The 57,671-nt window shown below is 36.8% G+C and carries 33 protein-coding genes and 1 riboswitch (1 of these 34 running past the window's edge); of the genes, 12 read left to right on the plus strand and 21 right to left on the minus strand.

What is annotated here, in order from left to right; genetic code table 11:
- Positions 1-131: 131 nt before the first annotated feature.
- From VB798_RS22195 to VB798_RS22225, 7 genes are all read right to left on the minus strand, one after another.
- Positions 132-2,414, minus strand: coding sequence for a glycoside hydrolase family 20 protein (locus tag VB798_RS22195; RefSeq protein ID WP_323689438.1), 2,283 nt, complete (start codon positions 2,412-2,414; stop codon positions 132-134).
- A gap of 155 nt (positions 2,415-2,569) precedes the next feature.
- The gene (locus VB798_RS22200) at positions 2,570-3,643 is read right to left on the minus strand and encodes a dipeptidase (RefSeq protein ID WP_323689439.1); all 1,074 of its coding nucleotides are present in this window, start codon (positions 3,641-3,643) and stop codon (positions 2,570-2,572) included.
- A 67-nt stretch (positions 3,644-3,710) separates the two neighbouring features.
- The gene (locus VB798_RS22205; protein ID WP_323689440.1) at positions 3,711-4,829 is read right to left on the minus strand and encodes a D-TA family PLP-dependent enzyme; all 1,119 of its coding nucleotides are present in this window, start codon (positions 4,827-4,829) and stop codon (positions 3,711-3,713) included.
- A gap of 111 nt (positions 4,830-4,940) precedes the next feature.
- Positions 4,941-5,426 (minus strand): RidA family protein, encoded by a 486-nt coding sequence (locus VB798_RS22210; RefSeq protein ID WP_323689441.1) that lies wholly within the window; start codon positions 5,424-5,426, stop codon positions 4,941-4,943.
- A 263-nt stretch (positions 5,427-5,689) separates the two neighbouring features.
- Positions 5,690-7,051: an alpha-L-fucosidase gene (locus VB798_RS22215; RefSeq protein ID WP_323689442.1), complete on the minus strand. Its 1,362-nt coding sequence runs from the start codon at positions 7,049-7,051 to the stop codon at positions 5,690-5,692.
- Between the two features lie 130 nt (positions 7,052-7,181).
- A complete protein-coding gene (locus tag VB798_RS22220) occupies positions 7,182-8,726 on the minus strand; it encodes a SusD/RagB family nutrient-binding outer membrane lipoprotein (protein ID WP_323689443.1) in 1,545 nt (514 codons plus the stop codon).
- Between the two features lie 12 nt (positions 8,727-8,738).
- Positions 8,739-11,939 carry a SusC/RagA family TonB-linked outer membrane protein gene (locus VB798_RS22225; protein ID WP_323689444.1) on the minus strand — a complete coding sequence of 1,067 codons (3,201 nt, stop codon included), beginning with the start codon at positions 11,937-11,939 and terminating at the stop codon, positions 8,739-8,741.
- A 254-nt stretch (positions 11,940-12,193) separates the two neighbouring features.
- On the opposite strand from VB798_RS22225, the gene VB798_RS22230 reads away from it, so the two are divergent.
- Positions 12,194-12,952, plus strand: a complete 759-nt coding sequence (locus tag VB798_RS22230; protein WP_323329148.1) for a DeoR/GlpR family DNA-binding transcription regulator — start codon at positions 12,194-12,196, stop codon at positions 12,950-12,952.
- Positions 12,953-13,079: 127 nt separating this feature from the next.
- Here the strand turns inward: VB798_RS22230 and VB798_RS22235 are convergent, their stop codons facing one another.
- The 5 genes from VB798_RS22235 to VB798_RS22255 form a co-directional block, all read right to left on the minus strand.
- On the minus strand, positions 13,080-13,496 hold the full coding sequence (locus VB798_RS22235) for a DUF983 domain-containing protein (protein WP_323689445.1): 417 nt from the start codon (positions 13,494-13,496) through the stop codon (positions 13,080-13,082).
- Between the two features lie 211 nt (positions 13,497-13,707).
- Positions 13,708-14,958: a sugar MFS transporter gene (locus VB798_RS22240; RefSeq protein WP_323689446.1), complete on the minus strand. Its 1,251-nt coding sequence runs from the start codon at positions 14,956-14,958 to the stop codon at positions 13,708-13,710.
- Positions 14,959-15,163: 205 nt separating this feature from the next.
- Positions 15,164-17,095 carry a glucosamine-6-phosphate deaminase gene (gene nagB / locus VB798_RS22245; protein WP_323689447.1) on the minus strand — a complete coding sequence of 644 codons (1,932 nt, stop codon included), beginning with the start codon at positions 17,093-17,095 and terminating at the stop codon, positions 15,164-15,166.
- A gap of 458 nt (positions 17,096-17,553) precedes the next feature.
- Positions 17,554-19,017, minus strand: coding sequence for an aldehyde dehydrogenase (NADP(+)) (locus VB798_RS22250; protein ID WP_323689448.1), 1,464 nt, complete (start codon positions 19,015-19,017; stop codon positions 17,554-17,556).
- 99 nt (positions 19,018-19,116) lie between these two features.
- Positions 19,117-19,830: an NUDIX hydrolase gene (locus tag VB798_RS22255; protein WP_323689449.1), complete on the minus strand. Its 714-nt coding sequence runs from the start codon at positions 19,828-19,830 to the stop codon at positions 19,117-19,119.
- A gap of 210 nt (positions 19,831-20,040) precedes the next feature.
- On the opposite strand from VB798_RS22255, the gene VB798_RS22260 reads away from it, so the two are divergent.
- A complete protein-coding gene (locus tag VB798_RS22260; protein ID WP_323689450.1) occupies positions 20,041-23,787 on the plus strand; it encodes a ThuA domain-containing protein in 3,747 nt (1,248 codons plus the stop codon).
- A 64-nt stretch (positions 23,788-23,851) separates the two neighbouring features.
- Positions 23,852-24,847 carry a sugar phosphate isomerase/epimerase family protein gene (locus tag VB798_RS22265; protein ID WP_323689451.1) on the plus strand — a complete coding sequence of 332 codons (996 nt, stop codon included), beginning with the start codon at positions 23,852-23,854 and terminating at the stop codon, positions 24,845-24,847.
- Between the two features lie 176 nt (positions 24,848-25,023).
- On the opposite strand, the gene VB798_RS22270 is transcribed toward VB798_RS22265, so the two are convergent.
- Positions 25,024-25,476, minus strand: a complete 453-nt coding sequence (locus tag VB798_RS22270; RefSeq protein WP_323689452.1) for a hypothetical protein — start codon at positions 25,474-25,476, stop codon at positions 25,024-25,026.
- A 107-nt stretch (positions 25,477-25,583) separates the two neighbouring features.
- Between VB798_RS22270 and VB798_RS22275 the strand changes: the two genes are divergently transcribed.
- The 5 genes from VB798_RS22275 to VB798_RS22295 all read left to right on the plus strand — a co-directional run bounded on the left by VB798_RS22275 (position 25,584) and on the right by VB798_RS22295 (position 33,150).
- Positions 25,584-26,885 (plus strand): leucine-rich repeat-containing protein kinase family protein, encoded by a 1,302-nt coding sequence (locus VB798_RS22275; RefSeq protein WP_323689453.1) that lies wholly within the window; start codon positions 25,584-25,586, stop codon positions 26,883-26,885.
- A gap of 161 nt (positions 26,886-27,046) precedes the next feature.
- Complete coding sequence (locus VB798_RS22280; protein ID WP_323689454.1) at positions 27,047-29,266, plus strand: TonB-dependent receptor; 2,220 nt, start codon at positions 27,047-27,049, stop codon at positions 29,264-29,266.
- Positions 29,267-29,453: 187 nt separating this feature from the next.
- On the plus strand, positions 29,454-31,199 hold the full coding sequence (locus VB798_RS22285; protein ID WP_323689455.1) for a DUF885 family protein: 1,746 nt from the start codon (positions 29,454-29,456) through the stop codon (positions 31,197-31,199).
- Positions 31,200-31,218: 19 nt separating this feature from the next.
- Complete coding sequence (locus VB798_RS22290; RefSeq protein ID WP_323689456.1) at positions 31,219-32,469, plus strand: NAD(P)/FAD-dependent oxidoreductase; 1,251 nt, start codon at positions 31,219-31,221, stop codon at positions 32,467-32,469.
- 72 nt (positions 32,470-32,541) lie between these two features.
- Positions 32,542-33,150 (plus strand): Crp/Fnr family transcriptional regulator, encoded by a 609-nt coding sequence (locus tag VB798_RS22295; protein WP_323689457.1) that lies wholly within the window; start codon positions 32,542-32,544, stop codon positions 33,148-33,150.
- Between the two features lie 70 nt (positions 33,151-33,220).
- Here the strand turns inward: VB798_RS22295 and VB798_RS22300 are convergent, their stop codons facing one another.
- On the minus strand, positions 33,221-34,906 hold the full coding sequence (locus VB798_RS22300) for a RagB/SusD family nutrient uptake outer membrane protein (RefSeq protein WP_323689458.1): 1,686 nt from the start codon (positions 34,904-34,906) through the stop codon (positions 33,221-33,223).
- A gap of 128 nt (positions 34,907-35,034) precedes the next feature.
- Positions 35,035-38,094, minus strand: a complete 3,060-nt coding sequence (locus tag VB798_RS22305; protein ID WP_323689459.1) for a SusC/RagA family TonB-linked outer membrane protein — start codon at positions 38,092-38,094, stop codon at positions 35,035-35,037.
- Between the two features lie 379 nt (positions 38,095-38,473).
- Positions 38,474-38,691: riboswitch (cobalamin riboswitch) on the plus strand.
- Positions 38,692-38,893: 202 nt separating this feature from the next.
- Between VB798_RS22305 and metE the strand changes: the two genes are divergently transcribed.
- Positions 38,894-41,224 carry a 5-methyltetrahydropteroyltriglutamate--homocysteine S-methyltransferase gene (gene metE, locus VB798_RS22310; protein ID WP_323689460.1) on the plus strand — a complete coding sequence of 777 codons (2,331 nt, stop codon included), beginning with the start codon at positions 38,894-38,896 and terminating at the stop codon, positions 41,222-41,224.
- Positions 41,225-41,263: 39 nt separating this feature from the next.
- Here metE and VB798_RS22315 read toward each other — a convergent pair whose 3' ends face one another.
- From VB798_RS22315 to VB798_RS22330, 4 genes are all read right to left on the minus strand, one after another.
- Positions 41,264-41,662 (minus strand): helix-turn-helix domain-containing protein, encoded by a 399-nt coding sequence (locus VB798_RS22315; protein ID WP_323689461.1) that lies wholly within the window; start codon positions 41,660-41,662, stop codon positions 41,264-41,266.
- A gap of 11 nt (positions 41,663-41,673) precedes the next feature.
- On the minus strand, positions 41,674-41,970 hold the full coding sequence (locus tag VB798_RS22320; RefSeq protein WP_323689462.1) for a type II toxin-antitoxin system HigB family toxin: 297 nt from the start codon (positions 41,968-41,970) through the stop codon (positions 41,674-41,676).
- 143 nt (positions 41,971-42,113) lie between these two features.
- Positions 42,114-45,482, minus strand: coding sequence for a DEAD/DEAH box helicase (locus VB798_RS22325; protein ID WP_323689463.1), 3,369 nt, complete (start codon positions 45,480-45,482; stop codon positions 42,114-42,116).
- 70 nt (positions 45,483-45,552) lie between these two features.
- A complete protein-coding gene (locus VB798_RS22330) occupies positions 45,553-47,388 on the minus strand; it encodes an alkaline phosphatase (protein ID WP_323689464.1) in 1,836 nt (611 codons plus the stop codon).
- A gap of 334 nt (positions 47,389-47,722) precedes the next feature.
- Between VB798_RS22330 and VB798_RS22335 the strand changes: the two genes are divergently transcribed.
- The 3 genes from VB798_RS22335 to VB798_RS22345 all read left to right on the plus strand — a co-directional run bounded on the left by VB798_RS22335 (position 47,723) and on the right by VB798_RS22345 (position 53,626).
- Complete coding sequence (locus VB798_RS22335; RefSeq protein ID WP_323689465.1) at positions 47,723-49,126, plus strand: TolC family protein; 1,404 nt, start codon at positions 47,723-47,725, stop codon at positions 49,124-49,126.
- A 2-nt stretch (positions 49,127-49,128) separates the two neighbouring features.
- Positions 49,129-52,401: an efflux RND transporter permease subunit gene (locus tag VB798_RS22340; RefSeq protein ID WP_323689466.1), complete on the plus strand. Its 3,273-nt coding sequence runs from the start codon at positions 49,129-49,131 to the stop codon at positions 52,399-52,401.
- A 106-nt stretch (positions 52,402-52,507) separates the two neighbouring features.
- Positions 52,508-53,626 (plus strand): efflux RND transporter periplasmic adaptor subunit, encoded by a 1,119-nt coding sequence (locus VB798_RS22345; protein WP_323689467.1) that lies wholly within the window; start codon positions 52,508-52,510, stop codon positions 53,624-53,626.
- Between the two features lie 87 nt (positions 53,627-53,713).
- Here VB798_RS22345 and VB798_RS22350 read toward each other — a convergent pair whose 3' ends face one another.
- On the minus strand, positions 53,714-56,401 hold the full coding sequence (locus VB798_RS22350) for a PQQ-dependent sugar dehydrogenase (protein WP_323689468.1): 2,688 nt from the start codon (positions 56,399-56,401) through the stop codon (positions 53,714-53,716).
- Between the two features lie 560 nt (positions 56,402-56,961).
- Positions 56,962-57,671, minus strand: the final stretch of a protein-coding gene (locus VB798_RS22355) for an efflux RND transporter permease subunit (RefSeq protein ID WP_323689469.1). 2,449 nt of this gene lie beyond the right edge of the window; the window shows 710 of its 3,159 coding nt (coding positions 2,450-3,159); its start codon lies off the right edge, out of view; it ends in the stop codon at positions 56,962-56,964.

Raw genomic sequence — 57,671 nt, forward strand, 5'->3', positions numbered from 1 at the left:
ACTCCCAATAGTAATCATTTAAACAGACTAAGATTTTTCGCAATTACGCCTAGTGAAAACTTTGCCGCTACACTTATACTTTTTAATTATTCGCTATAAAAAGCTCAAAACTCATCTCTCAAAGCTGACCGCTATTCCACATAAATCTCATCAACCAACAACCAAGCTTTCGCTCCTGCACCATATTCACCTGCTGGAATGATGCCTTTATTTTCTGCCTGTATTTTAATAAAACGGGCTTTCACTGGCGTAATTTTTGCCCTAATTTTATTGATGCCATTCGCAGGAAAATTACTGATACGATACACTTCTTTGTAAGAAATGCCATCTTCCGAAACAGAAAAAATCAACACATTAGGTTCCCACATTCTTTGCCAATGGTATTTTAACAAGTTTAAACCTAAGGTTGAAATGCTTTGAACACTTTCTAAATCAATCGTTGCATCTAAATTTTCGCCACTAAAACCAATCCATTGTGTATTGTTGTAGCGGGCGTTTCCTGTCAAGCCGTTGGTCAAAGCAAAAGGCGTATCTGGATTATAATTTGCTTTGGGTTGATGCTTCAAAATGACGTTTTTAGCAATGGCTTTGTGGTATTGAAAAGCTTGTTCAAATACTTTTCCAAAAGCTTTTTTACCGACAAATAGTTGGGCTTTTACAATAGCACTTTTGTCGATAATTAGTTGATTTTGAAATACTTTATCACTCGACGTCGGAGTTTTACCATCTAAAGTATAATGAATTTTGGCATTGGGTAAAGTGGTCGAAAAATGAACGATACTTTTCCCTGATTTTTCCATGGAGAAAAGATATGTAATTTCCTCAAATCTGTCGAAAAAGTTTACTTTTTTCTGTTTTAAAATATTGCGATGCTGACGTAAGCGACTGAGAAAATCATCATAATTTTTATGCGTTTTGGGCGACCAAGCGATTTCCGACAAAGCCAAGGCTCTTGGAAAAACCATATATTCTACTTGTGCTGGCTGAGGCGTGTATTCTGTCCAAATATTTGCTTGTACGCCTTTGATGTACTGTTCATCTTCGTGATTTAATTCCGTCGAAAAAGGCTCATAACTATACACTTTTGAAAGCGGTGTAAAGCTTGCCGCCGCCGTTGGTTCGTCGGGGTGAAGCGATTGGTAATAATCTAAATACAAATGACTTTCAGGAGTCATAATTACGTTATGTTTTTGCTTGGCGGCAGCAATGCCACCCGCTTCACCTCGCCAACTCATGACCGTTGCTTTCGGACTTAAACCACCTTCTAAGATTTCGTCCCAGCCAATTAATTCACGATTTTTACTGTTCAAGTATTTCTCCATTTTCTGGATAAAATAGCTTTGTAATTCGTGCTCGTCAGTTAAATGCTCATCTTTCATGCGTTTTTGGCATTTTGGACAAACTTTCCAACGAGTTTTCGGACATTCGTCTCCGCCAATATGAATGTATTTTGAAGGAAAAAGTGGAATTACTTCGTCCAGAACATCCTGTAAAAAAGTAAAAGTACTGTCGTTTCCTGCACAAAAAACATCCTCAAAAACACCCCAAAAAGTAGCTGCTTTGTATGAACCACCGATACAACCCAAATGCGGATAAGCCGACAAAGCCGCCTGAGCATGCCCAGGCATTTCTATTTCTGGGATGATGGTTACGTACTTTTCTGAGGCATATTTTACTAAAGCTTTTACTTCTTCTTGACTGTAAAATCCGCCATACTTTTTGCCATCAAAACGGTGTGGAGAATCTTTTTTATGTCCAATAATGGTTTCGTAACGAAATGCTGCAACGCTTTGTAAACGAGGATATTTTTTGATTTCAATCCGCCAACCTTGGTCGTCAGTAAGATGCCAATGAAAAGTATTGATTTTATAAAAAGCGAGTAAATCAATGTATTTTTTCAGAAAAGAAAGCGGAAAGAAATTTCTGCCAACATCCAAATGCAAGCCACGATAAGTAAATCTTGGATAATCTTCGATGCGACAGCCAGATAAATTAAAGCCTTTATTTTGAGCTTGATATGCTATTTGTATCAAACTTTGTATGCCATAAAAAACGCCAGCTTCGTCGTGACCAGTCAATTGAATGGAATTTTTGGAAATGATTAATTGATAGCCTTCTTTTTGAGTGACTTTATCGGCATCAATGCTTAATTGTATAAAATTGGATGTTGTATTCTTGGTAATCGGGAAAGAAAAAGGCGTTAAAGTGTGCAAGGCTTCTTGTAAAAATTGAACATTTCCACTTAAAGAAGCCGACGTTTGAAGTATCGAAGTAGATGAATTTAACGTAAATTTTTCTTGCGTAAGCTGTACAGAAACAGGTTTTGGAATAATGGCAATACTTTGGGCAAACGTGTAATTTGATGTAAAAAAGTACATCAAGAAGATGATGAAAAATGATTTTGTCTTTGGCATTGGAAGAAAATGATAAAATAAAATATGTAGGGGCAATCCCTTGCGGTTGCCCACGTGTACAATTTTTACAATGGGCAACCGCAAAGGATTGCCCCTACGGATTTAGATAATTATTTGTAAATCATAATTCAGCACTCACAATTCACAACTCCTAATTATTTCGCCCAATTCTTTCTCAAAAATCTCAGCCAGTTGCCGTGCATAATGTTTTCGATGTCGATTTGGGTATAACCTCTTTTTTCGAGAATAGACGGAATTGTTTGTAAATCGGCAATAGTATCTAAATCATAAGGACCTTGTTCCGTACCAAAAGCTCCATCTAAATCCGAACCAATACCCACGTGCAAGGCATTGCCAGCCAATTGACAAATATGGTCGAGGTGGTCAACCATCACAGCCAAATTACAATTCATTTCTTTGGGTGTTGATTTGCCTCTTTCCCAATTTGGTACCATCATCCAAGCATCTAACGCTCCGCCAATAACAGCATCACGGCTAATCAATTCCTTAATTTGCTCGTCGCTAAATTGGCGATTATGGTTTACCAAACTTCTACACAAATTATGGCTCGCCCAAACTGCACCATTGAAATGATCCATGGCTTCCCAGAAACTATCATCACAAAGGTGCGTCGCATCTAAAATGATGTTCAGCCTTTCCATTTCTTTCAATAAATCTTGTCCAGCTTTTCCCATAAAACCAGTCGCATCCGTTCCTTGAGCGTAACGCCCCGGACCATAATGAGCTGGGCCAATGGCACGCAAACCATACTCATAAGCTTTCTCGACATGATTAATCGTCACGAGCGAATCTGCTCCTTCTAAGCTTAGAATATAGCCAATTGGCTTATTTTCGTTAGGAGTACCATCGTTCCAAAGCAGTAAATGTTTTTCTAAAGATTCAAGATTCTTGATTTGAACCATTTCGCCACATTCTTCCATACTTTTATACCATGCTACTTGTCCTTGTGTTTGCGCCCAAGCCTGTTCGGGAGAAGCCCAACCCGGCAAAGTGCTGTCTGGTTTTACAAAGCGAGCAATTTGTGTAGCAACAACCAAACCAATGTTTCCTGCTCTTAATGCAGGAAAAGTAACCGTTCCTTTGGCACGGTCTGGCTTGTCGGTCATGCCTTTTTCTCTTTCACGAATTTCAGAGACCGATAATCTTAAATCACGATTCCATTCCATCGCATTCATGCTCAGGTCAAGATGTGCGTCTATTGTAAACATATTTTGTAAAACGGGTTTCTAACCCGTCAGAAAAGATAAATTTACGGGTTGAAAACCCGTTTTACGATTACATGGAAATGGTTTTATCTCTTGCAATTGTTTTCCATTGTTCGCCTGTCAATACTTCATTTTCTACAACATTTGCCCTTTCGTACAAAGCACAAGTTGGGCAAATATGAATGGGTAAACCATAAAAAACATCACCAATCTGATAAGTATGATTTTCTGGAACACCCAATACTAAATGCTCTTCGTTTTGTCCGATAAAAGTGGCATCTGGAGCATTCAAGAAAAATACTCTTTTGTCTAAAGGGTTTTCTGCAGCCACAGATTTGTGTCCTAAATCCAAACAGATTTTATCTTTTTCGGGCAAAGAAATTACTCTGCTAATTACCAAAGCTGCAGCTTCAAAATCTTGCTCTGGATAAGCATCTTGATAACCTTTATCCCAATAAACAAAAGTACCGGGGCTACATTCTACCTTTGCTCTTTGAGCATGAATCGGAAAAGTAGGCGTTCCACCAGCTACAAAATTGAGGTTTTGAATGCCTTCTTGGTTTAGCTTTTCTACTAAATTTTCTACGGCTTGGAAAGCCGTGTTACAATTTTGTGTACGAATGGTAAGGTCAAAATCTCGGATATGTCCATCGTAAATATGTAAACCTTCAAGCTTTAAGGCAGGCAATTTTTGCAAAGCAATTGCCAAATCAAAAGCTTTTTCGGGTACAATTCCCGTGCGGTTCATGCCCACATTTAAGTCGACATAAAGCGATAAAGTAAGCTGATTTTCCAACGCAATTTTTGACATTGCCTCACCAACCGCCAAAGAATCAACCAAACAAGCAAAATGTGTTTTTGGAAATTTTTTGATGATTTCAATCAAACGCAAGAGCTTCGCTCCCACTGGCTGATACGCTAAGAGTACGTTTTCTGCTTCACAAGTCGCCAATAATTCAGTTTCGGCAATCGTCGCACATTTGAATTTCTGGATTCCTACTTCTTGCAAAAGCTTGGTTACTTCTTTGGTTTTATGCGTTTTGATGTGTGGTCGCAAACGATTTACATCATCAATCGAAGCCAAAAGTTTTTGAATATTACGCTTTACGATACTCGGAAAAACCACCAAAGCAGGCGTATCAAGCGTTTCAATATTTTTTATGTTGTACTCAATCGTTTTGTTACTCATGGCTTAAGTAGGAGTGATGAATTATGAATTATGAATTGTGAATTAAAATATTGAAATTCAATGTGTTAATTCAAATAAAACATCGTTTGTTTTACCAAAACCACTTATCAATTAGTCTTCGTGGAGTTCAAACAACGCTTCAATTTCCACTGGAATATTGTCTGGAAGTGTTCCCATTCCTACCGCACTTCTTACGCCGATGCCGTTTTCTGTTCCCCATACTTGGGCAAAAAGTTCGCTACAACCGTTGATGACATAAGGATGGCGTTCAAACTCTGATACGCAGTTGACCATACCCAAAATTTTAATCACACGCTTTACTCTGTCTAAACTTCCTAAATGTGTTTTGATGGTCGAAAGCATGGTTAAACCTACTTGTTGAGCCGCCAATTTCCCTTCTTCGATGTCTAAATCTTTACCAATTCTACCAATAATCAAGCTTTTATCGTCTCTTACAGGGCCGTGACCAGATAAGTATAAGTATTTGCCATCAATCAAATAGGGTTTATAAACACCCAAAGGAAGTGGTGCTGGAGGTAAAGAGAGTCCAAGACTTTCGAAAGAAATTTCAGGTGAAAGTAATTCAATAGTGTTCATAATTGTTCTTATTTTTTGTTTCAAATTGTTTTTGATGATGAAGGAAACGATACGTTTTCTTCTGTTTTGCAAGGTTTAAAAATTAATAAAAAGAGCTACCCTTTTTAGTGATGAGTTTTGAGTGAAGAGTTGAGAGTTTTGAGTGCTGAATTTTGAGTTATGAATTGTTTTTTATGCAATTTATTGTAAATCAAGTATTCATATTCTGATTTGACAATCAATTTCTAATTCATAATTCACAACTCATAATTCAACATTCCTTCCTACTTCGCTCCATCAATATTACTTTGGCTCGCTTTGGGCGTGTTGAGTTTTCTGAATTTTGCATTTTCGATTTTCAAAACTACCGCATTTTTCCATTGATTATTCGTATAAAATCTTTGTCCATTTACGGCACTTACAACCAAACCAATATTGGTTGGAGCAGTATAAATTTTGGCATCAAAATCTTTTTTATACTCTACCAATTCGCTTTTATAACCTAAAATACTCACTTTAGTATTGGCATTCCCTTCGATGTGCGTCAATACAAAATTTTTGCGTGTTCCGTACTTCCAATCTTCGTAGCCACTTCTTTGAACGATGGCATAAATATACTTTTCATCGTTCGACTGCGTAAACCAAATATTGTCTTCACGTACCACAGAAAGCGGTTTTACTTCATGAATGGCTTCTGCATTGGCAAAATTCCAAAGGGCAATTTCTTGTAAAAGTGATTGTTGTTCAATCTGTAATTCTCCATCTTGTTTTGGTCCAACGTTCAATAAAAAGTTCCCACCTTTTGCTCTGATTTCAACCAACATATTGATGATTTCTGTACCAGATTTATGGGGGTCATTAGTGGGTTTATATTGCCAATCTGTTCCCATCGTGTAGCAAGCTTCCCACGGACGAGCCATTGGTTCGTCGGGCGTGTTTTGCTCTGGAGTAGTCATGATGTCACGAGTAATCACCAATTCTGGGTTTAAACTCCAAGCGTATTCACGCAAGCCATCACCCGGCCCGTCGATGAAAAGAATGTCAATTTTTCCGTAGTTCGTCAGTAATTCTTTCAACTGTTTTTTATCATAATCCATCAAACCTTTATTGTTTGCAGGAAAATGCTCAGGCAATTGTAAACGACCGATTTGGATATTGTTTTTATGAAAATAATTGAAGTCTTCTGGCGAAAAGTAAATCCCAATAGCAATACCTTCTTTTCTGAAAGCGTCGATAATTTCTTTGGTAATGTCTTTTCCGTAAGGAGTATTCATTACATTAAAAGGCGTAGTTTGCGTATTGAACATACAAAAACCTGAATGATGTTTTGTGGTAAAAACAACATATTTCATGCCTGCTAATTTGGCATTTTTTGCCCATTCGGTAGGATTGAATTTCTTTGGGTCGAAATATTTAGGTAATTCTTGAATGTACTTTTCAACATACTCGTTGGATGCACCAGCCAAGGAATGACTGATAACCGCCCCAAGCGATACGTCCACATTCCAGTGAATAAACATCCCGAAAGCTAAATCTTGAAACCAATTTACTCGTTCGGGTTTATTATTTACTTGTACTTTTTGTGCTTGAGTTTGTATCGTAAAACAAGTACAAATCAAGAGTATTACGAACTTTTTTGAAAACATGAGATTGTGTTAAACGATTGTTAATGAGCAATCTATGAAGTTACAAATTTTGTTGGAGAAAATAAACCTCACCCGTGACCTGCGGATGAGGTTCGCTTTTATAATTTAAAATTGGATAATAGCATTTTGATTACTTATCCCACCAAACACGGGTCAATAAATCATCAACACCTTGTCTTTGAACAGCTTCGTTGTACGAAGTTCTGTTAAGTGTTTGTTCAGAAACAGGATACAAGAATCTACGGAATATTTTACCCCCTGTAGCGTTGCCCGGATACACATTTGGCGTTAAAGCTGGATAACCTGTACGACGGTAATTATTATAAACTTCCTGAGCATCAGGGAAAAGTCCAACCCAAACTTCATTGTAAATTTGTTCTGTCTGAGTCGCTACTGTACCAGTCGTTTTTAGGGCATGAGCCGCCACATAGCTGTCGATACGTGCTTGAGCAATTGTACCTGTTGTTCCGCTAATCAAATCCCATTGTTTCATCGATGCACGAATTCCTGTTTCATATAAATTAGTAGCAGTTTCTGCACTGTACCAACCTCTTAAAGCTGCTTCTGCCAATAAGAAATTAGATTCCGCAGCTGTAAATAACAACAAAGGAGCATCTACTTTCAATACCGTTGTTTGCTTTGGTTCTGAATAAGTAATAAAATCAGAAGGTTTTGTACCATTGATGGTTGCAGGCATTCCTTTCTGAATACTTTCATCTGAACTTGCCGAACCGTTTACATATACTACAGAAAGAGCACTTAAACGAGGGTCGCTATTGGCTTTCAATGAATTGATAAATACTTGTTGATATTTTCCACCTTCAGTATTGTTTGTACCGTCGGCACGAAGATAATTATCATTCAACAACTGCCATGCAATAGGGTTTTTGTTGATGTTTTGTCCACCAGAAGTATAAGTCATTTTAGCAATATCAGCATACTCTCTGATTACTCCGCCAGCGATTGCCTTAGTTACCCAGCTTTGTGCCGCTGCCGCATCAACTTTTGTTAAACGCATACCCAAGCGAAGCATTAATGAATAAGCAAACTTTTTCCATTGCGTAACATTTCCTTGATAAATCAAATCTGAATTACCGAAAGTTGTCGTATTAGCAGTTGTCAAAGCTGTTGCAGATGCTTCTAATTCTTTCAACATATCTGCATAAATCGCACTTTGAGAATCGTATTTAGGCTGAAAAATAGAAAGATTATAGCCTTGTCCTGCATCAGTATAGGGAATATCGCCATATAAATCAGTCAAGCGACTGAAACAATATACTCGCCAAATACGAGCTGTTGCGTATAAATTTACTTTTGTTGGATCGTCTTTTACCGCTTTAATTACCTCTCCAATTTCATTAATCTGATTTGGATAAGAATTGGTAAAAACACCACCTGTGGCATTTACTTGTGAAGCTGTATATTTAGAGCCGAAACCTTCTACATCGTTGTAGCTGGTAGTATATTGCATCAAACCAAACAAAAGGCTACCCTTGTTACCACTGTTGGCTGCGCCATCGTACAAAGCTTTACTGAAGATGTAAGCAGTAGTCGGAACAGAAACGGCATTTGGATTGGTATTGATTTCAGCGAAATCTTTATCGCAAGCCGTAAATAGCGTCATGCTACACGCTGCCAATAAAGGAAATGTATATTTTGAAAATAACTGTTTCATTGTCTTGCTTTTTTAGAATTTCAGATTCAAGTTCAAACCATAAGAACGAGTACGTGGCAAACCGATTGACTCAATCCCCTGTGCAGCACCGTTCGTTAAGCCTTGCTCAGGGTCAAAATTGTCGGTCTTTTTGTATAAAATCAGAAGGTTACGACCCACTAATGAGACACTTGCCGATTGTACGCCTAAAGATTTCAAGAAACCTGCTGGCAAACGGTAAGAAATAATCACCTGACGCAGTTTTACGAAACTTGCATCATGCACAAACAATTCTGTGTAGCGGTTTAGGTTGTTGTAGTAAGCACTACGCAAATTCGCTACTGGTACAGTATAAGAATAGGCATCGCCATTGGCTGTTACACCTTTTAGAGCTAAACCATTTTCACGACCCGGCAAAGTTGATTTCATTAAACCCAAACGAGTAGCATATACTTCCATTACTGAGAAAATACTACCGCCAAATTTACCATCAACCAACATATCTAAAGAGAAGTTTTTGTATTTGAAAGTATTATTCAAACCCATAGTATATGGTGAAACGCCATTGCCTAAATATTGGTTGTTGTCAGTTTGTAAAGGAAGGTTTGAATTGGTATCATAAATGATATTTCCAGCGGCATCTCTTTTCATACGGTATCCATAAATACCTCCGAATGGCATACCTACTTGGTTGTTAATGAAGGCATTACCATTTGCAGAGTTACCAATTGAAAAAGTATTAATGCCATCAGCTAATTTTAATACTTCACTTTTGTTATAGGCAAAGTTGAAGCTAGTATTCCATGAGAAATCAGCAGATTTGATTGGTGTACCTTCTAGCAATAATTCTATCCCTTTGTTACTTAATTCACCAGAGTTTAGAATCGCACTTGTATAACCTGATGCACCAGAAATCGGTACGCTTACGATGTCATTTGATGATTTCTTGTCATATACAGCAGCATCAAAGCTTAAACGTCCTCCGAATAATCTTGTGCTTAAACCAAGCTCAAGCGTTGTAGAAGTAAATGGTTTTAAACCAGCGTTGGTAATTGAAGCTGAACTTACGTTTTGTAATGGTACACCACTTGCACTCGGCACATTGCTGTATGCTAAGTTGATAGCGTAAGGGTCAGGACCACCGCCACCTACTTGTGCCCATGAACCACGTAGCTTTAAATTATCAATAACTCGTGGCATGTTTATCACATCCGAAAGCATTAAACTTGTACCAATACTTGGATAGAATACATTATTATTTTTAGGACTTAATGTTGAAAACCAGTCCTGACGACCCGTTAAAGTTAAAAACCAAATGCCTTTGTAATCTAAATCCGCTGAACCAAAAACTGAGTTCGTTTTGATATTGCTAGTTACTGGCGTCGCCGTAGAAGTAGCCAAGTTTGAATAACTATAGAAGTAAGGAATGGTGTATCCTTGTCCATAGAAATCAAATTGGTTGTTTTTAAACTGGCGAGTATTTGCTCCTCCTAAAACTGATAAGCCTATTGTTTCTGCAAATTTGGTATTATAAGCAGCGGTAATCATACTGTTGGTTTCTGATACATCTGATTTAATGCCATCGTACTGACCTTGAGGAATATACTGCCCACCTGTTGGCATAATACTGGTGAAATTATAATTGTAAAAATCACGAGTAGTAGTTGCTTTTAAAGTCAAGTTTTTTAATAAATCATAAGAAACAGATGCTTGCCCGATAAAGCGATCTTTTGTATCTGTTTGTTTGAATTTATTGACGAAAAAATAACCATTCGTTACAATACCTGCATCATTCCAGAAAATCTCATTACCATTTGCATCATGTCCCGGGTTTAACCATCTAACATCCACCGTATTAGCTACTTCATAAGCCATCCAGTTTGGATTACCCAAAGCATCACCTGCGATTGGGCGATTATTTCCTTGTTCAAGATTATATTGTACTACTGCTTCTGCTCTAAGGCGCTCGCTAAGTTTGGCTGAAATATTCAAACTAGCCGTTTTACGGTTATAAGTATTAGAAGGCAATACACTTTTTGCACTTAAGTCTGCTAAAGAAAGACGATACAGAATGGCATCATTTCCGCCAGATAAGGCAACAGAGTTCGTAAAAGTAGTTCCTGTCTGATAGAAATTTTTCAAATTATCTTTCTGAGCAAGATATGGGTGATTTTTGCCATCGGCAGCCATATAATTGGTAGAGCCGTCTATTTTTGCTCCAAACGAACGACGACCCGTAGCCTGAGCTTGAGCCAAAGTTGTAGGCATTACACCGCCATCACCTTGTCCGTATTCATATTGAAAATCTGGAAAAACAGATACATTTTCCATCGTAAAAGTACTGTTGTATTCAAGACCGATACCTTTTTGAGCTTTCCCTTTTTTCGTTGTAATCAATATTACTCCATTTGCCCCACGTGAACCGTATAATGCTGCGGCAGCACCACCTTTCAATACTGTCATTGATTCAATATCATCAGGGTTGATAGCTGAAATACCATCTCCACGGTCAGTACCAGCCTTCGTTCCTAAACCATTTGGCAATGAACTTCCGCCCGGAACACTGTTATCAATCGGCATTCCGTTGATTACGTATAAAGGTTGACTGTTACCCGTCAAAGAACCATTGCCACGAATTACCACACGGCTTGAACCACCCGGACCGGTTGATAAACCTGTAGCATTTACCCCTGCAATTTTACCTGTTAAACCATTCGCAACGTTGTTTTCACGAGCTTGTGTAAAGTCTGAACCATTAATTTCTGATACAGAATATGCCAATGCTCTTTTGTCTTTTTTTACACCCAAAGCCGTTACCACAACTTCGTTAAGTTGTTGCACGTTTTCTTTTAAAGAAACAGTAATTGAACTTTGATCTGCCGCTACAGCTACTTCAAATTTTTCAAAACCGACACTTGTAATAACCAATGTAATGTTTTTAGTAGCAAAATTTTCTGGCAAATTCAATTTGAAATTCCCTTCGGCATCAGTAGTTGTACCAACTCGTGGATTTTCTTTGATAAAAACCGCAGCACCAATCACTGGGCTTGCATCTTTTGCAGCAATAACTTTCCCTCCAATCTCTTTCACAATACTCAATCTTGCTGATTTCGGCAGATGAGTAGCGGTATTTTTATTCACATTAGCATGCGAATTGCCACTTATTGCTAAACTTCCGATGAGAGAAAGCCATAATAAGCGTTGAGAGCCTTTTAATAGTCTAATTTTTTTCATGCTTAAAAGTTTTTTATGGTAAATTGGATTGTTGCAATAACTGCAAATAAATATTGCATTTATTGCACAAACATATAAACTTTTCGTAGAAAAAAAGGCTTTTGTTAAAAAAATATTATTAATAAGTAATTAAATTGAGTATTTTATCTCAATAATTGCAAAGTTTGCAATATAATTTGCGGTAAAAACCACGGATAACTTGCAGTTTTTTTATATCTTTGTTCTACTCAATTTGAAAAAAAGTAATTATTATAATGTCGATTAGCTTATTAAAGAAAGAACGTAAAGATTTGATTTTGAAGGAAATCAATGTTCATACAAGAATATCTTTAGGGGAATTAGTAGAATCATTGAATGTATCGGAAGATACCATTCGAAGAGATATTAATGAATTAGCCGAAGAAGGTGAAATTATCAAGATTAGAGGCGGTGCGATGTCGAAAGCTTATCACCATTCTTCAAATCTTAAGGAAACCTATGCGCATTCTCATAAAGTAGAAATCGGACAAAAAGCATTTTCTTTATTGAAAGAAGGAATGTTGGTGTTGATTGGTGGTGGTACAACCATCCGTGAATTTGTGAAACTGATTCCAGAAGATTTTTCGGCTACTTTTATGACGGTCAACCCATTGACTGCCGTTGAGTTATTAGACAAACCCAATATTGAAATTATTCTGATTGGCGGACAAGTATCAAGATATAGCCAAATGTCAATCGGAGGAGAAGTACATCACCGACTTTCAGAAATGAAAGCTGATTTGTGTATTTTGGGAACAAATGCTTTGGATGCTCAGGGAGGAGTAACGGATTCTGACTGGGAAACTGTTCAGGTGAAAAAAGCGATGATGAAAGCTTCGGATAAAGTAGCAGTATTGGCAATTTCTGAAAAATTGAATTCTGTCATGAAAATGAAAGTAGCCGACTTGCAAGAAATCGACTACCTCATTACTGAACTGCCCTCCAATTCACCAGAATTATCTGCTTATCAAAATAGTAAATTGCAGGTTATATAATTGTGATTGAGTGAATTGTGAATTAGTGAATTAGTGAATTAGTGAATGGGAAGCAACTTTACAGAAATAGAGTTCCCCATTAATTGTTTTCAATCTTACTTGTTAAAACAATTCACAACTCACTCAATCACTCATTCACAATTACTTCAGGTTTGTATTTTACAAAACCGAAGAGATGTAAAAAGATAGATCTTGATATTCTGAAATTAAAAGGAACAGAAATCAAAGAAATTACTGTGATTGGAATGATGTAACCCATAATTGGTGGGTCATTGAAAAACCAATATAAAACCACTCCTAAAACTGCTAAGATTAAAATCGAAAAAGCGTAGCTCACAAACATTGCTCCATACCAAAATCCTGGTTCTACTTCGTAACGCAAATTACAAACAGGGCAATTACTGTGCATTTGGTCAAACTTATCTACTCGAAAAAATGGATATTTAAACATTTTTCCTTCTCTACATTGTGGACATCTCCCCTCTGCAATGGCTTGAAAACGAGAAGGATGACCGTCTAATTTTAAGGTCTGATACTGGCTCATATCTTTATTGTTTTATTGAAAGTAAATGACATTTATCATTTAATAATCATACAACAAAGCTAGAGAAGGACTATCCAAAACAATGGTATTTAACAAGCCGTCTATGGTACTTTTTACTTATTTCTCTTTAGTTGTGAGTTAGTGAATTGTGAATGAGTGATATTTTTATCGTTTATAATTACTCACAATTCACTAACTCACAACTACTACTCTACCACGATTGTTTTTTGTGACCTATCGTTGCGAAGAACAAAATATATAAATAGCAAGGAATCAAAATCAAATAAGCTTCTTGAATGCCAAATGATTCTGCTAATTTTCCGTAGAAGTATGGTAAAATCGCTCCGCCACCGATACCCATGATGAGTAAAGCAGAACCGAATTCAGTTTTCTTTCCTAAGCCTTTAATTGCTAATGGAAAAATCGCTGGCCACATCAAAGCATTGGCTAAACCCAGCATTGCTACAAAAGCTACCGAAGTAAAACCAGCTGTAAATACAATACCAAGTGTAAAAATTGAGCCAATAATTCCGCAGTACATCAAAGCTTTATTTTGTGAAATGAATTTCGGAATAGCCACAATACCAACAAAATAACCAACCAACATCGCAATCAACGTTAGCGAAGTAAAGTTTTTAGAAACATCTAAACTAATACCTAACGAGCTTCCGTATTGTCCGATGGTATCACCTGCAATTACTTCAACACCAACACAGCAGAAAATAGCTAAAATTCCAAAGACTAAATTGGCGTGTTGTAGAACACTCTTCTCTCCTACTTCAGATGCCGTATCGGTTTCTTCTTTACTTGTGTCAATTTCAGGCAAGCTAGACTTATAAATCAAAAATGCCAAAAGCACTAAAGCGATTGCCATTACGATGTATGGAACAATTACTCTTCCTGCTAATTCGTTCAAAAGTACTTCTTTTTCAGCAGCCAAGCTTGTTTTTAATTGTGTTTCGATGTCGCTCGCTCCGTCTAAAATGATTGCTCCTAAAATCAGTGGACTTAAAGCCCCTGCAATTTTATTACAAACACCCATGATACTGATACGTTGCGCTGCACTTTCAATTGGGCCTAAAATACTGATATATGGATTTGAGGCAGTTTGAAGTAAAGAAATTCCCGCACCTTGAATAAATAATCCTGTTAAAAACAGAGCAAAGGAACGAGATTGAGCTGCAGGTACAAAAATAATTGCACCAATTGCCATCACTACTAAACCCCAAGCCATTCCATTTTTAAAGCCGACTTTCGTCAGAATCATCGAAGATGGAATCGCTAGAAAAACATAAGCAATATAAAAGGCAAATGTTACCAAAAGTGCTTGGGCATATTCAAGTTCACAAGCGATTTTAAGGAATGGTATAAGTGTACCGTTGAGCCAAGTGATAAAACCGAAGATGAAAAACAACATTCCGATAATCACAATGGGAGAAAAAAATGATTTACTTTTAGTCATAATGGTGGTTGGTTTGGGGCAAAATATATAAATAAAGTAAGGAACAAATTCTTGAAAGGTTCATATTAAATAAATTCACTACAGGCATCGCCCGTAGTGAATTTTAATGTTCAAGCATTATTAATATATAACCAGTTCTAACTAAATTTTCAAGTTTGTGAATGAAGTAATGCTTAGTCTCTGTATTCAGACGACAAGCATAATATTAAAAGTGGTATCGCACAAAAGCCTCGATGGCTGCGTATTCTGCAAAACCTAATTTGTTGTATAAATCTGCCGTAGCACTGTTTCTATCTTCAGCACGTTGCCAAAATTCTCTAGAATCGTTTCCTTGGAAAACCACTCCGTCTTTTTGCGATTGGTGTTTGAAAATTCCGTGACGTTTCTGTAATACTTGTGTTGGACTCATCGGCACAGCCATTTCAATTTCATGAATATCCCACTCTGCCCAAGCTCCACGGTACAACCAAACCCAACAATCGTTCATGTAATCTTCTTTTTTCAAACGCTCAAGCGATTCGAAAATGGCATCCAAACATACTTTGTGCGTTCCGTGTGGGTCGGCTAAATCGCCTGCCGCAAAAATTTGATGTGGTTTTATTTCAGCAATAATATTTGAAACGATTTTGATGTCTGCTTCGCCCAAAGGCATTTTTTGAATAGCACCCGTTTCATAAAAAGGCATATCCAAAAAGTGAACATTTGATGATGGAATACCTACAAAACGACAAGTAGCTTTAGCTTCTCCCTGACGAATAATTCCTTTTACATAACGCACCGAAGGAATATCAATTTCGCTGTCTTTCTTTTTACTTAAAAAGGCTCTTGCTTCTTCAAAAACAGTATTATATTTTTTGTTTTCAATGTCAAAAGCTGTGTTGAAATCGTCTAAGAAATCAATAAAACGCAAAGCTTCATCATCTGCAACAGCAATATTTCCTGACGTTTGGTATGCTACGTGTACATCATGTCCTTGGTCAACCAAACGCTGGAAGGTTCCACCCATTGAAATAATATCGTCGTCTGGATGTGGACTAAAAATCAATACTCTTTTTTGGGCAGGAAAAGCTCTTTCTGGTCTGTTGGCATCACTTGCCAATGATTTTCCACCAGGCCAGCCCGTAATGGTATGTTGAAGACTTTGGAATACTTGTAAATTAATATCGTAAGCCTGACCGTAATTTGCGAGTAAATCGCTTAATCCGTTTTCGTTATAATCACGATTGGTTAATTTCAGAATCGGTTTATCTAAGCTCAAAGCCAAATTGGTAACGGCTTTTTTCACCATCATTTTATCCCAAATTACTTCATCAAATAACCAAGGTTTTTTACGACTGCTTAATTCAGAAGCACTTGCTTCGTCTAAAATAAACCTTACATTCTGGTGTCCTTGTAAATATGAAGCTGGAATTTTCTCTGAAACAGGTCCTTCAATCGCTTCTTTAATTACTTGAGCTTTATGTTCTCCAAAAGCCAAAAGCACCACTCTTTTTGCTTCCATGATTGCTTTTACACCCATCGTTACTGCTCTGCGTGGCACTTTTACCAAAGTACCAAAGTCGCCCGCAGCATCCATACGAGTCGTAATGTCAAGCGTCATTAATCTTGTTTTCGAGTTCACCAAAGAACCCGGCTCGTTGAAACCTATATGTCCGTTTCTACCGATGCCCAAAATTTGTATATCTAATCCGCCCAATTCTTCAATCTGCGCTTCGTACTCTTTGCAGAAGATGGCGAGTTTTTCTAAAGGTAAAGTTCCAGTTGGAATATGACAGTTTTCAGGAGCAATGTTTACATGATCAAACAATTGTTCTTTCATGAAACGGTGATAACTCTGTACTGCATCAGGTTGCATCGGATAGTATTCATCCAAATTAAATGTAATCACATTTTCAAAACTCAAGCCTTCACTTTTATGAAGACGGATAAGTTCTGCATATACTTTTTTAGGTGTTGAGCCAGTGGCTAATCCTAAAACTGCGGGTTTTCCTGAAGCATTTTTTTTGCGGATAATTTTGGCAATTTCCTGTGCTACTGCTTTTGAGGCTTCAGCGGCATCTTTATAAATTTTAGTGGGTACTCTTTCTAAAGAGATGGTTTCCTTTTCTAGTTCTATGGCTTCAGTTGCTTCAATCATTTTAATAACAATTTTGAGTAAACATTTCTTAATTTTGAAATAAGACATGCAAACTTAAAGACAAATGAATTATAGTACCTAATGATATTTAAAATAAAAAATCAACAAACAGTAAAATAATTATTTAAGTAATATATTTCTGATTTTATAAAATTTATTGTTTTAAATATTGAATTGATGGAATTAATGCTTCCTGAAATCGGCAATAAAGTATTGATTTTTCAGGAAAAGCACACAGTTTGAGGATAAATTCAATTATAAATTAAAAATATACCAAGATTTTAAGCTTTTTGTTTGGTGAAATAGACAGGAAGAAAGAGAAGTGTTTGGAGAAAGTTCCTATAAAAAGAAGACTGCTGATGAATTTCAAGGAAATTATCAGCAGTCTTTTAGACTTTGTGAAAATTATTAAAAATAACAATATGGAAATATATTTCCGAATGACTGAAATTTTATAATTATTTTTTCCATTCGTTATCAAACATTCTCCAAATGTTCAGCGGATTAGCATCTTGTAATTCTGCTGGTAAAAGACTGTCTGGAAAGCTCTGATAACTTGCAGGACGAACGAAACGTTTGATAGCATCTGGACCAACAGAAGTAAAACGAGCATCCGTACAAGATGGGAATGGCCCGCCGTGGTGCATTGCATAACATACTTCCACTCCCGTAGGCACGCCATTGAAAATTAAACGTCCGCTGATATTTCTAAGTGCTTCTACGATGTCATCATTAGCTTGTAATTCTGTTTCTGTCGCCATAAAAGTAGCCGTAAGCTGTCCTTCTAAATGTTGAATAACAGTGGCTAATTGTGCTAAATCTTTACATTTTACCACTAAAGAGAAAGGACCAAATACTTCTTGGTGCAAAGTAGGATTCGCTAAAAATACATCTGCATTTACCGAAGCCACCGTTGCCAAACCTTGAATAGTATCCGTTTTTTCAACAAGCGATTCTGCTTCTGTTGTTACATCGGCTTGCGCCAAAGCTACAGTTTTCTTGCCTTCGTAGTTTTGATAAATTCCTGCATTCAACATTTTTGAAGGAGAAACTTTCTCAATTTCAGTGGCAAGTACTTTGATAAAGTTTTGTAAATCAGCATTATCAACGCCTAAAATCAAGCCCGGATTGGTACAAAATTGCCCAACACCCAAAGTAATCGAACCTGTATACTCTTTAGCAATACTTTCTGAACTTGTCGATAATTTTTCAGGCATCAATACTACTGGATTAACACTTCCCATTTCTGAAAATACAGGAATCGGTTCTGGACGCTGATTCGCCATATCGAACAATGCTTTTCCGCCAGCAAAAGAACCTGTGAAACCAACGGCTTTTGTTACTGGGTGCATTACCAATGCTTTTCCAATTTCAAAACCATTGCCCCCATCCACGTGTGCAAAAGTACCTTCTGGCATTCCTGTACGCTCTACAGCACGTAAAACAGCATCCGCAACCATGGCAGAAGTACGAGCATGTGCAGGGTGACCTTTTAAAACTACTGGACAGCCAGCAGCTAAAGCCGAAGCCGTGTCGCCACCAGCGGTTGAATAAGCATAAGGAAAATTGCTTGCACCAAAAACTACCACAACACCTAATGGTACAGACATTTTACGAATATCTACTTTAGGCAAAGGTTTGCGGTCTGGTTGAGCTGTATCGATACGAGCTTCTACCCATGAACCTTCTTCCAAAAGGTCAGCAAACATTTTTAATTGAAAAATCGTCCGTCCACGTTCGCCTAATAATCTAGCTTCAGGAAGATTGGTTTCTTCCATCGTCGTGTGAATAAGTTCCATGCCTAAAGCTTCAATTTCTTCGGCGATGGCTCTTAAAAAAACAGCTTTTTGTTTTCCAGAAACCTTACGGTATTGTTTAAACGCTTCAGCAGATTGAAGCATAATTTTGTTGATATTATCCATGTGATTGATTTCAGCACTTTAATGAATGTGCTACGTATTTTAATAAGGGAAATTAAGAGGTAAATTACTTATTGAACAACAACTAAAATCAATAAATTATTATTTTATGAATTTATAAAGATAAGGCGCTTTGTGTGCCGCACCTGTAAATTTCTTTTCTACTCGTTCTAAAATACCCATCGACAATATTTTTCTTTGAAAATTATCTCTTCTTAAAGGTTTATCCAAAATGGTTTCGTACAATATTTGGAGTTCTTTCATGGTAAACGTATCAGGCAATAAATTAAGTCCAATCAATTTATCATCTAACATAAATCGAAGTGTTTCCAAAGCCTTTAGCGTAATTTCTGCATGATCAAAAGCCAAGTCTGGTAATTGATGAATATCGTGCCATTCGCAGACTTCATCATAAATCCCGATTTTAGTATTTACTTTAGAAAAATCTACCAAGGCATAATAACCAACTGAAACGAAACGTTCAAAAACCCAACTCTTTTCATCAATCGCAAAGTTATTTGCCAATAATACTTTCTTGAGTGTTTCACCCGTTGAGCGATTGGCTTTTCCAAAGATGTAAAATTGTTCAAGATAAATATCTGTTACCCCGGTTCTTTCTTCCAAAATTCTTTGTGCTGCTGCTTCAATATCTTCATCTTTCATGACATATCCTCCTGGCAACGACCACAAATCTAAACTTTTTACTTTAGGTAATAATACTTTTAATTGTTCGCCATGAAACCCAAAAATTACACAGTCAACGGATAAATGTGGGATGAATTTCCCTTCGTCAATAATTATTTTTTCGGACTCCATAATCTTCCTTTTAGATTCAACATTTTACAAAAATAGTACAAATACTTGGCGGATTCAAGAAAATGAATTATCATTGTTCCATCATGAAACAATGATAAGACTTAATCAATTATTTTTTTAATTTTTTACTCATATTTAAAGTAAAAAATAAATAACAGCATTCATTTTCAATCATTTAATTTATTATCTATTTCAAAACAATCATTCAAGATGAACAAAAAACATTACCAATTTCCCAGCTTGATGAATACCCTTTTCTTGATATTGGGTATTTTTTTATTGAGTTCAAGGGTACTTATTGGGCAAACAAAGACGCCAAGAATATTGGTCTTTAGTAAAACGGCAGCTTTCCGCCATCAATCTATCGAAGCAGGACAAGCTGCTTTCCAGAAAATGGCAAAGGAAAAAGGCTTTACGGTTGACTTAACAGAAGATGCTACAGCTTTTAACGCACTCAACCTAAAACGCTATAATGCAGTGGTGTTTCTAAGTACAACAGGTGATGTATTGAATCCTGAACAGCAAGGAGAATTTGAACGCTATATCCAAGCGGGCGGTGGTTACTTAGGGATTCACGCTGCGACGGATACAGAATATGATTGGCCTTGGTATGGAAGTTTGGTGGGTGCGTACTTTTTAGACCATCCGATGCCAAATAATGTGCAAAAAGGTAAATTCTTTGTTTCGTTAAAAAATCACTGGGCAACTAAAATGTTACCTGATGAATTTGAGCGTGAAGATGAATTTTACAGTTTCCAAAAAATCAATCCAAACATTAATGTTTTGGTGAAATTGGATGAGAAAACGTACCAAGGCGGCCATAATGGCGATAATCACCCAATTAGCTGGTATCACGAATTTGATGGTGGTCGCTCGTTTTATACAGCAATGGGACATACCGACCAAACATTCTCTGAACCACTTTTCTTAGCACACCTTTGGGTTGGTTTGAATTATGTAATTGGTGGGGATGCTCCAAAACCTTTAGATTATGCAAAGGCTCGTCCAGAAGAAAACCGTTTTTCAAAAGTGGTTTTAGAAGAGAAATTGAGCGAACCAATGGAATTGAGCGTATTGAATGATGGTCGTATATTATTCATCGAACGTCGTGGAGATGTTCGTTTGTATAATACTAAAACGAAACAATTAAAAACGATTGCTACGATTCCAGTAAGTACAAAGTATAAAGACAAAGAAGGTAAAATTTCAGAAGCGGAAGATGGTTTATTGGGTTTAAGTAAAGACCCGAACTTCGCTCAAAATCACTGGATTTATTTATATTATTCTCCAGTTGGCGACGAAGCAAAAAATATCCTGACACGTTATGAATTACGTGGCGATGAATTGATATTAGATTCTAAAAAAGTATTGTTAGAAATTCCGACACAAAGAGAACAATGTTGCCATACAGGTGGCTCTATCGCTTGGGATAAAGCAGGAAATCTTTTCCTTTCAACAGGCGATAATACAAACCCACACGGTTCAAGTGGTTATAGTCCAAGTGATGAACGCCCAGACCGTAGTGCATGGGATGCTCAGAAATCTTCTGCTAATACCAACGATTTAAGAGGTAAAATCATCAGAATTAAACCTACTGTTGATGGTTCTTATACCATTCCAGAAGGAAATTTATTCGCCAAAGGAACACCAAATACTCGTCCTGAAATTTATACAATGGGACACCGTAACCCTTTCCGTATTTCAGTTGACCAGAAAAATGGTAATCTTTATTGGGGAGAAGTTGGTCCAGATGCTAACAAACCAGCAGCTGACCGTGGTCCAGCAGGACATGACGAAGTAGGACAAGCACGCAAAGCAGGAAATTATGGTTGGCCGCATTTTGTAGGGGATAACAAGGCTTACAATAAATTTGATTTTGTGAATAACAAATCATTAGAATTGTGGGACGCCAATGCACCAACGAATACTTCGCCAAACAATACAGGCTTGAAATTATTACCGCCAGCACAAAAAGCATTTATTTGGTATCCTTATGCAGAATCTCCAGAATTTCCATTAGTAGGTAGTGGCGGTAGAAATGCCATGGCTGGTCCAGTTTTCTACAGTGATGCTTTCAAAAATTCAAACCATGCTTTCCCTAAATATTATGATGGAAAAGTATTAATTTACGAATGGATGCGTGGTTGGATTATGGCAGTTACTTTGGATAAAGAAGGTAATTATGTTTCGATGGAACGCTTTATGCCAAGTTACAAATTCAGTAATCCGATGGATATGGAATTTGCTGAAAATGGAGATTTATATATGTTAGAGTACGGTTCGGGTTGGTTTACTGCCAATGATGATGCACGTTTGATTCGCATCGAATACAATGGCGGAAATCGTAAGCCAATTGTACAAATTGCAGCAGATAAAATGGGTGGAGCAATTCCTTTTAAAGTAGCACTTAGCTCAAAAGGAACCGTTGATGCAGATGGCGACATCTTGAAATATTCTTGGAAAATCACTGATAAGAAAGGATTCGTAAAAGTAATCAATACGCCAGAAGCAAGTTTGACTTTAACAAAAGCGGGAGTTTATAAAGCTACTTTAACGGTTTCTGATGGAAAAGGTGAAAGTAATAGTCAATCCATGGAATTGACAGCAGGAAACGAACCTCCAACCTTAGCCTTTGATTTACCAAAAAGTAATAAAACATTTTACTTCCCGAACAAACCATTCGATTACGAAGTAAAGGTAAACGATAGAGAAGACGGAAGCTTGGCTAATGGAAAAATCAAACCTGAGCAAGTAGCTGTAAGTATTGATTATTTAGCGGAAGGTTTTGATAAAATCGCTATCGCACAAGGACACCGTTCAGCAGATGCTTCGGCAAGTTTTGCTTCAGGTAAAAAATTGATGGAAGCGAGCGACTGTAAAGCTTGTCACAGTGTTGATAAAAAATCAGTTGGACCGATGTACAAAGAAGTTGCTGCGAAATACAAAAACGATGCGGGTGCTTTAGAAAGATTGACGAAGAAAGTAATCTCTGGCGGAAGTGGCGTTTGGGGAGAAGTGCCAATGAGTGGTCACCCACAACTTTCAGCTTCGGATGCTTCGGATATGGTGAAGTATATTTTGAGCTTATCGCAAGAAAAAGCAAAAGTAAATTCTTTACCAGTAAAAGGAACTTACACAGCGAAATTATCTGCGAATGATAAAGGACAAGGTGTGTATATTTTACGTGCTTCTTACCAAGATCAGGGTTCAAAAGGAATTCCTTCTTTAGCTTCTGAAAAAACTTATACTTTGCGTAATGCGAAAATGAGTCCACATAAATTTGACAAATATGAATCCGTTTCAAAAATGTCATTTGGAGGAAATGAATTAGCAATTCCTGCTAAATCTGGTTCTTATGTTTCACTCTCACAAATTGATTTAGGTGAAATCAAACAAATTTCATTCTTAGCCATTACACCAAAACCGCAGTTAAATGCACAAGGTGGAGTCATTGAAATTCGCATAGATTCGCCAACAGGTAAAGTAATTGGAGCTTCTCCGTTTATCGCACCAACAGACGAAATGAGTTTTGCAGGAAAACCTGTTGACATCAGTATTGCACCAACAGATGGTACGCATGATTTGTATGTAGTTTTCCAAAACCCAAAAGCAGAAGGCTCACTAATGGTAGTAATGGGTGCTGAGTTTAAAACAGAAATTGGAGAATCCACCCCAGCAGCCACTACAATGCCAGAAGCAAAAACTGATTTGACTATTTATGCAGGTAAATATAAAATGACTGGCTTACCATTTGAATCTATTTCAATCTCTGTAAAAGACGGAAAATTGATAATTGATGCTGGTGGAAATGTAGGAGAATTAACCGCTACCGATACTGCTGACAAATTTGATGCTGGCGGAAAAGGGACTGTTAGTTTTGTGAAAGATGATTCTGGAAATGTTTCTAAAATGAAATTAGAAGCAATGGGAATGGCTTTTGATGGTAAAAAAGAATAAGTATTAAAACATGAGGGTAACAAGGTGAAAACTTTGTTGCCCTTTTTATAATCTTTCAAAACCAATGGAAAACTTAGCACAAAATCATACAAGTCGTCGTGAGTTTATGGGTCAATTGGGCTTATTAACTGCGGCGAGTTTTCTTCCTGCAACCGTTTTTGGTGCAGCCAAACCACATTTTGAAATTTCTTTGGCTGAATTCTCTTTGGCAGGTTCATTGTTCAGTGGAAAATTGAAAAACATGGATTTTCCAGCCAAAGCTAAAAATGATTTTGGCATCAATGCGGTTGAATATGTTTCAATGTTTTGGGCCGACAAAGCCAAAGACCAAGCCTATTTGAACGAACTGAAACAAAGAACTACCGATTTAGGTGTTCAAAATGTCCTGATTATGGTTGATGCCGAAGGCGATTTAGGAGCAAGCGATGCTTCGCTTCGTCGGAAAGCTGTTGAAAACCATTATAAATGGGTGGATGCGGCTAAATTTTTGGGTTGTCATTCTATTCGTGTCAACATGGATGGCGACGGCACACCCGAAGAAATCATGAAAGCAGGCGTAGATGGTTATGGAAAATTGGTAGAGTACGGTCAAAAAGCGGGTATTGGCGTAATTATCGAAAATCATATTACTATTTCTACCAATCCAGATTGGTTGGTGGCTTTATTGAAACAAGTAAATAACCCTTATGCAGGTTGTTTACCTGATTTTGGCAATTTTATACAAAGAGAAAAGCCTAAAGCCATGACTTTAGAGGCTTTTAAAGATTCTAAAATTATTCATGAGTATGATAAATATGATGGCGTAAAAAAACTCATGCCTTTTGCCAAAGGTGTAAGTGCCAAAACTCATTTTTTTGATGAAAACGGAGCTTGTACAGATACAGATTTTGAAAAGATGATGCCGATTGTAAACAAAGGTTTGAGCAAAAACTTTAAAGGATTTGTTGGCATTGAATACGAAGGAGGCTTTATGAAAATGATGGGAGCAAAAGAGAATTATTTGGATGAAGATGCCGGCATCAGAGCAACAAAGGCTTTATTAGAAAAAGCAAGAATGTAAAATTAGATTACTGAGTACAACAAATAATCAAAAACTAAAAAATCAATAGGGTTGGGATTAATCCCAACCCTATTGATTTTTTAAGAGAATCACAAAAAACGAACCTCATTTCTAAAAGCCCACAAGCAATTCCTTGCTATCTTTGAAAAAATAAACCTTTGCCATTCAGGCAATCATCAATAAATTTTCGTTTTAATTCTCAACCATCCTTTTTTACAACCTTTTGGGGTAAACAAAATACGAATTGTATCTCCTTGATAATAATCATGTCTATCATCAATATTAATTTTCCCTTTGGTTAATTCATAACCCCCTCCATCATCCATCATTTCTGTTGGCTTCACTTTCTGGTATTTTTTTCTATTAGAACCGTAAGTGATACTTGCATTTGAATCTAATACTCCTGTAATTTTAATAAGTATAGCTGCATGCACATCACGATGTTCGGCAGAACTTGAATCAATGAAAGTAATTGGATTAGAAAAATCCGTGATATAAAATTCAGCAAATGGTTTTTCTGAAGACTGAAATAGTAGAAAGAATAAAATCAACAAAACTCCTCCTATGATAAAACCTACAATTACTTTTCCAAATGAATATAATCTTCTTTTAATCTCTTCATTAATCATTGCAATGTCTTGTGTTATCTGTGAAATAAAAGTAAAGCTTACCTATCAAAGGTAAAAGCTCACAAGCAATTCCTTACTATCTTTGAAAAAATAAACCTTTGCCATTCATGCAGACACTCCAACAATTGTACTCAGGAGAACTATTAGGAACAACCCGCTTAAAATTATCTTGTGGCTTAAAAACCTTTCCCAAAGAGATTTATACATTAGCTGATACTTTAGAAATTTTAGATTTATCAGGTAATGAACTTTCAGCCTTACCCGATGATTTTGCCCAGCTAAAAAAACTAAAAATTGCTTTCTTTTCTGATAATCTATTCACTGAATTTCCAGCAGTTTTGGGCGAATGCCCAAAACTTGAAATGATTGGTTTTAAAGCCAATCAAATTCAAAGTATTCCCGAAAATGCTATTCCTTATACTACTCGTTGGCTGATTCTGACCAACAATGCTATCGAAAGTATTCCTGCTTCAATTGGTAAATGTAGCCGAATGCAAAAGTTGATGTTGGCAGGCAATCGACTAAAAGCTTTACCCAAAGAATTATCAGCTTGTAAGCATTTGCAATTACTTCGTATTTCAGCGAATCAGATTGAAGTATTTCCCGAAGAATTGCTTGCTTTTCCTCAACTTTCTTGGTTGGCTTTTGCAGGAAATCCTTTCTCAGAAAGTACAGAAGAACAAATAGCCTTAGAAGAATTTTCTTGGCATGAATTGGAAATAAAAGAACAATTGGGCGAAGGAGCTTCTGGAAATATTGCCAAAGCTGAATGGATTACGCAAGATAAAACCATTGCTGTAAAAGTATATAAAGGAGAAGTAACCAGTGACGGTTTACCAACTGATGAAATGAATGCCTGTATTTCGGCAGGAAATCATCCGAATTTGGTAAAAGTATTGGGTAAAATTAAAGAGCATCCAGCCGATAAACATGGTTTATTGATGGAATTAATTCCTGCGAATTTCAGAAATTTGGGTGGCCCGCCAAGTTTTGAAACTTGTACCAGAGATACTTATCCGCCCGAAACGGTTTTTACTTTGGCAGAAGTGTTAAAAATTTCAGCTTCAATTGCCAGCGTTGGCGCACATTTACACGCTTTGGGTGTTTCGCATGGCGACCTTTACGCCCATAATACTTTGGTAGATGAAGAAGCCAATACTTTATTTGGTGACTTCGGTGCAGGAAGTACCTATCACGTACATTCAAATAAAGCAGCAGCCATTCAGCGTTTGGAAGTGAGGGCTTTTGCTTGTCTGTTGGATGATTTATTAAGATATATTCAACCTAGCGAGGTAGAAAATGCGTCAGTACTTATACTTCAATATTTAGTAAAAAGTTGTATAAACGAAGTAGTTTTGGCTCGCCCAAGTTTTGAAGAAATTTATCAGCGTATTACTTCCTTGAGGTAGTTTTTTTTATTTTTAGAAGAGATTACCTTCAACTATTTTATCAAATCAATAGGAGTAGACTTAAGTCTACTCCTATTGATTTTTTTAGATTAGTTTTGTCAACTTTTCAAAAGTTGACAAAACTAATCTAACAGCTAATAAACCTTTCATCATCAACATTCATGAAACAAACGCTTACATTATTCTTTTTACTCTTTAACCTAAATCTATTCGCTCAAAAACTTGAAGGCTCCATCACCAACACCTACAGAAATCCTATCGAAGGCGGTTTTGTCTTAAACAAACGAATTGACAAACATTCACATTCCAACAAATTAGGATATTTTGTATTGGATAAAGTCAGCAAAGGAGATACTTTAGAAATCTCTTGCATGGGTTTCAAAACCCAAAAGATTGTCTATCGCCCAGAGCAAAAATTCTTACAAATCGTTTTGGAAGAAAGTGTATTTCAGTTGAACGAAGTAACGATTAGCCCAGAAGTAAATGCCCAAAGTATCATTTCAAAAATTGATTTAAAGACTTATCCTGTCAATTCTTCCCAAGAAATTTTACGAAAAGTACCGGGTTTGTTCATTGGTCAGCACGCTGGCGGTGGCAAAGCCGAGCAGCTATTTTTGCGTGGATTCGATTTAGACCACGGTACGGACATTAACATTTCTGTTGATGGAATGCCCGTCAATATGGTTTCGCACGCACACGGACAAGGCTATGCAGATTTACACTTTTTGATTCCTGAAACGATTGAAAAAATTGATTACGGAAAAGGTCCATACTTCGCCAATAAAGGCAATTTAACTACGGCTGGATATGTTGAATTTCAGACCAAAGAGCGAATTAAGGAAAGCCAAATTTCGGTAAATGCTGGAATGTTCAACACTTTCAGAACAATGGCTTTGGTGAATTTATTAGGACAACAAGAAAAACAATCTGCCTATATCGCCAGTGAATACTTGTATTCCGACGGCCCATTTATTTCTCCACAAAAATTCAATCGTGTAAATGTGATGGGTAAATACGCTTTAAAATTGCCCAATCAGCACAAAATCAACTTTTCGGTTTCGCATTTTAGTAGTAAATGGAATGCTTCGGGACAAGTACCACAGCGTGCGATTGACGAAGGTTTGATTACTCGTTTCGGAGCAATCGACGATAAAGAAGGCGGGAATACGAGTAGAACGAATGTGAATTTTCAACATACAAAAAAGGTCGGAGAATCTCTTTTGATAAAAAACACGGCTTATTACAGCCATTACAATTTTGAACTGTACTCCAACTTTACTTTTTTCTTGAACGATTCTACCAATGGCGACCAAATCAAGCAGAAAGAATCCAGAGACATTTTGGGAATGCAGTCTGAAATTCATAAATATTATACGCTTCCTTCGGGAAATCTCTCATGGCAGTCGGGCGTAGGTTTTAGATACGATGCCGTAAATGATATTGAGCTTTCGCATACACTCAACCGTACAACGATTTTGGAAAGGCTCAAATTCGGAAACGTGAAAGAAACCAATGCTTTTGGTTTTACGGGCATAGAGTATCACCGTGGTAATTGGTTGATTAACCCAGCTTTGAGATTAGATTATTTCAACTTCAATTATCTCGATAAACTCAATAACAATCAGGTGCAATCGGTAGCAAAAGTAATTGCCAGTCCTAAATTGAATATCATTTATAATCCCGATCACGATATTCAATTGTTCTTTAAAGCAGGCAAAGGTTTTCACTCAAACGATACTCGTGTCAGTAGTTTAGCCAGCAATAGCAAAACAATATTGCCAGCCGCTTATGGCACAGATTTGGGTATAATTTGGAAACCACAGTCACGTTTGATTCTGAATATGGCATTATGGTACTTGCATCTCGACCAAGAATTTGTGTACGTTGGCGACGAAGCCGTGATTGAAGCCAGTGGAAAATCGGTTAGAAAAGGCTTGGATTTGGGCATTCGTTATCAAATCAATAATTGGTTATTTTTCAATGCCGACATGACCAATACTTTGGCACGAAGTATCGACGAACCCGAAGGAGCAAATTACATTCCGCTCGCTCCAGACTTTACTTTAACAGGCGGTTTGAGCATAACGCATCCATCAGGTTTTTCAGGTGGTTTGCGAGTGAGACATTTAGGAAACCGTGCAGCGAATGAAGATTACTCTATCGTTGCCAAAGGTTATACAGTTACCGATGCCAATGTAAATTATAAATTCAAGAAAGTAAATTTTGGCTTAATTGCCGAAAACCTTTTTAATGTAAAATGGAACGAAACACAATTCTCCACCGAATCCAGATTACAAAATGAAGTAAATCCTGTAGAAGAAATTCACTTTACTCCTGGTTTTCCATTCTTCTTGAAAGCGACGGTTGGGGTTAGTTTCTAATTCTTTTTCAAAAAGCTTATTTGAGGTACTTTTTCATGTGAAAAATCATGAAGAGGTACCTTTCTTTTTTTCTGTACGCTATTCAAGTTAATTTTAAAGTAGGTATAGATAAAATGTATGAATTGTAAAAGGCTATAATTCTATACTTTTACTTGCTATAATTCGGTAGCCACAATTTCAGCAACAAATGAAAAAATATCGACCATTCTTCAAAAAGTTTTTATTGATTATTTATTGCCTAATCGCTTGTCGTTCAGTCAATTTTGCACAAGTTGCTGCAACAGATTTGTACTTACAAACGAGCGAAGTAAACAATGTAATGACGCAATATTATGCCGACAAAGGAATATTGACAAGATTTTACTTCGTTGAAAATTCGCCAGAAAGACGAGAACGAATGAAAAAGTTGATTCTCGACTATCAAAACCAATTAACAAAACTCAATTTTAATCAGTTAAACATTGGTGCAAAAGTGGATTATACACTTTTCAAAAGAAATTTAAGCGAAGAACTATATCAATTCACAATAGAAGAAAAAGAGTATGAAGCCATCAAAAAATGGTTTCCTTTCGCCGACAGTTTATATGCTGTAGAGAAAATAAGAAGAAGAGGAACGCCATTGGATGCCCCAAAATGGGCATTTCAGTTCAATGAAATGGCAAAACAAATCATTTCACTCAATACTAAATTAAGTAAAGACAGCTCCATTACCGAGAATTTAGGCAAACGTGGCTCAAACCTTTCTAGAAGTTTACAAAAAGCCATTAAATCAGTTTATGGTTTTTACAATGGCTACGACCCGCTGTTTACTTGGTGGATGCCACAACCTTACAATCGTTTAGATTCTTTATTGAAAGTATATGCCAATAATTTTCAAGGAAAAGGTAAAAATCTTTCTACTCAGAAACCAGATGCCAGTGGAATTGTTGGCAACCCGATTGGAAAAGAGGAAATTATGCGTCGTTTACAAATCGAAATGATTCCTTATACGCCTGAAGAATTAGTTGACATTGCCAATAAAGAATTCGCTTGGTGTGATGCCGAAATGCTAAAGGCAAGTAAGGAATTAGGTTTTGGCGATAACTGGAAGGCAGCACTCGAATACGTTAAAACCAAATATGTAGAGCCTTCTAAACAACCACAGGAAATGATGAGGCTTTACAACGAATCGCTTGATTTCCTCAAGAAAAATCAATTAATAACGATTCCCGCTTTGGCAGAAGAAGGCTGGCGAATGAGTATGATGTCACCAGAAAGGCAATTGGTTAATCCTTTTTTCTTGGGCGGAGAAGAATTTATCATTTCGTACCCAACCAATACCATGACGGAAGACCAAAAATTGATGAGTATGCGGGGCAATAATCCGCATTTTTCAAGAGCGACCGTTCACCATGAATTAATTGCGGGACATTCTTTACAGTATTTTATGCTGAATAGAAACAAGGTTTATCGTCAGTTCGATACGCCATTTTGGATGGAAGGTTGGGCCCTGTATTGGGAATTATTATTGTATGATATGAATTTCCCAAAATCGCCAGAAGATAAAATTGGAATGCTTTTTTGGCGTATGCACCGTTGTGCTAGAATTATTTTCTCGCTCAATTATCATACAAAAAACTGGACGCCACAACAATGTATTGATTTTTTAATCGACCGAGTTGGGCATGAAAAAGCCAATGCCGAAGGCGAAGTAAGGCGTTCGTTTGTGGGCGGTTATGACCCCCTTTATCAAATTGCATACATGATTGGCGGGTTACAATTTAGGGCATTAAAAAATGAATTGGTGGATACTGGGAAAATGTCGTACAAACAATTTCACGATGGCGTAATGCAAGAAAATTCCTTACCGATTGAGATGATTAGAGCCATTCTGACGAAGCAATCTTTAGAAAAAGACTTCAAAACAAATTGGCGTTTTTACAAATTCAAATAAGCAATAAATTATTCAAGATATGAAAAGTGTAGTAGTTATAGGTGGTGGAATTATTGGATTAAGTACCGCATATTATTTACAAAAAGCTGGTAATCAGGTAACAGTAATCGACAAAGGCGATTTTTCGGATAACTGTTCCTACGGAAATGCGGGCTATGTTTGTCCGAGTCACTTTATTCCACTGGCAGCTCCAGGCATTATTTGGCAAGGTTTGAAATGGATGTTGAATCCTAAAAGTCCATTTTATGTAAAACCGTCTTTGAATCCTGCTTTGATAGATTGGGGTTGGAAATTTATGAAAAGTGCTACCGAAAAAAATGTAGCCAATTCAGCCATTCCATTAAGAGATATTTCGCTTCTCAGTCAGCATGAATTTGCAGAATGGGCTTGTTTACCACATTTCGATTTCGCCTACGAACACAAAGGAATGCTAGAAGTATTTCAGACTGAAGCCGTACAAGCACACGCACATCATACCGTAGAAAAAGCACAGGAATTAGGTTTAGATGTTACTTTACTGAATTATGAAGATTTACAAGCTTTAGAGCCTCAAGCAAAAATTAACGGGTTGGGCGCATTGTTTTTTAAGTGTGATGCGCATCTTTATCCAGACAAATTGATGCGAGTATTATTGAAAGACCTCGCAAGCAAAGGTGTTATACTGAAAGCCAATGAGGAAGTAATTCGTTTTGAAAAAAGTAATGGAAAAATCACGAAAGTAATTACGCCAAAACAAGCTTATGAAGCCGATGATTTTGTGATTGCGACGGGTTCATGGAGTAGAGAATTGGCAGAAATGGTGGCGGTAAATTTACCTTTAATGCCGGGAAGAGGTTACTCTGTTACTTTAGAAGATTCGCCTTATCAAGTCAATCATCCTATTATTTTGGCGGAAGGAAGAGTAGCCGTAACGCCAATGGATGGCAATAAAATTCGCTTTGGCGGTACGATGGAAGTGGTTTCTACCAAAACGCCACCGCAATATCACCGAGTAGAAGGCATTTTAAAATCGGTGAAAGACTTTTTCCCTGAGTTTGATATTCAGCAACCAAGTAATGATAAAATTTGGTACGGTTATCGTCCATGCTCTGCCGATGGCTTACCTTATATTGGCAAAACGAAGCAACATAAAAACGTAGTGATTGCCACTGGACACTCGATGATGGGCTTAAGTCTTGGTCCTGCAACAGGGAAATTAGTCTCAGAATTGGTGAATGAACAACCGACAAGTATCGACATAAAGGCTTTTGATGTAGAGCGTTTTGGTTAAGATAATTAGAAATTATTTGTATTTTTGAGGAGAACCTAAATCTTTCAGCAACTTAAAAGTTGTTATCTTACAATGAATACAAACGCTCCTTTAAGTACTTATTTCGACCAAATCAATAAAAATGTTTGTAAAAATGTAGCTTTTTCGGAAGAAGAATTACGCATTTTCAATGAACATCTTCAATACAAAACCATCAAGAAAAAGACCTTTTTATTACAAGAAGGCGAGATTTGTAATTTCGAAGCATTCGTCATAAAAGGCTGTATGCGAAAGTATTATATCGATAAAAATGGCTTTGAAGTAGTCTTACAATTTGCCATTGAAGATTGGTGGGTAAGTGACATTGCCAGTTTCCACGAACAAAAACCTTCTGATTTATTTATTGAGGCTTTAGAAGACTGTGAGATTTTTGTGTTAACGCCTGAAAAAAAAGAAGCTTTATTAGCCAAAGCGCCCAAATTTGAAAGACAATTTAGGTTACTTGTTCAGAAAAATTTGTCGGCAACACAAAGTAGGTTGATTAATTCTATCGCACAGACTGCCCATGAACGATACGCTGATTTTTTGAAAAAATATCCCAAAATTCCGCAAAGAGTAGCTCAGCATTATATTGCTTCATACCTTGGCATTTCAGCAGAATTCCTTAGTAAAGTAAGAGCTAAAATGGCGAAGGAGAAGTAATTAAAAAGCGGTCTGAATTAGTTTTCCGACCGCTTTTTATGATTTTAAAATTCAAGAATGCTCTTGTTAATTAATACCCAGCATTCTGAACTAAATATCCTGGAATATTAGAAGCTCCGTCAATTGCAGTTTGTGGAATTGGGAAAAGTCTTTTGTTTCTATCAGTATTTGATTTTTCCGTCCATTTATCTTCGAATTTTCCAAAACGAATCATGTCTGTACGACGAAGCATTTCCCAATAAAATTCAAATCCTCTTTCACGATACAATAAATCTAAAGACATAGCCGTCAAAGCGGGTGCTGGTGTGCTGTAAGTTCTTGCAGCTCTTACAGTATTTACATCTGCTAAAGCACTCGCAACATCATTACTTCTACGCAATTTTGCTTCGGCTCTCATCAGATAAACATCTGCCAAACGCAAGATTACGATGTCTGCTTCACCAAAGTTTCTACCACTTACCGATTTTTTACTGAACTCATATTTTTCTACTCTGTAACCAGTATTATAATTACTTCCTGCTACTGTAAAATCAATCTGTTCTGTAAAGTCAACTGCTAATGTTGGTTTGTTTCTCGTATCATAAACCAATTTACCCACTTTCATTTTTCCATCAGCACATTTCACAAAAACACCATTTTTACGAATCAAACCATATTGCTGACCTCTTAAAATACCACGGTTAATATTAAAGTTTTCAGCAGCCACACATGAATCCGCAGGATTTGAATAAATAGAAAGGTTCTCTCTGTAAAATCTTGGATCAACTTTCGGGTCTTGTGAACCATAAGCATTTACCCAAGTACGGTAGAAATCAGAAGTAATACCCGGGCCATCCGTACCGTTTGCATTTGGATATGCTGGTAATGGAAACTGGTCACCCGAAAGCGAGAAGTACGCCAAACGGTTATGTCCATTCAATTCAGCACGCTGGTCAACTGCAAAAATCAATTCTTTGTTCGTGTGATTATCCGAATTGAAAATTGAGAAATAATCTCTCGCTAATTGGTATTGACCAGAAGCAATAATTTTATCAGTATATTCAATTACTTTATCTAAATCTTCATTTTTGAAAGTAACTGTTGTAGCGTAAGGGTCACGATATACGCCAGCATTCAAATATAATCTTGCTAATAATCCCCAAACAGCTCCTTTTGTTAATCTTCCTGGGCCAACAGTTGTTTCTAAATTTGGTTCAACCGCCAAAAGCTCACTTTTGATATACTCTACGGCTTGTTCACCTCTCAAAATTGTAGAGTTTTCGCCGATGTCATTTTTTACGAAAACTAAACCGAAAAGGTCTAAAGTCAACATCGAATAATAAGCTCTCATCCCTCTTGCTTCTGCTAAATAAGTTTTTGCAATCGGGTCTTTAGAGTTTGGTAGAGTATTGATAGCCGTGATAGCACGAGACATTCCTTGCAAAATAAAATTCCAAGTATTTCTTAAATTCGGGTCAGTACTTGTTTGAGTATGTGCGTGCAAAGCCAAGTAAATACCATTATCGCCCCAGTCAGTTCCACCACGGTAAGGTAAAATGGCTTCATCCGTAGAGATTTCCTGAATAGCAAAGTAATTAGTATGTAAAAATATATCTGGAAGCCTTGCGTAAACAGGTGCCATAATTCCGTCGGCAGCTTGTTTTTCAGAAAGGTTTGAAATGAAAGATTCATCCAATACTACTTCTTCAAGATTGGTACAACTTTCAATCGATAATATGCCCATTAGAGCGAATAAAACATATATTTTCTTTTTCATGATTTCGATGATTTGTAATTTGAAAATTTGGTAATTTGAAGATTTGAAAATGATTTTTTCTCAATCATCGCATCAACCAAAGATTGAACAGATAACGGTTAACTGCTTTCAGATAACAGTACTGTCAATTAAAATGAAATATTTAAGCCAAAAATAACAGACCTAGCTTTTGGATAACTTAGGTAATCAATTCCGTAAGAAGTAATACCGTTAACTGTTCTATCTGTATTTACTTCTGGATCAAAACCATCATATTTTGTAAATACAGCAAGGTTTTGTCCTGTTACAGAAAGTCTCAAAGTAGAAACCCATTTGCTGATTCCTAAAGCTTTAGTATTTACATTGTAGCCTAAAGTCAAGTTATTCAAACGTAAAAAAGCACCATCTTTCAAATATCTTGTCGATACTGGAGCGGAGTTATTCACCGATTCGTTTGTTGAAGCAATGGCTTCTGCCGTTGTATTGATACCTTTTGATAATCTTAATTTATAGAAGTTTGCGTTGGCAGTATTGTCATAAATTTTGTTGCCCGAAACTCCATTGAAATTGATTGACAAATCAAATCCTTTGTAGTTTGCACGACCAAAGAAGTTAAACTGTTTCGTTGGTAAAGCACTTCCTGCTGCGATACGGTCTTTGTCCGTTACAATTCCATCGCCATCTACATCACGGAAAGTACTAATTCCTTTATCATCAAATCCTGTGAATTCTTTTAAGAAGAAAGTTCCAATTGGCTGACCGCTCACATAACCGTTGATTGTTGCTGAAGTCAAACCAGAACCCGAAGCTGAACCTGAAGGAATTACTGAATAAGGAGAATTTTTAACAACGTTATCAATGAAAGTAACGTTTCCACCTAATTCATAAGTAAAGCCTTCTGTAGCAGCATGACGATAGTTTAGTTCTAATTCTAAACCTTTGTTGGTAATCGTCATATCTTTTACATTTGTCCAGAAAGTACCTGCTGGCTGAACTGGATCGGCAGGAATTACTTCTAACAAAATATCTCCTGATACTTTATTGAAGACATCAATTGTACCTGTTAAAGCGCCATTCAAGAAACCAAAGTCAATCCCTAAATCTGTTTGTGTTGATTGTTCCCACTGAATATTCGGGTTTGCCAATCTTGTATAAGAAGTACCTGCTGGAAATGCGCCAGTTTCTGATAATGGATAAGAAGTACCTGCTGAAACGACAGAAGTAAATCTTGCTTGTGTGATTTTTGAAGGAATTTCTTGGTTACCAGTACGTCCCCAACCTGCTCTTACTTTCAAATTACTCAAAGCAGACCCTTTTAAGAATTCTTCTTCAGAGATTCTCCAACCTGCCGAGAAAGAAGGGAAAACGCCATATTTATTGTTTGCTCCAAACTTTGATGAACCATCAACCCTTAAAGTTGCTGTTAATAAATACTTGTCATTGAACTGATAATTTACTCTTGAGAAAAACGATTGTAATTCATCGTTTGTAGCATAGCCTGTTGGCTTATTGTTTGCCAAAGTAAGTTCTTGTCCTAAACCAGGATTATAAATTGGTTCAATATCAGAAATCGGGAATTTGTTGATGCTGTAAGAACGTCCACGGAACATGAATTTCTGATACGAATGTCCCACTAAAGCAGAAAAACTATGTTCTTTGATTGCTTTTGTATAAGTCAAATAGTTTTCAATCAAGCGGTTAGTATTTGTAATATTGATTGTTTCTAAACGACCATCTTGCAAAGGCACAGCATTTGCCAACGATTGTAAATCACGAGTAGAGCTTGAATTATCAATCCCGAAATTCAATTTATAGACTAAACCATCAATGATTTTGATAGAAGGAGAAATGTTTCCGATGATACGAGTAATAGAAGTAGCATCTTTTTCCAATTTCATCGTCGTCAATGGATTTACACCATTTACATACGAGTACGGTTGTCCTTTATCGTCATAAGCAGGATAAGTAGGGTTTGTAGAAATCGCTGCTCCGATAATCCCTGTAATTGGCGGTCGTTCATTATACGTATTCGTTGCATTCAAATTCACATCGACAGTCACACGGTCTTCCAATAATTTTTGGGTTACGTTAATACGACCCGTGTAACGGTCTAATTGGTTGTTTTTCAGAATACCTTCTTGGTTTTGAATTCCGAAAGAAGCATAATAGGTCAATTTTTCAGCACCACCACCCAATGAAATATTATGATTTTTAGTAAGTGCTGTTCTTGAAATTTCTTTCTGCCAATCAGTCGAAGCCTTCAAATCTTCCAAAACGCCTCCTAAAGCTGGTACTTGTTTACGATATTCATCAGCCGAGAAAACAGGTAAAGCTCTCGCCATTGTTGAAAAACCATAACTTGTAGAATAATTGAAAGAAGAAAAACCTGTTTTCCCTTTTTTAGTCGTGATTAAAATTACTCCATTCGCACCTCTTGAACCATAAATGGCTGTTGCCGAAGCATCTTTCAATACATCAATTGATTCAATATCTTGTGGATTCAAAAAGTTAAGTGGATTCGTTGCTCCACCACTACTTGAATTATCCAAAGCCAAGCCGTCAACCACAAAAAGTGGCGTACTTCCTGTTCTTACTCCACCCGGTCCACGTACGCTAATATTCTGAACGCCACCTGGTTCTCCACTTGCTGAAGTAACATTTACACCCGATACTTTACCTTGTAAAAGTTGTTCTGGCGAGTTGATAATCCCTTGGTTGAATTCAGCAGGTTTCAATGATTTTACTGAACCTGTAATATCTTTTTTCGTTGAACTTCCGTAACCAACTACTACAACTTGCTCTAAATCTGAAGCACTTGATACAAGCGCTACTTCTATCGTACTTTTTCCTGCAATCGCAATTTCTTGTTTTTCATAACCAATGAATGAAAATACCAAAGTCGCTTTTTCATCTGCCGTAATACTAAAATTTCCGTTGGCATCGGCATTTATACCACGTTTGCTATCTTTTACTAGAATGTTACAACCCGCCAATGGCTCTTTGGTTTTCGCATCAATTACTCTTCCTTTTACAGTAATTTCTTTTACTGCTTTGTTAAGTACTGTTTGTTCATAAGCATTTATTTTATTTGTTGAGAGAAGAGTAACATTACTGGCAAAAGTTGGATTAGCAGAAACGCCAACTGTTGCCCCAACTAAGACTCCAAGGATAAGCTTCGATTGAGTCTTAAAAAAAGGTTTTTTGTTCATTGTTGTTGTGTTGTAAATTGGAATATTCTTATTTTATCACAATATAATTAAATTGTAAACAAAAAAGAAAAATAAGGATTAGGTTTTTAATTGAGGGCGCAAGTTATTCATGCAAGATTTCTGGAAAGTAAAGCCTGTGTTATCAAAACATGATTTTTTCATAACATAGCCTTAATTTATCATTGAATTCATTTTTGAAAAACAATGCTTGTTATTTAAAAATACAAAAAGATAAATTATCATTTATTTTCATAAATATCTATTGTATTATCCTAAATAAATATATTAATTAGTTAAAACATCTATATTTTAAAATATTTAAGGTTAATATATCTACAATCAATTGTTCATTAATACCTTTGCTTCGTAACAGTAAACACCCGTCAATCAGAAGGTTGGTTTTAAGAAAAAGTGAATTGCTTTTTGCTAGAAATTAAAAAGGAATCGTGTGTAAATCACGAACAGACGTGCTACTGTAAGTAACGGTTTCGTTCAGAAACGAATTTTCTTCAGTATTGTCCATTGTTCTTTTCTAAGAATGAGAAGGATGAAGAAAATGTTATAAGTCAGGAGACTTGCCTACCTTCTCAATGACTATCCCCTCACGATTAGGGCTTAGTTCACGCATTGATTTTTTACAAATACTTGTCGAATATTAACTGTTTCAGCAGTGAACCAGCGTGTGCTTATGCTTTACGCATGGCGGTGTGGTGTTTTCAAGTTTCATTCGGTGTATCGCAAAAACACACCAAAAAATCATCGAAGCCCGATGATTACGAACCTTAAAACAACAATTACTATGTTTACACACAATTTGGGTTACCCACGTATCGGTAGCAAAAGAGAATTAAAACGTGCTTCTGAGCAATTTTGGGCTGGTAAAAGTACCAAAGATGAATTACTTTGGATTGGTCGCCAAATCAAAAGACAAAACTGGCAACTTCAACAAGAAGCTGGCATTGATTTGATTCCTTCGAATGATTTTTCACTCTATGACCACATTTCGGATACAGCCATGTTGGTCGGAGCTATTCCAGAACGTTATCATGCTTTGGTGGACGGACAAACCAACCGTGAATTAGACATTTACTTTGCAATGGCAAGGGGCGTACAACGTGACGGGCTCGACATCAAAGCGATGGAAATGACCAAATGGTTTGATACAAATTATCATTATATCGTTCCTGAATTCACTAAAAATCAACACTTTAAAAGATATTCTGATAAAATTATTATTGACTTTGAAGATGCCAAACAAATAGGAATTGTTACAAAACCTGTTTTGATTGGTCCAGTTTCATTCCTTTTATTGGGAAAAGAAAAGGAAGCTGGTTTTCATCGCATTGATTTATTAGACAAACTATTGCCGATTTACATTGATATTTTACAAGAATTGGCAGCTCGTGGAGCAAAATGGATTCAATTAGATGAACCTTGTTTGACCTTGGATTTGACAGAAAACGAGCAAATTGCATTCCAACAAGCTTATCAAAAAATCAAAAAGGCAGTACCAAACTTAAATATTTTGGTCGCTACTTATTTTGAATGCACAGGCGAAAATATCTATGTGGCAACTACTTTAGATATTGATGCTTTACACCTTGATTTGGTACGTTGTCCTTCGCAATTGGATGATATTTTTGAGCAAACAGATTTTGCCCAAACCGAAAAAATCTTATCGCTTGGTGTTGTCGATGGTAGAAACATTTGGAAGAACGATTATGCTAAGTCCTTGAAATTCATCCAAAAAGCAATTGATACTTTAGGACAAAAAAGAGTAATGATTGCGCCTTCGTGTTCATTATTACACTCTCCTTGCGATTTGGATTTAGAACAAAACGAGCAAGTACTTACACCAGAAATCAAAAATTGGATGGCTTTTGCCAAACAAAAATTGAATGAAGTAAATGTGCTAAAAAAGCTTTCTGAACCAGCATCTGCTCCATTATTTGCTCAACAATTGGCTGAAAATCAGCAGGCGATTCAAAGTAGAAAAAATTCAAATCTGATTCATAAACCACAAGTAAAAGCAAGAGTAGCGGCTTTGACAGAAAAGGATTCACATCGTCCAAGTCCGTTTAGTGTTCGTCAAGCTTTACAATTGGAAACCTTAAAACTTCCACTTTTCCCGACTACAACCATTGGTTCGTTTCCGCAAACGGATGATGTACGTCTATTGAGAGCAAACCTTAAAAAAGGAGTAATTTCTCAGAAAGAGTACGATGCACAAATTGCGATAGAAATTGAAAAATCTATTCATTGGCAAGAAGAAATTGGCTTGGACGTTTTGGTACACGGCGAATTTGAGCGTAATGACATGGTAGAGTATTTCGGCGAACAATTATCTGGCTATGTATTTTCTCAGAACGGTTGGGTACAAAGTTATGGTAGCCGTTGTGTGAAACCTCCCATTATTTATGGTGATGTAGAACGCCCTGTGGCGATGACGGTTCGTTGGTCAGAATTTGCACAATCGAAAACGCAAAAACTGATGAAAGGAATGCTTACTGGACCAATTACGATTTTGCAATGGTCATTTGTAAGAGACGATCAAGCTCGTAAAACCACGGCTTTCCAAATTGCAATGGCTATTCGTGATGAAGTATTAGATTTAGAAAAAGCGGGAATCAAAGTGATTCAAATTGACGAACCTGCTATTCGTGAAGGTTTGCCATTACGTCGTGCCGATTGGGAAAATTACTTGCAATGGGCAGTTGAAGCTTTCCGTTTAAGTGCATCGGGCGTGAAAGACGAAACGCAAATTCATACGCACATGTGTTATTCTGAATTTAATGACATCATCAAACACATTGCTGACATGGATGCCGACGTGATTACGATTGAAACTTCACGCTCTCAAATGGAATTGTTGGATGCTTTTGTTGATTTCAAATATCCAAATGAAATCGGACCAGGCGTGTATGATATTCACTCGCCAAGAGTACCCGAAACCGAAGAAATGTTGGCTTTGTTAGAGAAAGCTTTAGTGAATATTCCAGCCAGAAATCTATGGGTAAATCCAGATTGCGGTTTGAAAACTCGCCGTTGGGCAGAAACAGAATTGGCTTTGAAAAATATGATTAAAGCAACTACGCTTTTAAGAGAAAAAGTAAAAGAGGGTGTTTGTTAAAAACCATAAGGCGAGATTTCATCTCGCCTTATTTTGTTTCTAGGCTAAAAGTACTTCAGCAGGAATCCCTAAACCATGATAAAGATTTTTTACCATTTTCAGCGTAAGTGGTCTTTTTCTATTTAGTACTTCTGAAACTCGATTCTCGCCTCCAAAATACTTTGCTACTTCTTTTTGAGAAAGATTTAGCATCTCAATTCTTTGTTTAATTGATTCAATCGGATCAAGTTTTTCAATTGGAAAATGCTTTTTCTCATAATCTAATGCTAAAACCGATATTGCATCTAAAATATCTAAAGCTTTATTTCTTGTTGCTTCATCTTCTATTAAATCAGCATCAATCAAAGCATCAATTAAAGCAGAAGCTCGCTCGAAGTCAGCTTGATTAGTAATCGGTTTGATTTCAATTGCATCAAGATTGATGGTTAGTGATTTCATAATTTCTTTATTTAAATGTTCTTTATATCATCGATTTTATCATACTCTTTATGCGTTCCAACGAACCTCACAAATACCCATTTTTTTGAATATTCATACTTTGCAATAAGTCTGTATTTATTTCGACAAATATTAAATACAATACGATTATTCCCCACAGTATCAGCACCTTTAAATAAGGAAATCACCTCATTAGGGCTATTAAAATCATACTCTTCATTAACTTCATGCCAAGTTTTGAGTGCTGCTTCTGAATCTGGGTATAACTCCCAAAAATCTCTTAATCTGGCTTTTGTGAATATTCTCATTTTCGTAAAAATTAATAGTGTAGTATTATGAAATTCCCATTTAGGGAATTTTAAGTAAATGTAAAAACATTTTTCATGAAAAACTATTCTATATCAATTATAATAAAATAATCACTAAATCACTCATTCACAACTCATTAAATTCACGGCTTTCCGCCCACCAAAGCCAACAAATCATCTTTCGTAAATGATTTCAACATTGAAGTATCAGTCTTGATTAAATCGCCAACTAAATCATTTTTGGATGCTTGTAAACGCATGATTTTTTCTTCAATCGTATTCGGGCAAATCAGCCTTACTGCCACCACATTTTTCTTTTGTCCGATGCGATAACAGCGGTCAATTGCCTGATTTTCAACCGCAGGATTCCACCACGGGTCAATTAAATACACGTAATCGGCTTCTGTCAAATTCAAGCCCGTCCCACCTGCTTTTAAGCTGATTAAAAAGACTCTTACTTGTTTATTCTCTTGAAATTCATTTACTCTTTCTTCTCGTTTTTTCGTTTGACCAGTTAAGTATTCAAAAGAAATATCACGCTTTACGAGTTCCTTTTTTATCAAATCCAGCATCGTGACGAATTGTGAAAAAACTAAGATTTTATGTTCGGAAGATTTCATTTCAATTTCTTCCATCAAAGCCTCAATTTTAGACGATTCTCCGCCATAAAATTCTTCTTCATTCAATAAAGCTGGTGAATCACAAATTTGTCGAAGCTTTGTCAAGCCCGTCAAAATGTGCATACTTTCTTTGGGAATATCACCTTCAATTTTATGATTTAAAAACTCCCTGAATTCCTTTTCATAAGCATCATATACTTTTCTTTGTTGCTCGCCCATTTCACAGTAAATCACTACTTCAGTTTTGTCAGGCAACTCTTTTGCGACTTGTTTTTTGGTTCTCCTCAGGATAAAAGGACTCACTTTTTGCTGTAATTGCTTTGCCTTTTTCTGGTCTTTAAACTTATCAATTGGCATAGAATAATGGTCTTTAAAATGCTGAAGACTCCCCAATAATCCCGGACAAGTAAAAGAAAGCTGACCGTATAAATCAAAAGTATTGTTTTCAATCGGCGTACCTGTCAACACGATTTTATTGCGAGCCGACAACAAACAAGCAGCCTGATAACGCTGTGAACTTGGGTTTTTAATCGCTTGTGATTCATCCAGAAAAATATAATTGAAATGATACTTTTTCAAGAAAGTAATATCCGACAAAAGTGTTCCGTAAGAAGTCAAAATGATTTCATATTCTTCAAATCCTTTGGTACTTTTTACACGGTTACTCCCATAAACACTCAGTATTTTAATGGACGGAGCAAATTTAGCTACTTCTGCTTCCCAATTGAAAATCAACGAAGTAGGCACAACAATCAAGTTTGTATTTTGTACTTTTTTACTTCTTTGTGATAAAATAAATGTGATAATTTGAATGGTTTTCCCCAAACCCATATCATCTGCCAAGCAACCGCCAAAGCCAAATTCATCCAAGAAGTTGAGCCAATTCAATCCTTGTTTTTGATAATCTCTTAACGTCGCATTCAAAGCTTCTGGAATTGCTACGTTTTCAATTTTTTCAAAATCCTTCAGCTTATTGGTATAAAGCGTCAATTCTTGTTTTACTTCATTTTCCAAAAATTCTTCTTTAAACATCCGTCGAATCTCCGAAAAATTACTTTTCGGAATCCTGATTTTATGCTCAACAATCTCTCCCGCTTCAAAATATTCTGTGAATTGCTGTATCCATTGCGCTGGCAAAATGCCTAAAGTTCCATCGCCCAATTGCACATATTTACTTCTGTTTCTGAGCGATTTTTGCAATTGCTTTAAAGGTACTTGTTGCTTGCCATAACGAACCGATAATTCGGTTTCAAACCAACGAATGCCACTCGTTACATTAACCGTAACTCGTGCTTTGTTGTAATTTCGCTTATTTTCTTTCAGTTCATTAAAACCTAAAATGGTAATTCCTTGGTTTTGCCATTCTTCAAAAGCTTCTAAAAACCAATCTTCATCCAGAAAATGCCTCCGATGTAAAAAGAAATAATTATGGTCGAGCTGGTCTTCAAAATCAGGATGTTGCTTGATTAAATCAGCCGTAAACTGTATTTCTGCATTATTATCTCGTTCTAACAAGAAAACATTTCCGTTAAAATCTGAGGCATAAATCTGCTTTGGGGAAAGTACTGGCACTTCCACTTTTCCGTATTTGATAACGGGTGTAATCAAGATATAATCCTCTGAATCAGACAGATAAATGATTTTTTGCTGATTTACATCAAATGTGTTTTCTTCAATTTGAGCGGGCGTAGCTGGTCGGATATAAGAATAATGTACTCGAATCCTGTTTTCGAGTTTGTATAAAATATTCTTTTGGAACTCCTCAAATTTTGAACGATGAACCAACATTTTATGATTATTCTGCTTGAAAAAAGTAATGATTCTGAGGAAATCTGGATTTTCAATTAAATATAAAGTATCCGTAATTTGAATAAAATAATCAAATTTTATCGACAGCGCTTTTAAGTCATATACTCTATCATTAATCAGTAATTCTGCCGAAACTTCATGAAAAATATCTTTATAATCAATCTGCATTTTCATGTCCATTTTCAACAATTTCAAGCGAATCGGAACAACGGAATTGGCATTTACTTTATCCGAAATTTTAGGGTCATGATAAAATACTTCAAGATTCAGCGGATTTCTCGCCAAAGCTTTTAAGCCTTCAAAAAGTGTTTTAGATGATTTTTCATGATTGGGCTGTTGAAATTTCAGAATACTTGTATAAAATTTAACTTCCTCTATTTCAGCAGTTTTCCAGATAAAATCTAATGGATTTATCGTTTTGAGTGGATTTTTTATCTTTCCATCTTTGGTCGATTGTGCTTCATACAATTCAACAATCAGGTGGTCATAATAGCGATGTTTTCCCAAAACAATCACCATTTTTTGGTTTTCTCCCAAAAGGGCAAAAGGAATATTCGGAAGTGTTGATTGTGGTAATAAAGAATTACTGAGTAACGTATTACTTACCTGATTTACAGCGATTAATTCCTTTAATTTTGGTTTAAACGACAGCTTGAAAGGATTGTATTCTAGCCAGAAGTATTTGTCTAAATTCTTTTCGTTTTCTAAACCATAATCTTTGGCAAAAGCTACCATTTTATTATGGCGTAAAGCATCATCAAAAAATACTCTAAGCGTTTGTCTTTCAGTCAGATTCAGCAATACTTGTACTTGATGTTCACAGAGATTTTTGATGGGCGCATTGCAATTACAAGCGAGTTTGATGGCGTCTTTTTCTTGTCTGACCGTAACGGTGACAAAATCCATGCGAGTTAAATAGACAGGAATTTCTGTATAATTCAGCTCAATTTTTTCAGGTTGAAGGTCAAAAAAGCCTTTTTCGTCCGTTGAAACGAGCGATGAACTGTGCTTTAAAATGGTTAAATAAGTAAGCGTTGAAATATTGAGGTTTTCAAAAGTATATGTTAGTTGACGAGGGAGCATATTTGGCTTTGAGCTTTGAGCCGTGAGTTATGAGCATTAAAAAAGCTTATAGCTCACGGCTCAAAGCTCATCACTTTATCCGCAGGCATTTAAGCAACTTCTCAAAAATAGTATTATTTTCATAAAATCCCGTGAAAAGTTGTGCATTTGGACCATAAGCAACCACAGGAACAGCAATTCCAGAATGGTCGTTGGTACTGAAATTACCTTCTAATTTTCCTGTTTTGAAATCGCCTTCTAATAAAGACAAACCGCCCGTTTCGTGGTCTGCGGTGATGATAATCGTTGTTTCGCCATTTTTATCGGCATATTCCAAAGCCTTTCCGATTACTTTATCGAAATCCAACATTTCGTTAGCCACATAATTTAGCTGGTTGGCATGTCCGCCCCAATCAATTTTTGAACCTTCTAACATCAGGAAAAAACCATTTGGCGAAGTACTTTCTAATTGTTTTACGGCAGCCTCAAAAGCTTCGGAAAGATACTCTCCTCTTCCTTCGTGTTTCGGACGTACTTCGTTTTTATCGACAAACACAAAGGTTTTTTCTTGTGTTTTGGCTTGTTTAAGTTCATCAATGCTAGCAAGAATTTTTCCTTTTTTACTAAGATTAGCTAAAGTTTCTGGTCTGAAAGCTTCTTTCCCTGCGCCAATGATTAATGAAATCGGACTTGTTGCCAAATCTTCTGCAATCAATTGCGACCAATCTCTTTCTGGCTGATGTGCATAAAAAGATGCGGGCGTTGCCCCCGTAATTTCCTCCGAAACCACCAAGCCCACTTTGATGTTCTTTTTATCCAGTATTTCTGAAATGTTTTCTAAAGGTTGCTGTTTCGTATTCATGCCGATGTAGCGATTATTCGTTTTTTCGCCTGTAGAAAAAGCCGTCGCTCCCGCCGCAGAATCTGTACAAAAACTATCCGCAGAATTGGTTTTTGAAAAACCAATATGTTTAAAATTCGTCCAATTTAGCTTTCCGCCATTGGCTGTTATTCCACTATAAATTTGAGCCAAGCCCATGCCGTCGCCAATCAAGAAAATGATGTTTTTTGATTTCTTTTGAATGCCATCAGCATGATAAGTAGGCAAGTAAGGAATGTGTTGATCAATTGGTTTGGCAGAAAAAGCCTCAAGGTTTTTGATATAATTTGCCAATTCAGATAAATTATCCGTTCCGATATAATCTACGCCCAATTTCATCAAAGCTTTATAGGCTGTTAGCGAATTAGGAACTGCCCAAAAACGAACTGACTTGCCAATACGATGCACAGAATCAACAAAGTTTTTTACTTTCAAGTATTGTGGTGCTGTGATGAGTCCTTTGCCATTCCAACGAGTAAAATCTGTAATGCTCGTGCTTATTAATGCAAGTCGCTCAAAACTTTTGGTAGAATAGCTTTGTTTCGGGCGACCATCGAAGTAAAAAATATCATCAAATTTATCAAAATCAGTACTTTTTGGCATATCGCCACTGATGACGATTTGAACAGCATTTGGATTATTTTTTACGTCAAAATAATTACGATAAGGCTTTAATTGCTTTTCTAAAAGTTTCAAAGCTTGTTCTCCATCTTCTTTAATATCAATCAATAATTGTAGGCGTTGCCCATCTTTATATATTTTCCCATCGTTCATTGCAATTTGTTTGAGCAATGGTTCAAGGTATAAGGTTTTAAAAGTACGGTTCAAACGAATGGTTTCTTTTTCATGTGCAACGACCAATTCTTCGCCTTGTTTAAAAAGGTCGGCTTCAATCATGCCAAAATGTAAAGAATACGCTTCATAAAAAGGTAAATCGTGTAAGTAATCATTGTGGGCATGAGTATTTTTCATGGAATAAGCCGATGGCTGAGCCAATGCTTTTGTTCCTAAAAGAAGCGCAAGAAAAAGGAAAAAATGTTTTTTCATGTTGTTGACAAAAGAAAGGGTTTTAAAAATGCAAAAGTATCCTTGCCATGTTAGGGAATTATTACCAGAAAATTAATCAATGTACCGAGTTTTGTAAAAAGGCTTAAGTCTTTCCGAAAGTTTCAAAAAGTTAAAATCTTGGTTTATTTATATTTTTTTATTTTTTCTACTAATAATTCAATTGAGCAAATTACCTGAGTAATTTATCATTCCGAGTAAGCATAAATATATCAAAATGGTACAATAGCCTATAAAGCAAATCAAAATGTTTGAATATATTTGGTCAACTCAATAGACTAATAAGTGTGCGCTTCAATTCAATAGCAAATTTAATATGATGATGTTCCAAAAATACCGACGCATTTTAGTGTTTTTATCCTGCATATTGGCGTCTGGTTCTTCTCTGGCACAAGAGCCTTTCTTGAAATTATCGGATGCCATTCAGCTTGGCTTAGAAAATTACAATTCTATCAAAGCCAAAAAGAATTACCTAAAAGCTTCGGAAGCATTGGTGATAAATGCTCAGAAACAGTTTTTGCCAGACGTAACTGCGGCGATACAAAACAATTATGGAACAGCCAACGGGCAATTTGGGTCTTTATATCCCTACAGAGGTGTGGGAATGGCAGCGGCTGGCCCAAGTTCGGCAAGCCAAAATTGGAATACAGCTTTTGGGGCTTTGTACGCTTCGAACGTCAATTGGGATATATATACTTTTGGTCGTTTAAAAGCGAGTGTGGACATTGCTCGTTCGCAAGTATCAAGAGATTCTTTGGATTTGCAACAAGAAAAGTTTGCTCATGCCATTAAAATCACGGCATCATATTTCAGTCTTTTAACAGCACAAAAATTCGTAGAAATTAGTAAACAGAATTACAAAAGAGTATCGGCCTTGCGTGATGTAATTAAAGCAAGAACAGCGAATGGTTTGAATGCAGGCGTGGATTCTTCGATTACTAATGCAGAGGTTTCTAACGCCAGACTCGGCGAAATCGAAGCACAAAACATTGAATTACAGGCGACCAACCAATTGGCAATTTTGTTGAATACTCCAACGAAACACTTTCAATTAGATACTTTATATTTCAGTAAAATTCCTGAGCAATTGGGTTCTACATTAGCGATAGAAAATAATCCGACTCTTCAATTGGTAAAATCACGCATTAGTATTGCAGAAAATACGCAGAAACTCCTGAGCAGAAATAAACTACCCGTAATTAGTGTGTTCGGTTCATTTCAGTCAAAAGCTTCTGGTTTTGACTATGACTACTCTCCTACCAATAATCATGTTGATAAAAACTACTTTTCGGGCATTGCTCCTTCTAGAAGTAATTTTATACTTGGGGCTGGGATGTTCTGGAATTTTATGTCGCCCACCAAAATCAATCATCAAATTAAGGCTCAACAGTTTATCAGCGAAGGCTTAAAAAGTGAATACGATTTGATGGAAAATCAACTAAAAAGCCAAATGATTTTAGCAGACCAACGCATTGAAAATGCTTTGTTGACCTACAAAGAATCACCGATTCAATTAGATGCCGCCCGAAATGTTTACGAACAAAAAGCGGTGTTGTATAAAAACGGACTTTCGAACATCATCGACCTTACCCAAGCTTTGTTCGTGTTGAACAGAGCCGAAACCAATATCAGCGTTGCCTATGCCAACGTTTGGCAAGCTTTAGTATTAAAAGCAGCCAGCAACGGAGACATCGATTTACTCATCAAACAAGCTAGATAATAATGAATTTAATCAAAACAGCTTTACGCAAACCTATCACGATACTTGTATTAGTGGCTGGTTTGTTGTTCTTTGGTATCAATGCCATCAGGAATATCAAAATTGATATTTTCCCTGATATGAATATGCCCGTGATTTATATTTCACATCCATTTGGTGGTTATACGCCTACGCAAATGGAGTCTTTTTTTGGGCGTCAGTACGTTAACCTTTTACTCTATGTTTCGGGTGTTAAAAGCATAGAAACCAAAAACATACAAGGTTTAACCTTGATGAAACTTACTTTTTATCAAGGCACAAACATGGCTCAGGCGGCGGCAGAAGTATCCGCTTTTAGTAATCGTGCTCAAGCTATTTTCCCGCCCGGTTCGCAACCGCCTTTTATTTTACGTTTTGATGCTTCTACTTTACCCGTCGGTCAATTGGTTTTGAGTAGTCCAATTCGTTCAAATAATGAATTATCCGACCTTGCCAATACTTATATTCGTTCGTCCTTTAGTTCGATTCCGGGTTTAATTTCCCCTGCTCCATTTGGTGGAAACGTGCGAACGGTTGTGATTAAAGCCGACCCAGAATTGATGCGTTCGCATAATATGACGGTCGATCAAATTGTAGAAGCCATTCGTCTCAACAACCAAACTTCTCCTTCTGGAAACGTGCGTGTTGGCGATTATAATTATATCACGCCATCCAACACGACGATTAAAACCGTCAAAGATTTTGAGCAAATTCCACTCTTTAAAGGGGGCGTACAAAACCTTTTTCTGAGAGATGTTGCCGTGGTGGAAGATGCCGCCGATATTACAGGAAGTTATGCTTTAATCAATGGTAAACGTTCTGTTTACTTGGCAATTACCAAATCTGCCAATGCTTCTACTTGGGAAGTAGTTCAGAATCTTAAAAAAGCTTTGCCCAAATTACAAAGTCAATTACCAGAAGATGTTACTCTTTCTTATGAATTTGACCAATCTGTTTATGTAATCAATGCCGTAAAAAGCTTACTTTCCGAAGGAGCAATCGGGGCAATTTTAACGGGTTTAATGGTTTTACTCTTTTTGGGCGATGCCAGAGGAGCTTTGATTGTAATCCTGACGATTCCGACTTCCATCATTGCGGGCGTACTCTTTTTACAATTGTGCGGACAAACGATTAATATCATGACGCTCAGCGGACTTTCTTTGGCGATTGGTATTTTGGTCGATGAATCCACCGTGACAATAGAAAACATTCACCAACATTTAGATTTGGGCAAACCCAAAGCCTTAGCCGTTTGGGATGCTTGTCAGGAAATCGCCTTTCCGAAATTGTTGATTCTCTTCTGTATTTTGGCAGTTTTTGCACCAGCCTTTACCATGACGGGTATTCCCGGAGCGTTATTTTTGCCTTTGGCTTTAGCGATTGGTTTTTCAATGTTGGTTTCATTCCTTTTATCGCAAACTTTTGTGCCAATTATGGCAAACTGGTTGATGAAAACGCATGAACGCCCACACAGTACTAATTTGCCCGACAATGAAGATTTCATCGCTTCTAAAATAAGTGTTGCTTCAGAATTCAATCAGATTACTCAGAAAAAAGATTTTGTAGAACATCCTCCTAAAAAAATAAGTATTTTCGATCGTTTCAAAAATTCGTTTTTGGCAATGCTTGAAAAGATTTTCCCTTATCGTAAAGCATTGGTTGTAGCCTATTTAGTAGTTATTTCTGGTTTAGCCTTTTTGTTGCTAAGTACTATTGGAAGAGACGTTTTACCGAAAACCAATGGCGGACAATTTCAAGTACGTTTACGAGCAAAAGAAGGAACAAGAATTGAACGAACCGAACAAAAATTGATTCAATCTATCGCCATTCTTGAAAAAATGGTTGGAAAAGAAAACGTTGAAATTACTTCTGCTTTCGTTGGGCAACATCCCGGACTTTTTTCAACCAGTCCAATTTACTTGTTTATGAGTGGCCCGCAAGAAGCCGTTTTACAAGTTCAATTAAATGAACATTTTGAAGTGGATTTGGAAGAACTAAAAGACGATTTCAGAAAAAGAATCAAAGCGACCATTCCAGATTTGAAACTTTCTTTTGAGCCGATTGAATTGACTGATAAAATCCTAAGCCAAGGTTCGCCAACGCCAATCGAAGTACGTTTGGCAGGAAGAAGTAAGAAAAATAACGAAGAATATGCCAAAAAACTGATTGCTAAATTAAGCGAAATCAGCTATTTGCGAGATGTACAATTGGGTCAGCCCATCAAATATCCAGCCATTAATATTAATATCGACCGAGTAAGAGCTTCGCAATTGGGTGTGGATATGAGTGAAATTTCACGTATACTTACTGCCTCTACATCTTCGTCTCGTTATACCGATAAAAGTGTTTGGGTCGATGAAAAATCAGGTTTGACTTATAGTGTACAAGTACAAATTCCTGAAAACAAAATGTCTAGTGTTGGTGATATTGGTGAAATTTCTTTGCAGCGAAATTCTATAAGACCCGTTCTGAGCGACGTTGCGACGATTCAAAACGATACCATTTATGGTGAAAACGATAACTTAGGAGCTTTGCCAACGCTTTCAGTAACGGCCAATTTATACAAACAAGATTTGGGAACGGCAACAGCAGATGTAAGTAAAGCCATTGCTTCGCTCGGAGAATTACCAAGAGGTTTAACCATTGAGCCAATCGGTTTAAGTAAAGTATTGACAGAAACTTTAGATAGTTTACAAGCTGGTTTATTAGTTGCCATTGTGGTAATTTTCTTGATGTTAGCAGCTAATTTCCAATCATTTAAAGTATCTATCGTTATTCTAACGACCATTCCTGCGGTGGTTTTAGGAGCTTTATTGATGCTGAGATTGACGAATTCTACCTTGAATTTACAGTCGTACATGGGTATTATCATGTCGGTCGGCGTATCCATTGCCAATGCGGTTTTATTGATTACCAATGCCGAGCAACTCCGAAAAGTAACTGGAAATGCTTTAGAAGCAGCCAAAGAAGCAGCAGCCTTGCGGATTCGTCCAATTTTAATGACGAGTGTGGCGATGGTCGTGGGAATGATTCCGATGGCTTCTGGTTTAGGAGAAGGTGGCGACCAAACATCTCCGTTGGCTCGTGCCGTGATTGGCGGATTGATTGCCTCAACTTTTGCGGCTTTAATTATACTTCCTTTGGTATTTGCTTGGTTCCAAGAAAAAACATCAACAGAATCTGTTTCGCTCGACCCAGAAGACAAGGAAAGTAAACATTATATTCCTACAATTTATGAGAGTGGAATGGGGGAGTGATGAGTTAGTGAATTGTGATTGAGTGATTAAAATCTTTCAACAAAAAAATAAACTTTTAGCTAACAGCTCAATGCTCACAGCTATTAGCTAAAAGCCAAATACAACCATGAAATCAAAAGCTATAAAATCAATTTTAACTGTCGCTGGCTTATTTTCTGCCACGATATTATTCAATAGTTGCGGACATTCGGAAGCGAAAAAAGAAGAAAAATCAACTGTACCAACAGTACACAGCGTTGAAGTTTTTACTTTGGAAAAAGGAATGATGTCAACCACGATTCAAATTCCTGGGGAATTAATCGCCAAACATAGCGTGGATTTGTACGCCAAAGTAAACAGCTTTGTACAAAAAATGAACGTTGATGTGGGGACAGAAGTAAAAGAAGGACAGTTATTGGTAACGATGGAAGCACCAGAACTTTCTTCACAACTATCGGCGGCGGCTTCAAGATTACAATCGCAAGAAGCCATATATGCGGCAAGTAAAGCTTTGTACGACAGACTTTTACAAACCAGTAAAACCGCAGGAACGATTTCTCCAAATGAATTAGACCAAGCTTTGGCACGTAAAAATGCTGATTTCGCACAATTGGATGCCGCCAAATCAAGCTATAAAGAAATTGCAGATAATAAGAATTACTTGGCAATCCGTGCGCCATTTAGTGGTTTTATTACGGCTCGTAATATCAGCGTTGGGGCTTATGTAGGTCCTTCAGGAAAAGGCTCTGAATTTCCGATGTTTACTTTACAAGATCAGAAAAAATTACGTTTAATCGTCTTGATTCCAGAAGCTTATACTTCTTATTTAGGCGATAAAAATGAAATTACTTTTACGGTAAAAGCTTTCCCAAGCGAAGTATTTAAAGCAAAAATCAATCGTTTGGCGGGTGCTTTAGACACGAAATTTCGTTCAGAACGCATTGAAATGGACATTGATAATAGTCAAAAGAAACTATTGCCGGGCATGGTTGCCGAAGTAAAAATTTCTTTCCCAGCTACAGAAAAAACTTTTGTTGTACCCAAAGCTGCCGTTGCGAATGCCCCAGAAAAAGTATTTGTCGTAAAAATCGTCAATGGAAAAGCCGAATGGATAGAAGTAAGAAAAGGTAGAGAAGCCGAAGGGAAAGTAGAAATTTATGGTGATTTATCAGAAGGCGACCAATTAGTAAAAGTAGCAACAGAAGAAATTAGAGAAGGTGTTGAAGTAAAAATCAAGAAGGATTAAGTATTATACGGTCAATCTTTCCAACAAAAACGCATCCATTCAATGATGAATGGATGCGTTTTGTTTTCTACCAAAATGCCGTAATACTTACTTTCCAACCGTCGCTTTTGTAGCTTGTTTTTGTGCAGCTGTCGGTACGAAATCTATCCATTCTAAACTGAATAAATCTCTATTTGGCGTTGATGTTTTTACAAATACAAAGTACAAATCATGCTTGCCTGTCGTTGCTTGAAGTCCAGCACTTTTTTCTGTATAAGTATTCCAGTTACCTGTTGGCTCATAGTTTAAAGTACTTATCAAAGCACCAGTTGGCGAATCTGCATGTACCTCAATCGTTGCTCCTTTATCTCTTGAAGAATAACGATAAGTCAATTGTTCAATATTTTTTAAGTCAATATTTTTCAACACAAAATATGACCCATTATGGATACTTCCTAATCGCTTCTCTTGTCTGCTAACATTACTCAACTCATCTGCTTCGCTACCATAAATTTTTGTTGGACGTAACACCAACACATCTGTTTTATTCAATGCTAACACCGCTTTTGTTTTGCCTTGTGGCGCAACCAAAGAACCTTTATCTGTATATGAAGCTGTTAAAACGTAGCGTCCTTCTTGTTCTTTTCCAACGTGTTCTTTTAGTGTTACCGAACCTTTTTGAGGAATTCTGTTTTCAATTGGTTCATTCCCTAATGAAAGAATATACTTCACCATTTCGGTTGTTTCTTCACGAGAAAGTTGTGGGTGAGCACTCATTTCACGGTCGTCCCAAACACCACCACCACCGATGATGATTTTATTAGCCAATTTAGCAATCGCAGTTTTATCGTCTTTGTATCTTTTAGAAACTTCTGTAAATGATGGGCCAACCGATTTTGCATTTACTTGGTGACAAGCCTTACAGTCTGAACCAGCAATTAAAGATTTTCCTAAACTAAAAGTAGAAGTCAATTGCTGATGTCCCATCAAAGGTTCTTTACTTACTTTAGGAATATAATTCAATACCACTTTTACACGTTTTGAATCAATCAATTGGTCTTCCTTATCTTTCACACTAACCGAATATTTAAAAGGTGTTTGTGTTGGAATGAAGAAAGTGCTATTGTCTGTCGTAGCAATGGCTACTTCTGGTACAGTATTACCAACTTTAATATTGATAGTACTTGTGTTACTTGCTCCTAATTGATCTTTTACAGTAAGTGAAACTTTATAAATACCATTTTTACTGAAAGTATAAGTTGGATTTACTTCGTTAGAAATCACTTTCCCTTCAAATTTCCATTGGTAACTTAACTTATCTCCTTTATCAAAATCATGGCTTTTATCTCCTGTGAAAGCTACTTTAAAAGGAGCAAGCCCGATAGTATCTGCCGCAATCGCTTTCGCTACTGGCGCACGGTTACCACTATTGAAGTCGATTTTTACTAAACGTGCATCTTCGTTATCAATACCATAAACTGAACCATATTCTAATAAATAAACGCTACCATCTGGACCAATTTCCATATCTACTGGACGACGGAAATCACCCGTAGTTGGCATAAACGCCTCCATCGACTGGTAATTTTGTTGTTCGTCTAAACGTACTGCATAAATCCAGTTACGCATCCAGTCGTACACAAATAATGCTTTATCATAATAAGCAGGCAATTTACTTGGGTTTGCCAAAGAAGCATCAAAATGATAAACTGGACCGCCCATCGCACATCTACCGCCAACTCCTAATTCAGGAAATTCTGTCGATTTGTTATATGGATACCAAATCATTGCTTTTTGTGCTGGAGGCAAGTTTTTCATCCCTGTATTATAAGGAGAATTATTTACTGGAGCATTTGCTTCGAAAGGAACGCCTACTTTTTTGGTCGCAAAATCATATTGATTGTAAGCTTTATTGTCACCTACAAAATATGGCCAACCATAATTTCCCGCTTTTTTCGCTTGGTTGAATTCGTCATAACCACGTGGACCTTGCACGCCATCTGTTCCTGCATCAGGACCAATTTCGCCCCAATATAAAATTGAAGTAGCAGGGTCAACCGAAATACGGTATGGATTACGACAACCCATTACATAAATTTCAGGACGAGTACCCGCCATTCCTTTCGGGAATAAATTGCCTTCTGGAATGGTATAAGAACCATCTGATTCTACATGAATACGAAGAATTTTTCCACGTAAATCATTCGGGTTTCCTGCCGAACGTTGCGCATCAAAAATTGGTCTTTTTTCTCTTTCGTCGATAGGCGCATGTCCATTTGACTCAAAAGGCACGGTATTATCACCTGTTGAAATAAACAAATTACCATGAGCATCCCAAGCCATAGAACCACCTGTGTGGGCACTTACTTCTAAATCAAGTGGAAATTCAATGATAGATTTTTCGCTTTCAATATCAAGCGTGCTATCATCATTTACTTTAAATCTCCCGATTCTCTGTTTGGTTTGTCCTTTATCTTCAATGGTATAAAAGAAGTAGAGATAATGATTTTTGGCAAAATTAGGGTCAATCGTCATCCCTAATAAACCATTCAAATATTTATCAACCGCCTTTACAGGGAAATCATAGAGTAATCTTGTTTTTTTCTGTACGGGGTCATACACATAAAATTTGCCCGCTCTTTCTACAAAGAAAACACGACCGTCTGGCGCAACTGCCAATTCCATCGGTTCGTTGAGGTCATTAGAAAGTACGCTTTTTGTAAAGCGATTTTCCTCTGGTCGGTTTAGAGTATCAGCCCACACTTGAGCCTTCTCGGCTTTTATTTGTGTGGTCATAGATTCATGGGTAAGAGAGCTTAAACCTAGAAATGCTCCTAGATATAAACTGTATTTAGCGAAGGAAATAAACATTGAGTGTATATTAATTAAATAATAAAATACAAAGATTTGACATCTCTTCAATTTAGAGAAATAAAGCGTTTATTCAACAATTGTATTGAATAATACAAATTTATAAAGTAGAAAGCATAATACTGTCTGGTTTTTCGTCAAAATTAGGGGGTAAACTAATCCTGACTCTTTACCATTTACAAATACTTTATTTCCTAAATAGACAGACTTTTGTATTTAATACTCTTTGTAATGAAAAAATGTTGGAGAGAAGTATAATAGCGTTATAAAGATTAAGTAGGTGTACAAAAGTTTTAAAGTATTTGCATGTAGCAGTAACTCTTGCAGTTACCGATTGACAATTAATTAAGATAAGAAACGGTAACCGTAAAGGTGGTTACCACTACATGTAATTTATGCTATTGCATTTCTGTATACCCTAAAACAAAAAAAGCTTCATCGTGAAATGATTTCACAATGAAGCTTTTTCCAATTCAACTATTATTTTACTCTATTGCTAAATCAGTTTCAATTTCCTTCTTTTTCTTTCCTCCTGCAATTTTTTCAATCAATACAAAAAGTACTGGTACGACGAAAATCGCTAGAGAGGTTGCGGCTAACATTCCACCGAATACTGTCCAACCAATGGTTTTACGAGATTCAGCCGCTGCTCCACTGGCAAAAGCTAAAGGTAAAACACCCAGAATGAAAGCGAGGGAAGTCATAATGATTGGTCGTAAACGTAATTGCACGGCTTCTAAAGTAGCAGGAATTAATTCCATTCCTTTATCAACCCGTTCTTTAGCAAATTCTACAATCAAAATAGCGTTTTTCGCCGCCAAACCAATCAAGGTAATCAAACCGATTTGGGCATAAATATTATTAGAAAGATTTGGTAAGAAAGTAAGCGTTAAGATTGAACCAAAAGCCCCAATCGGAACGGCAAACAATACTGAGAATGGAATCGACCAGCTTTCATACAAAGCAGCAAGAAACAAGAATACGAACACGATAGAAATTCCAAAAATCAATGTTGTACTATCGCCTGCTTTTAATTCTTCGCTACTCATCCCTGAAAATTCATACGAATAACCCGTTGGCAAAGTGGTAGCGGCTACTTCTTTCAAAGCCGTAATGGCTTGTCCACTACTAAAACCAGGTTTTGGCGAACCATTGATTTCAATAGAACGATAAACGTTATAATGCGAAATCAAAG

The organism is Arcicella lustrica (assembly GCF_034930985.1).
GTDB classification, from domain to species: domain Bacteria; phylum Bacteroidota; class Bacteroidia; order Cytophagales; family Spirosomataceae; genus Arcicella; species Arcicella lustrica.

Bases quoted from the DNA above. Each gene is read 5' to 3' on its own strand.
- VB798_RS22195 (WP_323689438.1), bottom strand. From the start codon at position 2,414: ATGCCAAAGACAAAATCATTTTTCATCATCTTCTTGATGTACTTTTTT.
- VB798_RS22200 (WP_323689439.1), bottom strand. From the start codon at position 3,643: ATGTTTACAATAGACGCACATCTTGACCTGAGCATGAATGCGATGGAA.
- VB798_RS22205 (WP_323689440.1), bottom strand. From the start codon at position 4,829: ATGAGTAACAAAACGATTGAGTACAACATAAAAAATATTGAAACGCTT.
- VB798_RS22210 (WP_323689441.1), bottom strand. From the start codon at position 5,426: ATGAACACTATTGAATTACTTTCACCTGAAATTTCTTTCGAAAGTCTT.
- VB798_RS22215 (WP_323689442.1), bottom strand. From the start codon at position 7,051: ATGTTTTCAAAAAAGTTCGTAATACTCTTGATTTGTACTTGTTTTACG.
- VB798_RS22220 (WP_323689443.1), bottom strand. From the start codon at position 8,726: ATGAAACAGTTATTTTCAAAATATACATTTCCTTTATTGGCAGCGTGT.
- VB798_RS22225 (WP_323689444.1), bottom strand. From the start codon at position 11,939: ATGAAAAAAATTAGACTATTAAAAGGCTCTCAACGCTTATTATGGCTT.
- VB798_RS22230 (WP_323329148.1), top strand. From the start codon at position 12,194: ATGTCGATTAGCTTATTAAAGAAAGAACGTAAAGATTTGATTTTGAAG.
- VB798_RS22235 (WP_323689445.1), bottom strand. From the start codon at position 13,496: ATGAGCCAGTATCAGACCTTAAAATTAGACGGTCATCCTTCTCGTTTT.
- VB798_RS22240 (WP_323689446.1), bottom strand. From the start codon at position 14,958: ATGACTAAAAGTAAATCATTTTTTTCTCCCATTGTGATTATCGGAATG.
- nagB (WP_323689447.1), bottom strand. From the start codon at position 17,095: ATGATTGAAGCAACTGAAGCCATAGAACTAGAAAAGGAAACCATCTCT.
- VB798_RS22250 (WP_323689448.1), bottom strand. From the start codon at position 19,017: ATGGATAATATCAACAAAATTATGCTTCAATCTGCTGAAGCGTTTAAA.
- VB798_RS22255 (WP_323689449.1), bottom strand. From the start codon at position 19,830: ATGGAGTCCGAAAAAATAATTATTGACGAAGGGAAATTCATCCCACAT.
- VB798_RS22260 (WP_323689450.1), top strand. From the start codon at position 20,041: ATGAACAAAAAACATTACCAATTTCCCAGCTTGATGAATACCCTTTTC.
- VB798_RS22265 (WP_323689451.1), top strand. From the start codon at position 23,852: ATGGAAAACTTAGCACAAAATCATACAAGTCGTCGTGAGTTTATGGGT.
- VB798_RS22270 (WP_323689452.1), bottom strand. From the start codon at position 25,476: ATGATTAATGAAGAGATTAAAAGAAGATTATATTCATTTGGAAAAGTA.
- VB798_RS22275 (WP_323689453.1), top strand. From the start codon at position 25,584: ATGCAGACACTCCAACAATTGTACTCAGGAGAACTATTAGGAACAACC.
- VB798_RS22280 (WP_323689454.1), top strand. From the start codon at position 27,047: ATGAAACAAACGCTTACATTATTCTTTTTACTCTTTAACCTAAATCTA.
- VB798_RS22285 (WP_323689455.1), top strand. From the start codon at position 29,454: ATGAAAAAATATCGACCATTCTTCAAAAAGTTTTTATTGATTATTTAT.
- VB798_RS22290 (WP_323689456.1), top strand. From the start codon at position 31,219: ATGAAAAGTGTAGTAGTTATAGGTGGTGGAATTATTGGATTAAGTACC.
- VB798_RS22295 (WP_323689457.1), top strand. From the start codon at position 32,542: ATGAATACAAACGCTCCTTTAAGTACTTATTTCGACCAAATCAATAAA.
- VB798_RS22300 (WP_323689458.1), bottom strand. From the start codon at position 34,906: ATGAAAAAGAAAATATATGTTTTATTCGCTCTAATGGGCATATTATCG.
- VB798_RS22305 (WP_323689459.1), bottom strand. From the start codon at position 38,094: ATGAACAAAAAACCTTTTTTTAAGACTCAATCGAAGCTTATCCTTGGA.
- metE (WP_323689460.1), top strand. From the start codon at position 38,894: ATGTTTACACACAATTTGGGTTACCCACGTATCGGTAGCAAAAGAGAA.
- VB798_RS22315 (WP_323689461.1), bottom strand. From the start codon at position 41,662: ATGAAATCACTAACCATCAATCTTGATGCAATTGAAATCAAACCGATT.
- VB798_RS22320 (WP_323689462.1), bottom strand. From the start codon at position 41,970: ATGAGAATATTCACAAAAGCCAGATTAAGAGATTTTTGGGAGTTATAC.
- VB798_RS22325 (WP_323689463.1), bottom strand. From the start codon at position 45,482: ATGCTCCCTCGTCAACTAACATATACTTTTGAAAACCTCAATATTTCA.
- VB798_RS22330 (WP_323689464.1), bottom strand. From the start codon at position 47,388: ATGAAAAAACATTTTTTCCTTTTTCTTGCGCTTCTTTTAGGAACAAAA.
- VB798_RS22335 (WP_323689465.1), top strand. From the start codon at position 47,723: ATGATGATGTTCCAAAAATACCGACGCATTTTAGTGTTTTTATCCTGC.
- VB798_RS22340 (WP_323689466.1), top strand. From the start codon at position 49,129: ATGAATTTAATCAAAACAGCTTTACGCAAACCTATCACGATACTTGTA.
- VB798_RS22345 (WP_323689467.1), top strand. From the start codon at position 52,508: ATGAAATCAAAAGCTATAAAATCAATTTTAACTGTCGCTGGCTTATTT.
- VB798_RS22350 (WP_323689468.1), bottom strand. From the start codon at position 56,401: ATGACCACACAAATAAAAGCCGAGAAGGCTCAAGTGTGGGCTGATACT.